Source organism: Leptolyngbya sp. UWPOB_LEPTO1, from assembly GCF_017302695.1.
GTDB lineage: Bacteria > Cyanobacteriota > Cyanobacteriia > Leptolyngbyales > Leptolyngbyaceae > Leptolyngbya > Leptolyngbya boryana.
Window position 1 is genome coordinate 115343 of sequence record NZ_JAFLCJ010000002.1, and the last position, 57671, is coordinate 173013.

The 57671-nt window shown below is 48.1% G+C and carries 48 protein-coding genes (2 of these 48 running past the window's edge); 23 read left to right on the plus strand and 25 right to left on the minus strand.

Annotated features, from left to right (window positions below; translation table 11 throughout):
- From J0L70_RS03405 to J0L70_RS03415, 3 genes are all read right to left on the minus strand, one after another.
- On the minus strand, positions 1-542 hold the 5' portion of the coding sequence (locus J0L70_RS03405) for a DUF11 domain-containing protein (RefSeq protein WP_017287910.1). 22 nt of this gene lie to the left of the window's left edge; 542 of the gene's 564 nt are visible here — the first part of the coding sequence; it begins with the start codon at positions 540-542; its stop codon lies beyond the left edge, outside the window.
- Positions 543-646: 104 nt separating this feature from the next.
- Positions 647-3130: a DUF7925 domain-containing protein gene (locus tag J0L70_RS03410; RefSeq protein ID WP_287453117.1), complete on the minus strand. Its 2484-nt coding sequence runs from the start codon at positions 3128-3130 to the stop codon at positions 647-649.
- Positions 3131-3517: 387 nt separating this feature from the next.
- Positions 3518-5857 (minus strand): response regulator, encoded by a 2340-nt coding sequence (locus tag J0L70_RS03415; protein WP_287453118.1) that lies wholly within the window; start codon positions 5855-5857, stop codon positions 3518-3520.
- A 431-nt stretch (positions 5858-6288) separates the two neighbouring features.
- Here J0L70_RS03415 and J0L70_RS03420 point away from each other — a divergent pair, with 431 nt between their 5' ends.
- Positions 6289-6849 carry a hypothetical protein gene (locus J0L70_RS03420; protein WP_287453119.1) on the plus strand — a complete coding sequence of 187 codons (561 nt, stop codon included), beginning with the start codon at positions 6289-6291 and terminating at the stop codon, positions 6847-6849.
- A 374-nt stretch (positions 6850-7223) separates the two neighbouring features.
- On the plus strand, positions 7224-9896 hold the full coding sequence (mutS, locus tag J0L70_RS03425; protein ID WP_287453121.1) for a DNA mismatch repair protein MutS: 2673 nt from the start codon (positions 7224-7226) through the stop codon (positions 9894-9896).
- A gap of 110 nt (positions 9897-10006) precedes the next feature.
- On the opposite strand, the gene J0L70_RS03430 is transcribed toward mutS, so the two are convergent.
- Together J0L70_RS03430 and J0L70_RS03435 are read right to left on the minus strand one after the other, a co-directional pair.
- The gene (locus J0L70_RS03430; protein ID WP_017287905.1) at positions 10007-12172 is read right to left on the minus strand and encodes a sensor domain-containing protein; all 2166 of its coding nucleotides are present in this window, start codon (positions 12170-12172) and stop codon (positions 10007-10009) included.
- Between the two features lie 192 nt (positions 12173-12364).
- Positions 12365-13204: an alpha/beta fold hydrolase gene (locus tag J0L70_RS03435; RefSeq protein WP_287453122.1), complete on the minus strand. Its 840-nt coding sequence runs from the start codon at positions 13202-13204 to the stop codon at positions 12365-12367.
- Between J0L70_RS03435 and J0L70_RS03440 the strand changes: the two genes are divergently transcribed.
- From J0L70_RS03440 to J0L70_RS03450, 3 genes are all read left to right on the plus strand, one after another.
- On the plus strand, positions 13196-14104 hold the full coding sequence (locus tag J0L70_RS03440; RefSeq protein WP_287453123.1) for an RluA family pseudouridine synthase: 909 nt from the start codon (positions 13196-13198) through the stop codon (positions 14102-14104). The two genes, J0L70_RS03435 and J0L70_RS03440, sit on opposite strands and share 9 nt — an antisense overlap.
- Before the next feature lie 35 nt (positions 14105-14139).
- Positions 14140-14460 (plus strand): hypothetical protein, encoded by a 321-nt coding sequence (locus J0L70_RS03445; protein ID WP_287453124.1) that lies wholly within the window; start codon positions 14140-14142, stop codon positions 14458-14460.
- A 114-nt stretch (positions 14461-14574) separates the two neighbouring features.
- On the plus strand, positions 14575-16467 hold the full coding sequence (locus J0L70_RS03450) for a S9 family peptidase (protein WP_287453125.1): 1893 nt from the start codon (positions 14575-14577) through the stop codon (positions 16465-16467).
- A 215-nt stretch (positions 16468-16682) separates the two neighbouring features.
- On the opposite strand, the gene J0L70_RS03455 is transcribed toward J0L70_RS03450, so the two are convergent.
- From J0L70_RS03455 to J0L70_RS03475, 5 genes are all read right to left on the minus strand, one after another.
- On the minus strand, positions 16683-18029 hold the full coding sequence (locus J0L70_RS03455; protein WP_190648215.1) for an oligosaccharide flippase family protein: 1347 nt from the start codon (positions 18027-18029) through the stop codon (positions 16683-16685).
- 28 nt (positions 18030-18057) lie between these two features.
- The gene (locus J0L70_RS03460; RefSeq protein WP_287453126.1) at positions 18058-18525 is read right to left on the minus strand and encodes a CRR6 family NdhI maturation factor; all 468 of its coding nucleotides are present in this window, start codon (positions 18523-18525) and stop codon (positions 18058-18060) included.
- A 63-nt stretch (positions 18526-18588) separates the two neighbouring features.
- Positions 18589-20835: a phosphoketolase family protein gene (locus tag J0L70_RS03465; protein WP_353736605.1), complete on the minus strand. Its 2247-nt coding sequence runs from the start codon at positions 20833-20835 to the stop codon at positions 18589-18591.
- A gap of 317 nt (positions 20836-21152) precedes the next feature.
- Positions 21153-21356, minus strand: a complete 204-nt coding sequence (locus J0L70_RS03470; RefSeq protein WP_287453127.1) for a type II toxin-antitoxin system VapC family toxin — start codon at positions 21354-21356, stop codon at positions 21153-21155.
- 3 nt (positions 21357-21359) lie between these two features.
- Positions 21360-21665, minus strand: coding sequence for a type II toxin-antitoxin system Phd/YefM family antitoxin (locus tag J0L70_RS03475; RefSeq protein WP_287453128.1), 306 nt, complete (start codon positions 21663-21665; stop codon positions 21360-21362).
- Between the two features lie 139 nt (positions 21666-21804).
- Here J0L70_RS03475 and J0L70_RS03480 point away from each other — a divergent pair, with 139 nt between their 5' ends.
- Both J0L70_RS03480 and J0L70_RS03485 read left to right on the plus strand, forming a co-directional pair.
- Positions 21805-22029 (plus strand): hypothetical protein, encoded by a 225-nt coding sequence (locus J0L70_RS03480; protein WP_287453129.1) that lies wholly within the window; start codon positions 21805-21807, stop codon positions 22027-22029.
- On the plus strand, positions 22019-22396 hold the full coding sequence (locus J0L70_RS03485) for a type II toxin-antitoxin system VapC family toxin (protein WP_287453130.1): 378 nt from the start codon (positions 22019-22021) through the stop codon (positions 22394-22396). Before J0L70_RS03480 ends, J0L70_RS03485 begins: the two co-directional genes overlap by 11 nt.
- A 12-nt stretch (positions 22397-22408) precedes the next feature.
- On the opposite strand, the gene J0L70_RS03490 is transcribed toward J0L70_RS03485, so the two are convergent.
- From J0L70_RS03490 to J0L70_RS03505, 4 genes are all read right to left on the minus strand, one after another.
- Positions 22409-22657: a hypothetical protein gene (locus tag J0L70_RS03490; RefSeq protein WP_287453131.1), complete on the minus strand. Its 249-nt coding sequence runs from the start codon at positions 22655-22657 to the stop codon at positions 22409-22411.
- 61 nt (positions 22658-22718) lie between these two features.
- Positions 22719-24908 carry a tetratricopeptide repeat protein gene (locus J0L70_RS03495; RefSeq protein ID WP_287453132.1) on the minus strand — a complete coding sequence of 730 codons (2190 nt, stop codon included), beginning with the start codon at positions 24906-24908 and terminating at the stop codon, positions 22719-22721.
- Positions 24905-25312 (minus strand): hypothetical protein, encoded by a 408-nt coding sequence (locus J0L70_RS03500; protein WP_287453134.1) that lies wholly within the window; start codon positions 25310-25312, stop codon positions 24905-24907. The genes J0L70_RS03495 and J0L70_RS03500 overlap by 4 nt, the downstream gene beginning before the upstream one ends.
- Before the next feature lie 105 nt (positions 25313-25417).
- A complete protein-coding gene (locus J0L70_RS03505; protein ID WP_287453135.1) occupies positions 25418-25741 on the minus strand; it encodes a hypothetical protein in 324 nt (107 codons plus the stop codon).
- 23 nt (positions 25742-25764) lie between these two features.
- On the opposite strand from J0L70_RS03505, the gene J0L70_RS03510 reads away from it, so the two are divergent.
- Both J0L70_RS03510 and bicA read left to right on the plus strand, forming a co-directional pair.
- Positions 25765-26157 carry a hypothetical protein gene (locus J0L70_RS03510; RefSeq protein WP_287453136.1) on the plus strand — a complete coding sequence of 131 codons (393 nt, stop codon included), beginning with the start codon at positions 25765-25767 and terminating at the stop codon, positions 26155-26157.
- A gap of 467 nt (positions 26158-26624) precedes the next feature.
- Positions 26625-28283, plus strand: coding sequence for a bicarbonate transporter BicA (gene bicA, locus J0L70_RS03515; protein WP_017287889.1), 1659 nt, complete (start codon positions 26625-26627; stop codon positions 28281-28283).
- Between the two features lie 246 nt (positions 28284-28529).
- Here bicA and J0L70_RS03520 read toward each other — a convergent pair whose 3' ends face one another.
- From J0L70_RS03520 to hisA, 3 genes are all read right to left on the minus strand, one after another.
- Entirely contained in the window at positions 28530-30170 is a 1641-nt protein-coding gene (locus J0L70_RS03520; protein WP_287453137.1) for a M48 family metalloprotease, read from the minus strand.
- A 179-nt stretch (positions 30171-30349) separates the two neighbouring features.
- Positions 30350-30493 (minus strand): hypothetical protein, encoded by a 144-nt coding sequence (locus tag J0L70_RS03525; protein ID WP_017287888.1) that lies wholly within the window; start codon positions 30491-30493, stop codon positions 30350-30352.
- A 9-nt stretch (positions 30494-30502) separates the two neighbouring features.
- Positions 30503-31276 carry a 1-(5-phosphoribosyl)-5-[(5-phosphoribosylamino)methylideneamino]imidazole-4-carboxamide isomerase gene (hisA, locus tag J0L70_RS03530; protein ID WP_268184464.1) on the minus strand — a complete coding sequence of 258 codons (774 nt, stop codon included), beginning with the start codon at positions 31274-31276 and terminating at the stop codon, positions 30503-30505.
- 115 nt (positions 31277-31391) lie between these two features.
- On the opposite strand from hisA, the gene J0L70_RS03535 reads away from it, so the two are divergent.
- Both J0L70_RS03535 and J0L70_RS03540 read left to right on the plus strand, forming a co-directional pair.
- The gene (locus J0L70_RS03535) at positions 31392-32099 is read left to right on the plus strand and encodes a rhomboid family intramembrane serine protease (RefSeq protein WP_017287886.1); all 708 of its coding nucleotides are present in this window, start codon (positions 31392-31394) and stop codon (positions 32097-32099) included.
- Between the two features lie 134 nt (positions 32100-32233).
- Positions 32234-32644 carry a hypothetical protein gene (locus tag J0L70_RS03540; RefSeq protein ID WP_017287885.1) on the plus strand — a complete coding sequence of 137 codons (411 nt, stop codon included), beginning with the start codon at positions 32234-32236 and terminating at the stop codon, positions 32642-32644.
- A 78-nt stretch (positions 32645-32722) separates the two neighbouring features.
- On the opposite strand, the gene J0L70_RS03545 is transcribed toward J0L70_RS03540, so the two are convergent.
- Positions 32723-32902, minus strand: coding sequence for a YqaE/Pmp3 family membrane protein (locus tag J0L70_RS03545; RefSeq protein ID WP_190648742.1), 180 nt, complete (start codon positions 32900-32902; stop codon positions 32723-32725).
- 109 nt (positions 32903-33011) lie between these two features.
- Between J0L70_RS03545 and J0L70_RS03550 the strand changes: the two genes are divergently transcribed.
- Positions 33012-33815, plus strand: a complete 804-nt coding sequence (locus J0L70_RS03550; RefSeq protein WP_287453138.1) for a sulfurtransferase — start codon at positions 33012-33014, stop codon at positions 33813-33815.
- Here J0L70_RS03550 and J0L70_RS03555 read toward each other — a convergent pair.
- Complete coding sequence (locus J0L70_RS03555) at positions 33801-35294, minus strand: hypothetical protein (RefSeq protein WP_287453139.1); 1494 nt, start codon at positions 35292-35294, stop codon at positions 33801-33803. The genes J0L70_RS03550 and J0L70_RS03555 overlap by 15 nt on opposite strands.
- Before the next feature lie 361 nt (positions 35295-35655).
- Between J0L70_RS03555 and J0L70_RS03560 the strand changes: the two genes are divergently transcribed.
- Positions 35656-37956 (plus strand): FecR domain-containing protein, encoded by a 2301-nt coding sequence (locus tag J0L70_RS03560; RefSeq protein ID WP_287453140.1) that lies wholly within the window; start codon positions 35656-35658, stop codon positions 37954-37956.
- A 66-nt stretch (positions 37957-38022) separates the two neighbouring features.
- Here the strand turns inward: J0L70_RS03560 and J0L70_RS03565 are convergent, their stop codons facing one another.
- Genes J0L70_RS03565 through rpmI form a run of 4 tightly spaced genes read right to left on the minus strand, consistent with a single transcriptional unit; the run spans position 38023 to position 39966 of the window.
- Positions 38023-38553 (minus strand): tetratricopeptide repeat protein, encoded by a 531-nt coding sequence (locus J0L70_RS03565; RefSeq protein WP_287453142.1) that lies wholly within the window; start codon positions 38551-38553, stop codon positions 38023-38025.
- Between the two features lie 43 nt (positions 38554-38596).
- Positions 38597-39364, minus strand: a complete 768-nt coding sequence (locus J0L70_RS03570) for a transporter substrate-binding domain-containing protein (RefSeq protein WP_017287879.1) — start codon at positions 39362-39364, stop codon at positions 38597-38599.
- Positions 39365-39715, minus strand: coding sequence for a 50S ribosomal protein L20 (rplT, locus tag J0L70_RS03575; protein ID WP_268184459.1), 351 nt, complete (start codon positions 39713-39715; stop codon positions 39365-39367). It abuts the gene before it with no gap.
- Between the two features lie 53 nt (positions 39716-39768).
- Entirely contained in the window at positions 39769-39966 is a 198-nt protein-coding gene (gene rpmI / locus J0L70_RS03580; RefSeq protein ID WP_017287877.1) for a 50S ribosomal protein L35, read from the minus strand.
- Positions 39967-40227: 261 nt separating this feature from the next.
- Between rpmI and J0L70_RS03585 the strand changes: the two genes are divergently transcribed.
- The 6 genes from J0L70_RS03585 to J0L70_RS03610 all read left to right on the plus strand — a co-directional run bounded on the left by J0L70_RS03585 (position 40228) and on the right by J0L70_RS03610 (position 48894).
- Positions 40228-41979, plus strand: coding sequence for an iron uptake porin (locus tag J0L70_RS03585; RefSeq protein ID WP_017287876.1), 1752 nt, complete (start codon positions 40228-40230; stop codon positions 41977-41979).
- A gap of 200 nt (positions 41980-42179) precedes the next feature.
- Positions 42180-42641, plus strand: coding sequence for a ribosome maturation factor RimP (gene rimP / locus J0L70_RS03590; protein ID WP_017287874.1), 462 nt, complete (start codon positions 42180-42182; stop codon positions 42639-42641).
- Positions 42642-42684: 43 nt separating this feature from the next.
- Complete coding sequence (gene nusA / locus J0L70_RS03595; protein ID WP_287453143.1) at positions 42685-44004, plus strand: transcription termination factor NusA; 1320 nt, start codon at positions 42685-42687, stop codon at positions 44002-44004.
- An 86-nt stretch (positions 44005-44090) separates the two neighbouring features.
- Entirely contained in the window at positions 44091-44351 is a 261-nt protein-coding gene (locus J0L70_RS03600) for a YlxR family protein (RefSeq protein WP_287453144.1), read from the plus strand.
- Between the two features lie 488 nt (positions 44352-44839).
- Positions 44840-47887: a translation initiation factor IF-2 gene (gene infB, locus J0L70_RS03605; protein WP_190649794.1), complete on the plus strand. Its 3048-nt coding sequence runs from the start codon at positions 44840-44842 to the stop codon at positions 47885-47887.
- Between the two features lie 221 nt (positions 47888-48108).
- Positions 48109-48894: a CsgG/HfaB family protein gene (locus J0L70_RS03610; RefSeq protein ID WP_017287870.1), complete on the plus strand. Its 786-nt coding sequence runs from the start codon at positions 48109-48111 to the stop codon at positions 48892-48894.
- Positions 48895-49000: 106 nt separating this feature from the next.
- Here the strand turns inward: J0L70_RS03610 and J0L70_RS03615 are convergent, their stop codons facing one another.
- Positions 49001-51355 (minus strand): GH116 family glycosyl hydrolase, encoded by a 2355-nt coding sequence (locus J0L70_RS03615; protein ID WP_287453146.1) that lies wholly within the window; start codon positions 51353-51355, stop codon positions 49001-49003.
- On the opposite strand from J0L70_RS03615, the gene J0L70_RS03620 reads away from it, so the two are divergent.
- On the plus strand, positions 51355-51942 hold the full coding sequence (locus J0L70_RS03620; protein ID WP_287453147.1) for a GIY-YIG nuclease family protein: 588 nt from the start codon (positions 51355-51357) through the stop codon (positions 51940-51942). The two genes, J0L70_RS03615 and J0L70_RS03620, sit on opposite strands and share 1 nt — an antisense overlap.
- A 182-nt stretch (positions 51943-52124) precedes the next feature.
- Positions 52125-53432: an APC family permease gene (locus J0L70_RS03625; protein WP_017287867.1), complete on the plus strand. Its 1308-nt coding sequence runs from the start codon at positions 52125-52127 to the stop codon at positions 53430-53432.
- On the opposite strand, the gene J0L70_RS03630 is transcribed toward J0L70_RS03625, so the two are convergent.
- Positions 53429-54274 (minus strand): DUF4351 domain-containing protein, encoded by an 846-nt coding sequence (locus J0L70_RS03630; protein ID WP_287453148.1) that lies wholly within the window; start codon positions 54272-54274, stop codon positions 53429-53431. The genes J0L70_RS03625 and J0L70_RS03630 overlap by 4 nt on opposite strands.
- 144 nt (positions 54275-54418) lie before the next feature.
- Between J0L70_RS03630 and J0L70_RS03635 the strand changes: the two genes are divergently transcribed.
- Both J0L70_RS03635 and J0L70_RS03640 read left to right on the plus strand, forming a co-directional pair.
- On the plus strand, positions 54419-57361 hold the full coding sequence (locus J0L70_RS03635; RefSeq protein ID WP_287453149.1) for a CHAT domain-containing protein: 2943 nt from the start codon (positions 54419-54421) through the stop codon (positions 57359-57361).
- A protein-coding gene (locus J0L70_RS03640) for a hypothetical protein (RefSeq protein WP_287453150.1) crosses the window boundary here: on the plus strand, positions 57358-57671 show its 5' portion. The gene runs 409 nt beyond the window's last position; the window shows 314 of its 723 coding nt (coding positions 1-314); its start codon is at positions 57358-57360; its stop codon lies off the right edge, out of view. Before J0L70_RS03635 ends, J0L70_RS03640 begins: the two co-directional genes overlap by 4 nt.

The following is a 57671-nucleotide window of genomic DNA, read 5'->3' on the forward strand; positions in this document are numbered from 1 at the left end:
GCAGCCATCAGGGCAGCTTGAGGATTCAAATCTTTAGCCAGGTTCCAGCGCACATGGGTATAAGCTTCAGCAGGTGCAGGACGTTCGACCGTCTTGCCGTCTGCTAGGGTCACCGTCACCGTCGGTGCTTCCACAAAAGTTTTGCCGTTATCAATGCTGTAAGTGATCTGTCCTGCACTGTTTGTTGTGGCTGAGTTCAACACAAATTTTGTGCCTTTCGGAATCGGTTGGGTCAATTCAATGCCTTGAGCAGGCAGATCTCCCGCATTTTTCCCGGTCAAGCTGTACCGCAGAACATTCCCGGGTTCAACCAGAGCTTTGCCTTGCAGAGCATTCCACTTCACTTGTTTTTGCCCTTGCTCATTGACCATGACGGTTTGCTTCTCAACTGCAAGGTTGAGTTTGACTTCTGGGCGTTGTAGGCGCTCTGCGATCGCGGCTCCTGCCTGTTGCAGGCTTGCCATCACAGGCGTACCGTTGAGGAATGGCAATGTTGCAGCAATGAGAGCTACTGCACCTAAACTAATAGACCAACGTTTCATAAAGGTTCTCCGGTAAAAAATGAATGCAGATGATGGGATGAACAATCAGACCTTTTGCAAGGAGCAGCGTTAGAAAATCACTCCTTGCAAAAAGGCTACTGAGCTTAGTTCACGCGACGGCGGAACGTGAAGGTTCGAGATTGCTGAGGTGCAACAATGCCAGTTACCGTATTCACATATCGCGTCACATCAGTAGTTGCCGTCGTTCCCGTCTGATCAACAGCCCCAGTCGTTGCTGGATTGCCGCTAAAGAAATTAACCGTCGAAGCACCAGAATCCGCTGCACTTCCTACAATGTTGCTCGTGTCAATGATGCCATTGCCATCATTGTCTCTTGCCCAGTTGTTCGTGTTGTTTGCACCGGATACGCCATTTTCATCAATCACCACTTGCTCAGCTTCCAGGATGATGTTGCCTGTGCCGGATTGCGGTTCTGAAATGTTGGTGTAGGTAATCCGATACTCAATGATGTTGCCTGGAGCAGGCGTTTTTTGGGTAGTGCTGAACGTGGAATCCGCAGCTGTCGGTGCTGGACCTGTACCCGGCAGAATGCGGCTCTCTTTGACCGTTCTGAGGTAGCCTGTATAGACTCGATCGATGGTCAAATTCGTCGCCTCAATCGTCGCAATGTTACTATCTGTATCAATTCCTGCCTGAATTGGAACCGGGAAACCTCGATTGATATCGGTTGACAGCGGCGTGTTCAGCGGAAGATTGACCTCAACCCCATAGTTCACCTGCTGACCCGGTTGAACATTGTTGATTTGAATCGGGTTTCCACCTGTGTTGCTCGATACGATCGTGTAGTTCCCTGCACCGTCATACTGATAAGTCACAGAACTGCTACCAGCCGTAATCGTCACCGTAGAATTTGCAGGAAGATGATCCAGAGTCGCTGGAGGTTGTGGAGTCAGCACAATATTGCCAGGACTCGTTCCACTGTTCAGCACCGTGTTTGTAAAGGCAACAGGAGCAGGGTCAAGCGTTGCATTAGTTCCAGCAACGAGGTTCGGTGGAACAGGAGACGAAGCATTCGTAAAGTCGTCATTGTCTGTACCAGAAGGACCCGTTGCGGTGGGTGCGCCATCGGGACCATTGCTCACAGCAGCCGGGACAGGCGTGTTTAGGGTGAAAACACTGGCTTCACCACCCCCTTCAGTTGGGGTGCTGTCTTGACCCGAATTATTGTTGCCGGAATCGATACCTGTTTCAGGGCTAGCTGGAGTATTGACGAAACCATCGTCAATGTCTGTATCAGGCAAAGCATCAGGCACACCATCGCCGTTTGAATCTGTTCCAGGAGGAGTTCCATCGTCGCTGTAGTTACTTGGATTCTGGTCACCAGATTCGTCGTAAACTGGTACACCAGGTTGTCCAACCGTTTGGCTTGGAGTCGAACCGAACAATTGGCCAATGTTTGCAACTGTAATAGACGCAGGAGTTCCTGCTACGGCTACGGTGATTTGGAATCCGGTGACTGTCGTTCCAGGCGCAATCGTGCCCGTTCTGACAAAACCAACCCGGGTTGGATTCGCGATCGGAGTTGTGCTCCACGTCGCTTGGTTTGCATCGATTGAAATCGCAGAGCTAGTGTAAACTGTTTGCCAACCCAGTGGAGCAACAGCACTGACAAACGTTGTGCCTAGAGGAATCGCATCCGAGACTAAGATATTTGAGCCAGCTACACCATTGACTGTCGTTCCAGCCAAAGGCGCAGGCGTAATTCCAAGTCCGGTTGGATCAGTATTTTCAACTCGCAAGCTCAATCCATAGGAGATTTGATCATCACCGGGACCCGGCGCTCCAGTGGGGGTATAGCCTGTCCGAGTCTTCAGCAATGTTGCTAACGCATAGGTTCTTGCCGTTTGATTGACCGTTGCTTGTGCTGTACTGCTCGCTTCTCGAACGCCGTTGACAGGTGCGCCTGTCACTTCTCCGCCTGGCGTTCCGTCTGGATTATCGACGGTATAAACGTCGCCTCCATTCGGGCTTCGGGCTTGGTTTTGGGCATCTCCAGGAGTATCCCCTAAGGTGACAGAAACCACATCATTCGCCTGTGCCCCAGCTGCGATCGTCACAGGCACACGCACTAGAATTGAACCGCCCGGCACAATCCCGTTCGCTAAGCTTGGGATTGTGTTGGTGAGCAATTCACTTCCTGGAAACGCAGTCCAAGTCGCTCCCCCATCAATGCTGTACTCTAGGGTTCCAGGTGTACCTGGTCCAGTCACTCTTGCCAGGTTTGGAATCCGGAAACTCGTTGGATCGTTACCAACGTTGGTCAAGCTGTAGGTGTAGTAAAGGGTGTCTCCAACCTCAACCTGTCCGCCGTCAACATCTGTAACCCCTGAGGCGGTCACCGTAATCCCCGCGACTTCTGCAACTTGCACTGAGACAGTGTTTGAGGTTGCATTGATGGTCGTTCCCGGATCTCTGGGAGAACGGTAGGTAACATTGGCGGTGTTACTAATTGAAGTACCGGCTTGAGTTCCTTCTGCAAATCCAGGTGCAAGAGGGAATCCAGTGGTGAGTAAAAGTGTAGCAGCAAGCAGTTGGCTCGCTCGCCTGGGGGTGCGTCGTGGTTGCATGATTGACCAATTAAATGAATGACAAGCTCTGAACCTATGCCAAACCGCTCCGCATTATCTGTTACGGGCAATCTAGATACATAGGCAATTTCATACGCAATAACCTGTAGAACCCATTGAATGCTCGCCTTTTAAATTCACGGGCATAAAATGAGTCTCTAATTAGGTGGATGCTAATTTTGGTAGATCTATCCAGTTAGCATCCAGCTCAAATAGGAGTTTATGCAAAAAGTTGTGACAAAGTTGTGACAAAAATCATAATTGTAAGAAAAGATACTCAGTAAGATTCTCGATTTTCAGTTGAGTTTCAAAGAATTTTCCGTGAAAGTGCGAGATTAAGCAGTTGCGATCGACAAAATTGTGTCTTCTCTGGCTTGAGTTTCTAGCTTAATGAATTGACTCCAAGGCTTTGCGTAAACTCTGCATCAGCATAGGCATTGCACAAGGCACAGTCACATAATCAAAACAGCCTAACTCTCTCGCCATTTCTGCTTCTTCGGGTTGGGTCGCCAGTAAAATAACGGGAGTCGTTTGCAGAAACTTCTGCTTTTTCAAACGCTGTAGAAGGGTTATCCCGTTTAGTTTCGGTAAATTTGCTTCAAGCAGCAGCACTTGTTTTTTTGCACCTTCAGCTTGTAATTCTTCTAATCCCGATCGACCTTCTTGGAACCAGCGGCTCTGGTAGCCACGCATCAAGAGCGCGCGCATCATATCTTCAGCAAATGGGGAGGATCGATGCAGCACAATGACATCCATATCTGTTCTGTCAGGCTGCCAACCCGCAGGCAGAATGCGATCGATCGGTTCAGCTTTTGTTTGATCGAGTGTGGCGATCGCGGCTTGATACAGTGAGAGTAGATCGACTCCATCCTTGGGATACTGGGCAACTGATGCCCTAAATGTACTCGGGATCGAACCCATGGGAGATCGTAATTCTGTCTGATGGAGGGACTCTAATACCTGTGCTAACCAATCTACCACTTCACCCTGCGTCAGGTTGTAGGTTCCAATGACAAATTCTGCTCCACTCCAACGGGCAATCACATCTTCGGTACGGAATGATTTTCTAAGAGAGGTCGCGATTTGCTGTAAAACTTGATTGCCATAGCGATATCCATACTGCTGATTCAGGTGTTGCAAGTCATCCAGTCTTAGAACAGCAAAGCAGAGCACCTGTTGGTTCTGATGAGCAAGATGCAATAGCTGTTTGAGCATTCCTCGCGCTCGCTGCTGCGTCGGTAGATTGGTGAGTGGATCAAAATCAGCCTGATAGCGAATATGCTGCATTCGAGTTAATCGTTTGGATACTCGCTCAATTAACTCAGATGCAATAATAGGTTTACTAATATAATCATCTGCCCCGACTGTAAAAATTTCTCGAATGATATCGAGATGATGCAGACCCGTTAGAAACAAAACGGGTAACCAAGACCACCGCATGTCCTCACGAACTGCCTGACATAGGCGCAGTCCATCCATATGCGGTAATTTGAAATCGAGAATGAGCAAATCGGGCGCAAACAACTCAAGTTCTTCCCAAAGTCTTAAAGGATTCGTGATGGCATTGACTTGAATGCCATTGTTCTCCAAGATGCCTTTGATTAAACGAACCATCATCGGGTCGTCATCGATAATCATGACACGCTGCGTCAGAGGTCGCGTTGGTTCTAAACAGCCCAGACTCGCTTCGAGAAGTTGGGTCGGTGTAATCGGGTAGTACAAGTTCCCTCGGATTTGAGCAGACAAGTTCTGTTCAGACTCTGCCTTCAGTCTTTTCAGGAGTAAGACGGGCATGTCATGAATCATCGATTCTGGCAGAACCAGATCGCAGTCCAGAACAATGAGATCAAAGGGTTGATGTCGAAGTCGTATCTGGGCGATCGCGCTTGTCGGAGCACCCGTCACTTGAATGGAATACAGATCTGCTTCTTGAATAATTTGATCGAGCAAGTGCTGATCGGATAAGACGACTAAGACTTGGGGCTGCTGTTGTACTCGATAAGGCTTGAGCGTTGCAGAAACTTCACTTTTGACAGATAAAGATCGAATCGGTTCTCGTAACTCAGGATTGAGGCGATATCCCTGTCCATACACCGTTTCAATCAGCTCCTCTGCGTAGATCGCTTTCAATTTCTGTCGTAATCGCTTAATCAACGCCCGAACGGCTTCTTCCTTGCGCGGGTCTTCATCCAGCGACCAGAGATGATCGACTAGATCGCTTTGACTATATACTCGACCCTCTAGCAATCGCTCTAGCAGCGCGAATTCTTTAGAGGTTAAATCTAGCCGAGTCTGATCATAAAGGACTTCGCGAGTATGACAATCAAGCTGCAATTTTCCCCAGCGTAGAATCGTTGAAATTGCGGCTGTTTTACGTCGAAACAACGCCCGGATTCGAGCTTCTAGCTCTGCCAGAGCAATCGGCTTCACAATATAGTCATCAGCACCACTATCTAAGCCTAGTACTCGATCTGCGATCGCACTTTTGGAAGTAATCATCATCACCAAGGTTGAATGACCTCGATTTCGCAAGCGCTTGCAAAATTGGATGCCATCGATTTTAGGAAGCATCACAGCCAGCAAAATCAAATCGTATTCGATCGCTTCGACGAGTTCCCAACCTGCTTGACCATCGATCGCAATATCAACCGTGTAAAGTTGCTTGGTTAACGCCGCTTTGATCGCTGTAGAAACTTGCTCATCATTTTCTACTAGCAAAACTCGCATAGGCTTGCATCACACAATTCGCTAAACCGTTTTAGCACCGCCTTTTTTTTTGTCACGGTTTTTTATTCAGACTTTCGGTGATTGAACGGTTGAGATCAGTTTCAGCCTCAGATCAATCAGCGAACTTAACCGAGCGCAACTACCCCAAAGTTTTGCGCAATCTCTTCCGTGTTCTAACGGAATTTTCCAAGAGTTTGATAAAGATTACAAAAACCTGGGGACTCTCTTAAATGTAAAAAGTGTTGTTCTGCTGACGAGTTTTGCGAGCTATGTTCTCGCTCACTCACCCTTGCTCATCATGAAAAATCTGCATCAGTTCCTAGCCGCAAGTTCTCTACTCAGAAGTAGTCTAACCGACCTTCAGCCTGTGATCGACGCTGCTAGAACATTCCTCTTCCGTTGTCAGATTCACTAACCCCTAGGAGAGAACAATGACACGTCGCTATGTGGTATTTGGCTTGGGAATTGCAGCTGCGATCGCCATGATCCCAGTCGATGGAACCCCTGCTGCGGCTCGTTTTTTTGAGCAGGGCAGATCTGTCGCACAATCCATCCATCAAACGGAAGTTGAATTGAAGCTGATTGCTAAGCAAAAGCACGTGCAGAAAGATGCACGAGGCAAAGAGCAAGTCATTTGGAACGAGCTTAAACAAGATACGATGGTGAAAAAAGGTACGGTGCTGCGATTTCAGGTTATCGGCAAAAATACAAGCGATCGTCCGGCTGAAAAATTAGTCGTGACTCAACCGATTCCGAAAGGAACAATCTATAGCCTCAACTCCGCAGTCAAAGGGGATGCAGAATTAACCTACAGCATTGATGGCGGCAAAACATTTTCTGAAAATCCAATGATTTTGATCACTTTGCCAGATGGTAGAACGGGAATGCAGCCTGCGCCTGCTGATACTTACAGCCATCTCCGCTGGGTGTTTGATCGAGCGATCGCACCTCAATCTGCAGTAGAAATGAGTTACGAAGTGAGTGTGCGGTAGTAATACCCAATCTTTTTGATCGCGATACTTAATGTCCTGGCGATTAGAAATCGCAACTCAGCAGACAAAACCCGCCGGCACGGGTTAAACAAATGGCTGTGAGTCCGCGCCGGTGGACTTCGTTTGTGTAGCCGCGAATTCCATTCGCAAGGCATTTGTCGCAAACATTTTTCAATTTGGTATGAGGCAGCGGTCTGGCAAGCTCGATAGCCTGGTTCTAGCGCATGGCATCCTACCTTAGTCTCGAGAAATTTTAGCCTGCGGTAAATCCTAGGGAAAGTTTACGATCGCATAATCTTTCCCCACTTTGAATCGTAAACCCGCATAATAAATTGAAGCAGGCTAAAATTTAGTAAAAGAGTACTAATTCTTTCATGACTGTTCCCTCGACTCAGCCCGATCCGACTCATGGAGTTCCCGATCGCTTAATCAAACATTCAGTGCGATATGCAGATCATCGTGCTGTCCAGCGGGGGCATCTCACTCCCATGATGCGACATTACGCGGATCTCAAAGATCAATATCCCCATGCAATTGTTCTGTATCGAGTCGGGGACTTTTATGAAACGTTTTTCCAAGATGCACTGATTGTCTCACGAGAACTAGAAATTGTTCTGACTTCCAAAGACGGAGGCAAAGAAGTTGGGCGCGTCCCTTTATCAGGAATTCCGCATCACGCGCTCGATCGCTATTCTGCAACATTAGTCGAAAGAGGATATGCGATCGCAGTGTGCGATCAAGTTGAAGATCCAGCCGAAGCACAAGGATTAGTTCGGCGAGAAATCACACGCGTGATTACGCCAGGAACTATTCTTGAAGAAGGAATGTTGAATGCGAAGCGAAATAATTTTTTAGCTGCAATTGTGATTGCTGGAAATCATTGGGGATTGTCCTATGCGGATATTTCAACGGGAGAATTTTTAACGACGCAAGCCACCGGACTCGAGCAGCTCTGTAGCGAATTAATGCGATTGCAGCCTGCGGAAGTTCTGATCCCAACCAATGCACCTGATTTAGGCGGGTTACTTCGACCCGGAGAGCGCTCTCCCCATGTTCCAGAAAGCTTGCCAACCCAGTTTTGCTATACCTTGCGATCGCAAGCTCCCTTTAATCAACATGAAGCTCGACATCGATTGCTCGAACGTTTCAAAGTGCGATCGCTCGAAGGTCTAGGCTGTGAACATCTCCCCTTAGCAGTTCGCGCCGCAGGAGGATTGCTTGAGTATCTCGAAACTACTTCAGAGCGCAGTGTGATTGATACAACCAAATCAAAAACACCCGAACTCACTCAAGTCCCACTTCAACCGATTTGTACTTACACCATCAGTGAATATCTCACCATTGATCCCCAGACTCGGCGCAATCTAGAAATTACGCAAACTGTTCGAGACGGTGTATTTCATGGCTCATTGTTGTGGGCGCTCGATCGCTCTGAAACGTCGATGGGAAGCCGTGCTTTGAGACGATGGCTCTTGCAACCTTTGCTGAACATTGACGACATTGAAGCCAGACACGACACGATTCAAGAACTCGTCCGCAATGGCATCCTTCGCGAAGACCTCAAAGCCATGCTCAATCAGATTTATGACTTGGAGCGCTTAGCAGGTCGAGCTGGATCGGGAACTGCCAACCCGCGCGATTTAGTCAATTTAGCTGAGTCGTTGAGTAAACTACCCGAACTTGCGAGGCTTGTCGCTCAGGCAAAATCTCCCTATCTCAAAGCATTGCAGCATGTTCCACCGATTCTGGAACAGCTTGGCAAACATCTTCAGGCGCATTTAGTCGATCGTCCACCGCTAGGTCTGAAAGAAGGCGGTTTGATTCGTGAAAATGTGGTGTCTCAGTTGGATGAAATGCGCCAGCAAGCTGTAGACGACGAGAAATGGTTAGCCGAACTCGAAAAAAAAGAACGCGATCGCACTGGCATTCAAACGCTAAAAGTTGGCTATAACAAAGCCTTTGGCTACTTCATTAGTATCTCTCGCGCCAAAGCCGATCAATGTCCCGAAGGCTATGAACGCAAGCAGACCTTAACGAATGAAGAACGCTTTGTGACTCCAGAACTAAAAGTTCGAGAAGGTCGGGTGATGAACGCTCGGCGAGAAATCGGGGAGCTAGAGTATGAAATTTTTGCGGGACTGCGATCGCAAGTAGGAGAACAAGCCGAAGTCATTCGCAAAGTGGCTCATGCAGTCGCAGCAGCAGATGCTTTAGCAGGACTGGCAGAGCTAGCCGTTTATCAAAATTTTTGTCGTCCTCAAATGTCAGTAGGACGAGAAATTGCGATCGTGGAAGGTCGTCATCCGGTTGTTGAACAATCGATTCCCTCAGGATTCTTTGTACCAAACTCCGCAGAACTGGGTTCTCCTGCACCCGATCTGATTGTTCTGACTGGTCCGAATGCAAGTGGTAAAAGCTGCTACCTGCGCCAGATTGGTTTAATTCAACTCATGGCACAGATTGGGAGCTTTGTTCCGGCTGAATCCGCCCAACTTGGCATTTGCGATCGCATTTTCACGCGGGTCGGTGCAGTCGATGATCTGGCAACTGGACAATCAACATTCATGGTTGAAATGAATGAAACGGCGAATATTCTGAACCATGCAACAGAGCGATCGCTCGTGCTACTTGATGAGATTGGACGAGGAACTGCGACGTTTGATGGATTGTCGATCGCTTGGGCAGTCGCCGAACATCTCGCAACTGAGATTCGAGCTAGAACGATTTTCGCAACGCACTATCACGAACTGAATGAACTCGCTTCGATCTTGTCAAATGTTGCAAACTATCAGGTTACGGTGCGAGAAATGCCCGAGCAAATTATTTTCCTGCATAAAGTTCAACCTGGAGGAGCCGATCGCTCTTACGGCATTGAAGCTGGACGACTCGCAGGACTGCCGAGTTCAGTCATCGATCGCGCACGACAAGTCATGACCCAAATCGAGAAACATAGCAAAATCGCGATCGGACTGCGTAAAGGCAAAGCCAAGCCATCAGAGCGAGCGAAAGAACCAGCCCAACAACTTGACATTTTTACTGAACTTTAAGGCAGCCAGGAATTTCTCAAGCCTGATGCAGACAATTGAGCGATCCCACTTCATCAACTGAAAACAAGCTCGTTCTGTCTTCACGTTATCCGCTAAAGGCGAAATCCAGATCAAGTCTGAATCAAATGTAAGAACGGATGGGGCTGAGGAATTAACTTGGCAGCCTCAAGTCGAGGCAATGGCTTCGAGAATAAAAACCCTTGCCCATACTCACATTTCAGCGCTTTCAACTGCGCTAACTGCTTCGTCGTTTCTACCCCTTCTGCGACTACATCCATCCCCAAATTCCAAGCCAGTGTAATAATGGTGCGAACGAGTTCTAGCTTTTCACCATCGACATCGACCCGGCTCACAAAAGAGCGATCGATTTTCAGTACATCCATCGGAAATCGATACAAATAGCCCAACGAAGAATATCCTGTGCCAAAATCATCTACCGAAAGCTGAATGCCCATCGCTTTAAGCTGTAGCAACATATCCATCGCAGATTCAGTATTCTCCATGATCGCGCTCTCAGTAATTTCGAGCTTTAGGCAGTGAGCATCAATCCCAGTTTCTACCAGAATCTGGCGAATTTGATTAATCAAACTTGGCTGCGAAAACTGCCGACTCGAAAGATTGACGCTCACTGTCAAGGGCGGTTCTGATGAAAATTCATCTTGCCACTGCTTTAATTGCCGACAGGCTTCACGCAGTACCCATTGCCCTAATGGAATAATTAAGCCAGTTTCTTCTGCGATCGGCACGAATTTTGCAGGTGAGATAATGCCTTGCTCTGGATGTTGCCAGCGCACTAACGCCTCAAATCCCATAATCCGCCCCGTCGCTAAAGCAACAATCGGCTGATAGTACAATTCAAAATCTTGGCGTTCAACCGCTCGACGCAAATCATTTTCAAGCTGCATCAACGCCACAACATGCGTATGCATATCGTGATCGAAGACTTCATGACAAGCTTTTCCTTGCGCTTTAGCACGATACATGGCGATATCTGCACCGCGGAGCAAATCTTCTGGGCGATCAAAATCAGTTGAAGAGAGCGTAATGCCAATACTGGCTGAAGTAAACACTTCATGACCGCTGAGATTAAATGGGGTAGAGAGAGCTTTCTGAACTCGCTCTGCAACTTTCGTTGCGTCCGCATCACTCTTAATGTTTTCCAGCAAAATCGTGAATTCATCTCCACCCAGTCGGGCAACCGTGTCATGCTTATTCAGACAAGATTCAAGTCGTCGGGCGATCGCAATTAACAGTTGATCCCCAATCATGTGCCCCAAACTATCGTTGATCACTTTGAAGCGATCGAGGTCTAAGAACAAGAGCGCAAATCGATAGTTCGGATCTTCATGGGCACGCTCAACAGTCTGACTCAACCGTTCCATGAAGAGAAGCCGATTCGGCAGACCAGTCAGAGAGTCGTGAAACGCATTCCGACGCAGTTGTTCTTCCACAATCTTGCGTTCTGTTACTTCCCGCATGACCGAAACAAAATGAGTCACTTGCCCCTGCTCGTTGCGAATCGGAACCATGTTGACATCGACCCAAAAATGAGACTCGTCTTTGCGATAGAGAATCACTTCGGCTCGAACGGGTTCATGAGCATTGAGCGTATCTCGAATGCGATCAACTTCGCTGATCGAAGTCTTTTCACCTAGCAAAAGCAAAGCAGACTTCCCAATCGCTTCACCAGAAGAGTAGCCTGTTGCTCGGGAAAAGGCATCATTGACATAAACAATTCTCAAACCCAGGGGATCGTCGATCGCTTCTTCCGTCTGCGAGATCATGACGATCTCATTTGCGTTGACCACGACCGATTCAAGCAGTCGGAGATATTCCTCAAGCCATTTGCGTTCTGTGATATCTTTGACCGTGATTAACGTTCCGCTGGCTTCTCCCACGGCGTTACAGAGTAACGTGGAGTTGACTTCCGCCCAGAACTTTCTGCCATCTTTGCGGCGAAGCTGTCCTTCCTTCCAGCCATAAAACGGCTGAGATTGATCGGCGGAGCCTTGAAATTCTAACCATCCTTCGATTTCATGAAAAAATTGATGGGCGGGTCGCCCCACCATTTCGGCAACAGAACAGCCGACTAATTTCGCCAAACGCGAGTTGACATACAGCACTTCATCCTGCAAATCTGTGATCACAACGCCATCATTGAGATTTTCGACCACAGTCTGCAAGAGCCAGTCGGCTTCTCTGAGCATTGCAGGACGATTTGGCTCTACTGCTGTGCTTGGAGTGCGAGATGTCTCCAGGTCGATCGACTTTGCCATGCCTGCTTACCTTTGGAAATTGACGCTCATTAAGAAGTTCACGTTGAAGGCGATAAAGCTTAACTGCAAATGGATAATTTTATCCACGCTTAATCTATAGAAGTTGATCGCTAAGTTTTGCTTAATAAAAGCAGCACAAATCCAACTGAAATTGATAGATTCAGTCTGCCCACGATCAGAGATGAGTGAACGTTAAGGGTAGAGTGAGCGCCACTGAGAAATGAGTGAGGCAAGTTCGGGAAAATGATTTTGTGGCAGACTGTGATCGGCATCCTTCAGGATAGAGAGCTTGGCGTTTGGAATTTCACGAGCATACGTTTCGCTATGCCAAAGTGGAATCGTTTCATCTTGATCGCCTGTGATCACTAAAGTCGGTGTGGTGATTTGGTGAATTTCTTTTTCCACCGTATCGATCGCATCTTCGGGTCTTAAGCGATCGACTAAAAAGGATCGGGCGGCAGGTTGGGCATTTAATTCTTGCCGCATCCAAGCAATTTGAGCAATTGTTTTTTCTTGTCCAATCTGAACTGCGATCGGTTTAATCAAGGCTAATGCCCAATCAATCACAGGAGTTTGCCAGAGGAGAGGACGCAGATGATCATATCGTCCACAGAAACTATCATCGCGAATTCCAGCGGGAGCCGCGAGAATTAGACCTTTCACCGATTCAGGATATTGCAACGTATAGGCAGCCGAAACCCATCCGCCAAAAGAATGTCCGAGTAAATAAAAAGAGTTTAGTTCTAATGCTTGAACGACTTGGCGTAAGAATGTGACTTCTTTGGCGATGTCATAGCGAATGATAGGACGGGCAGAAGCTCCGAAGCCGAACAAATCAATGCCAATACAGCGAAAATTTGGTTTGAGCAACTCAATCAGCGGCAACCAATTGGCTGCGCTACCCATAAACCCATGTAGCATGACAATGGGAGTGCCTTCACCCACATCGAGATAAGCAGCAGGCAGCAAGGTTGATCCGTCTGGTAATCCGTCAAAATCGAGTTGAATTTGGAGAATCTTTTTTTGAGTCATTTCAATCAGGGTTGGGTGTACACAGATCGAATCGATCGGCAAGGAAGGACGTTACTAGATTATTATGCTGAGCGTTATCCGCATTCTTCTCGACAAGATTGGCTCGATCGCATTCAGTCTGGCGCAATTTCGATCAATGATATTCCAGTCAGCGATCCCGAAATGCCATTGCAGCCTGGTCAACTGCTGTCGTATCAGCGCTCGCCTTGGATCGAGCCAGATGTTTCATTCGAGATTCAATCGCTGTACGAGGATGAGCACTTGCTTGTTTTATCCAAACCGTCTGGATTGCCTGTCTTACCAGGCGCAGGCTTTCTGGAAAATACATTATGGGGATGGCTACGCCGCGAGTATGCGACTCCTCCAGTTCCAATTCACCGATTAGGCAGAGGAACTTCGGGAGTGATTGTTTTAGCAAAAACAGAGCTAGCACGATCGCAGTTATCGAAGGATTTGCGCGATCGTACGTTTGAAAAACGATATCGGGCGCTCGTTACTGGAATTCCTGATGCAGATCAGTTCACTGTCACTCACCGAATTGGCAAGGTTGCTTATCCACAGCTCGGGGAGTTGTATGTCGCGACAGAAACAGGGAAAGCAGCCATCAGCCATTGCCAGGTGCTAGAGCGCGATCGCATTCCGAATGCCACGTTGCTAGAAGTTACAATTCCCACCGGAAGACCGCATCAGATTCGGATTCACTTAGCGGCAGCAGGATATCCACTTTGGGGTGATCCGCTTTATGGGGTTGGGGGAGTTGCGGTGAATCAAAACTCAGTGCCTGGAGATTGTGGTTATTTACTTCATGCTTATACCGTCGGTTTGATTCATCCCATTCAAAAAGAAAAAATACTGATTCGAGCAGAGCCTCCGCCTTTGCTGAGTCCTTCCTATAATTGAAGCTTAGGATGCGAATTGCATTCAAAGAGGTCATTATGCTTAAATCTGCGTTCCTGATCCTTCCCTTGCTGCTAATCGGTTCCGCTGCTCAAGCTCAATCGATTCCCAATCAATCCATTCCAACGCTATCCGTGCGCGATCGCCAACGCCTCAGCCGCGATCTGACTCCCTCAACCTCACAAGAGTTCTTCAATCTTGGGCACAACCAACTAGAGCGCGAAATTCGACTTTTAGAACGGCGATTTACAGCTCAGCAAGAAAGCCCGTTAAGGATTGATCCGAAACTACGCGATCAGGAATTTCAAAGCGATTCGATTCGCAATAGAGTGATACCGAAAATGCAACACCTTAGATAGTTGCAGGTTGCAAAAGAGCGAATCACGATCGAAGATCTCTCGTATCATGAGGAAATGCGATTTCTTACACGTTTTTTTGCCGCAGTTCTCGCGGTTCTTCTCATCTCTGGATCTATGACAGTAGCGCAGACAACCAACATTATGCCGGGCGATAACCTCGTCGCCGAAGGCATTCCCCCTATCCCTGAATCGTTGGCACAAACCGTCGATCGCTATACTCAGTTCCGTTCCGCAGGATTTGTGAGTTGGCATCCTGAACGTCGCGAAGCCTTGATTGTGACGCGATTCGGAGACGCGCCTCAAATCCACCGCGTTGCTTTTCCACTGGGAAGTCGGCAGCAGATGACTTTCTTTACTGAACCTGTGTTTCGGGCAAGTTATCAGCCGACGAAAGGGGATTACTTTGTGTTTAGTAAAGATACAGGCGGCAATGAGTTTAGCCAGAACTATCGCTATGATTTTGCAACAGGCGATATTACGTTACTCACAGATGGCAAGTCGAAGAATAGCGGCGGGGTTTGGTCGAATCAAGGCGATCGCATGATTTATACTTCGACGCGGCGAACTGGCAAGGATACTGATTTTTATAGTATTAATCCAGCCGATCCAAAGAGCGATCGCTTACTGGCTGAAGTTGAAGGCGGCGGTTGGGGTGGATTAAATTGGTCACCCGATGATAAACAGCTTTTAGTCATCGAATACGTCTCGATCAATGAAAGCTATCTTTGGTTATTTGATACGACTTCGGGTGAGAAAAAGCTACTCACGCCAAAAGGTGAAAAAGATAAGGTTTCTTATCAAGGCGGTGTGTTTAGTAAAGATGGCAAAGGATTGTATGTGATTACCGATCGAGAATCGGAATTTCAACGCCTGACCTATATCGATTTAGCAACCTTCAAGCATACCTACCTCAGCACTCAAATTCCTTGGGATGTTGAAGATTTTGATTTGCCTCACGATGGCAAACAGCTTGCGTTTGTGACCAATGAAGATGGCATTAGCGTGCTGCATTTGCTAGATACGGCGACAAATCAAGAGAAAGCCTTGCCAAAGTTGCCGATCGGACAAGTGAGCGGAATTATCTGGCATCGCAATAATCAAGATCTAGGATTTACTTTAGTTTCTTCGCGCTCAACAGCAGATGTATATTCGCTGAATACAGTGACGAACAAAATCGATCGCTGGACAGAGAGTGAAACAGGTGGATTAAATACTGCGAATTTCTCAGAAGCAGAATTGGTTCGCTGGAAGAGTTTTGACGATCGTACAATTTCTGGGTTTCTCTATCGTCCGCCTGCAAAATTCACAGGCAAACGTCCTGTCATTATCAATATTCATGGAGGTCCAGAAGGGCAATCCAGACCTAGCTTTTTAGGACGCATCAACTATTACTTAAATGAATTAGGTGTTGCCGTAATTTTCCCAAATGTGCGGGGATCAACTGGATATGGCAAAACATTTTTGAAGCTAGATAATGGCTATCTACGCGAAGATTCTGTGAAAGATATTGGCGCATTGCTAGACTGGATTGCGACTCAACCGGGGTTAGACAAGGATCGAGTTTTAGTCACAGGCGGCAGTTATGGCGGATATATGTCATTGGCGGTGGCGACGAATTATAGCGATCGTATTCGTGCTGCAATTAATATTGTCGGAATCTCGAATTTTGTCAGTTTCTTAGAGCGGACGGAAGGCTATCGTCGGGATTTACGCCGAGTTGAATATGGAGATGAACGCGATCCAAAAATGAGAGAATTTCTGCTCAAGATTTCTCCATTAAATAATGCGGAAAGAATCAAGAAACCTCTCTTTGTTATTCATGGTAAAAACGATCCAAGAGTTCCATTAAATGAAGCAGAACAGATCGTAAAAACTGTGAGAAAGAACAATGTTCCGGTTTGGTATCTGATGGCAACCGATGAAGGTCATGGATTCTCAAAGAAGAGAAATATTGATTTTCAGTTCTATTCCACCATCATGTTTATCAAAGAGACCTTGTTAAAGTAAAACTTGCAAGTTTTACTTGTCCCGCACGAGGTTGAAATCCCGTGCTCGTCCTGGCAAAGTCTCTAAAGAGGCTGTCTTTCTGAGCCATTGGCTAGGTTCTGTAGTCCCTTGAGGGAGTTTGCACGGCTAGCACCGGGTTTTCAATCCGGTGCGGGACAGAAACGCAGTCAAGCTAATGTTCAGGCGGTTTTGTCAGCCAAACAGTTCCTGCATCTCTAACGCCGATAGAGTTTGTCCCGTATAAACTCAATGTCTTGCGGGACAAACCATAGGCTAGGTGGAGCAGTTTTTAGCACGGCTGGGTAGCAGATTAATGTTGAAGCTAATCGAATGAGCGCTGAGCAGAGTAAAGCTAGACCTAGACCTAGTAATCCGTAGCTCGGAGTCAACCATAAAATTAACGGGATGCCCAAGCCTAGCCCTAAGCTTTGAATCACAGTTACAATCCCCGGACGATCAAGTGCCATAAACGCTTGCGCTAGAATCACCGAAGTCCCGCTCACAACCGTTTCAAGCGCTAACACTCGAAAGACCGGAATTGCTGCTAAGTATTCTTTTCCATAGAGTAAGTTCAGAACGAGCGGTGCACAGATCATCATGAAAGCTGCCATTACAATTGCTAAAAATCCGCCAATTCGAGCCGCTCGACCTGTCATCTGTAAAACTTCTTCTGTAGGACGTGCCGCCGCTTTGGGAAATAGCACGGTGACAAATGAGCTTTGAACGACATACAGCAATTGACAGAGACTAAACGCGATCGCAAATAGCCCCATTGCTGCCGGAACTAACAAACTGACAGCTAAGACCTGCTGGAGTTGTCCCGCTAAAGTAGAAACGAGGTCAATCCCATAAGCTCGCAAGCCATAACTGAGCAGTCGTTTGGTCGATCGTCGAACCCGCTCAAATCGAATTGTAAAAAACCGCCGAGTACAAGCGATCATCCAAACCAAAATCGGGATTCCAGGTAGCCAGTAAGAAATCACTGCCGTAAATGGAGTCAGTTTTCCCAAGAGCGCCAGTCCGACTAGCATGACTAAAGTACCGAGTGGGAAAACATAGCGCATTTGATTCGCGATCGCGAATTCGTCACTTGCCTCCATAGACGATCGCAGAATTTCTGTGAACATTGCGATCGGAACGGCTAACATCAGCGCTTGTGCAAAATGAATTGTATCAACTGAGTATTTTCTCAGAAGGATTGGAATCGTAAAAATTCCAATCACAGCACCGATAGTACTCAGGATCACGCCAATGAGAATAGCGGCTGAGAAACTTTTCGATCGCTCAGTCGGATATTTTTTGAGCGTGTAAAGTAGGGCGCTCGGTAAGCCGAACGACAAAGAATATGCAAAAAATTGGGGCCAAATCGCCATTGCAGCTTGTTCTCCCCGACCACTTGGACCCAACAGCCTTGCGGTGATGGTTCCGGTTGCGACATTGAGAAAAATGATCAGAAATCGAGCAAGCAAGGTTTGAAGAATGGCAGATGTGCCATCGCGTCCCTGAAGCGAGCGAGATCCACGCTGCCAAACTTCTGCAATCCGTCCTCCCCAATTCCTCATGCACTCACCTTTAGAACGCAAAGTTATCTTAGCGTCCTTCTAGCATCAAGAAAAAGGCATCATCTAACTCATACCCTAACGTCTTCGTCATCGACTTGACCCGCGATCGAGCTTCAATTTTCTGTTCTGTGAGCCAATTCAGCATCACAAACGTTTTCTGCATGACAAAGATTTCTAAGGCTTCCGGGTTGTATTCAATCCCATCCTTCTGGATTTGATGTGGAACGAGCATGGCAGCATAGCGCCCCAGTTCTTTTTCCGACCAGTTCAGTAAGAATGGCATCCAAGGATAGGTCGCATCGAGTCGGATAAACCACAATCGGATCTCTGGAATCTCTGAATATTCACGCGGATCGCTAGGGTCTAAAGGGTAATCAATTTTAAATTGAATCGATTGCTCATGTTCGCGGAGGTTGGGTTTGAGAGATTCGATGCGGTCGATCACTTGACTGAGATCGACTGTATCAATCTGTTCGGCAGTGAGATGGATAATCATTGCTTTGTCGTGCGTGAGGGTTGAGGACTCAAAGTTCTTCGAGAACTTTGAGTCCTGTTCGTCTTAGCGAGCAAGCTCGATCGCTCGGTTCACCATACCTGCTGCGGTAATGCTGTTAAATGCCATCAGTTCGCCTGCAGTTGCAGTCGTCTCACCGCGTCTCCAAGCAAAGGTATCGCGTTTTGCGGTACTCCGAAGCATGATTGGCTCTAGCATTCCGCTTGCGCCACCGGTGACACCGATTAAGGCATCGCCACCAAACAGTGTGTCAAACGTTGCATCATCAATAAATCCACCATCCGGCTCAGAGCAGGTGTCCCAAGCCACATCGGATGCACGATATAAGCGGCGAGGATTGACGATCGAGACAATTCTTACCCCATATCCTTGAGCTTCTAGACTCGATGCTGCTTCAAACACAGGCACTAAAGTCATATCGCCAATGACACCAAATACGATCGTTTTCGATCCAGTGCTTTCATGCAGAATGATGCCACCTTGCTCGATCGCTTGTCGCGTCTGTTCTAAGGTTGTCCGAATCGGCAACGGGGATTTACTCGCTGTGATCACAACGCCTTTGTTCTTCGTGGTCAGTGCCCAGTCATAACAAGCTTGAATGCTATTCGCATCGGGTGGGAATAGTGCGAACACGTTGCCATTTCTGAGCATTGCGGCAAAGTACGCTTCAACTTCAGGACGTTGGTGAGTCCAGCCATTTCGTCCTTGCTCTAAGGCTCCAGCGGTAAACAATGTAATGGTCGAAGGGGTGGGACGACGCAATTCTGCCATCGCTTGCGTTACGGTTTGCCAGATAGGTAGCCCGTTAATCGCGAAGGATTCATAAGAACACCACAGCGATCGACATCCCATTAATGCCAGTCCTGCTGCCAATCCTGCACAGGCATCTTCGCTCAAAGGCTCATAGACTTGACCATTGGGGGCTTGGTTATAGAGCGAATCTTCAGTCGGGTGAATGATCTTCAATGCCTGGTTAATGTTGGCAATCCCAGATGCTTCGTTTCCGTCTGCGTTGGTCACTAAGAAGGCGCGATCGCTTTGTCCAACATGTCCCACCAATCGACCCATTGCAGTCGTCGAAACTTTCGCATCTCCGCCGACAGCATATTCTTCGAGCGGCAACTGTCCTAAATCGGGTAAAGCCCGCTCGAATTCAGTCACAACCGTTTTGCTAGCAGAACCACCACCCGCCCGTTCACAGTTCGATCGCACTAATGCCCAAGCTTCAGGAGTCAATGCCCGCGCTTTCAATGCGGCGATAATGTCTTCATTTTCTAACGTGTGTTGAGCATAGAGGTTGTGAGACTTCGAGCCTTTTGCGTGAACCCCTGCACCTTTGAGCTGTTTGATGATGAAGACGGTTAACTGACCGCCTAATGCCGATTTCGCGGCTTGATCTGCGGCGGTTAAGACTGCGTTTGTAAACTTAATCCGATTCTCCAAAGAGAAAATGGTGCTATCGACGTATTCGCTGGGTTGATTGCGATCGTCAAAATCTTTCGCATCGACTAGGACAACATTCTCGAATCCATTCCCTTTCCAGAAGTCGATCATTTGCTCGTTGGTTTTGAGCGACACCATGCTGTGATGCTCTTGCGAGTAGCCATTCCAAACCAAGATCGGCAAGAAGTTCGTCACCCCTGGGAATGCGGTGTTGAAGTGTGCCATCGAACTCATGATGTATGGCTCACCTAATCCACCATCCCCGACAGTAAAGGGGAACAATTTATCGCGATGCAGAAGGGATGCTGCCATTGCAAAGTGCTGCCCTTGACCTAAAGGCCCTGCCGGAGCCAAAATCCCCGGAATGAAGCCGGACAAGTGACCTAAGAGTCCATGCTTTTCCCGGAAGCGATCGCGCAATTGCTGTACGGTTTCGATGCCCATATCTTCAAGAGAGCGATCGAGGAACATGGCGCTATAAAATCCGGGCGCGTGATGTCCGACTTCGGTGATGATGTTTTTATGCCCTAACATTACAAAGGCTGCATAGGCTTCGGCTTGGCTGGCAAATCCGCCGGGGTGTCCAGAGGCTTTACTGGCAGTCATTTGCAGAATCAAATAGCGCAGTGCGTCTGCAGCGAGCAGTGTTTGATAGCCCGCAGCCGGGTCGGTTGGGTCAGTAATCGCGGTTTTGCCGTCAGCGATCGCTGATGTTTTGCCATATGTCTCAAACCCTGGTAACTCGTCGCTGAAGTATTGAATCCCTTCTGTAAAAGCGGGTTTGGTCGAGATTGGGTTTGTCACTGCGGTCATACTTACACCTGCTGCGTCTTGTAATGGGTCTGACACTCTATCGTACACAGACGTTGCACGCTTGAGAATCAATCTTGCTGGCATGTGAGGGATCGATGTGTTGATGCAGTGAATAGAACAAAATCGATGATTTTAGGTGAAAGAATAGAGAATCACGGTGATCGCGATGCTTCACCAAATGGTTTGTACGGGGTACTGAGCGATGAGATGATCAATCGTCAGAATCGGGATGTTTTCGACCTGAGCTTGGGCAATTAGAATTAGCTCGAATGGATCTTTGTGATGATCGGGAAGGCTATCCACTTGCAGAATGTGGGCGAGATTGATGATCAGGCTCTCAAAACGGTTAGCCGTTAGGCAAGATTGAATAAATTGGGTCGGAGGTTCTGGAAGGGGAAGCTTGCCAATGTTGGATTAATGATAATTTCCCAACTGCTGGCAACGCTGAGATAAAGCGTGTTTTCAGGATTGGAAATGATGTCTTGAACGGGTGCAGAGAGTTGAGAGTTGTTGGTAACCCACCAGAGTAGAGCATGGGTATCGAGTAAAGCACGCATGGTCTACTGAGGGTCGGCGGGATTGAGGAAGCTGTTTAAGATATCGTCTGGTAAGGGGGCGTTAAAGTCGTCTGGGATGGTCAGTCTGCCTGCGTATTGTCCGGGAACACGAGGTGAATTTTCTGGGGGATAAAGTTTACGATCGCGGTTTGCAGGAGAGATATGGGCGACCGCTTGTCCATCTTGGGAAATGATGATTTCTTCGCCTTGGATCACCCGATCGAGGAGTTGGGTAATGTTGGCGGTGGCTTCGGGTAGGGTGACGTGGGTGACCATGGGTGGGTAAGCCAGGATGGTTGTGTCTGTCATTATAGTCGGGGCAGAAAGTCGATCGCGCTATTTTGACTAGAGCGATGCAATGAGCAAGGACGCTACATTGATTTGTCGAAAGTGACGTGAGCAGGTTTTGATTCTAAAATGAAGCAACATTCACTGGACAGCTCTTGCGATGGAAGTTCTTAAGTTCACTACAACGATCGATGAGTCTGGACACTTGCATCTGGATATCCCGACGGAGCTATCCTCTGGGCAGGTGGATATTGTGGTGATTGTGAATCCGAGTTCGTCTGGAACTGAGCAGCAAGCCTCTTATGATTTTTCGGATCTGGCAGGACAGTTAGAGTGGCAAGGGGATGCGGTGTCTGCACAGAGAGCGTTAAGGGATGAGTGGTAATCGTTATCTGCTAGATACGAATGCAATTTCAGCATTGCTTAAGGGTGAGGGTCAACTAGTTCAACTTTTGCAAAGTGCGGATTGGGTAGGGATTTCAATTATTAGTCAGATTGAATTTCTTGCGTTTGTTGGATTGAGTCGGAGCGATCGTAAGCTGTTTCGGCAGTTTCTACAACGTGTGGAGGTGGTGAGCCTGATGGCAAGCGATACGTTGTTGATTCAAAAAACGATTGAAATTCGCCAACAGTATCGATTGAAGTTACCGGACGCATTGATCGCTGCAATGACACTTCAAAACATGGCAAGTTTGGTGACTGGAGATCGAGAGTTTGCAAAGGTGAAGGAGTTGACGATCGTAAGCTGGTAGCGATCGCTATGCTCACGTCAAGTATTTCTCCACTAGGCGTTGTTCTCGCATCGCATCAATTTCTGCATCAGTGGGCGCGGGTTCTCCAGGTCGTTTTAGGCAGCCTCGGAGTTGTTCAACTAATTCACGCTTGTTGGGTTGGGTGCTGTTTTGAGTTTGGGTGAGGTCGGTTTGGAGCGATCGTGTAATGGTATTGAGCAGAGACAAGCGCTCTGCAACGGATAGCTGGTGAACCTGTTGTTCGAGTTCTTCCAGGGTCATGGCAAGGGTTCTATGATTTGCTGACTTTAAGATAACACTGCGATCGCTGATTCCACGTTGCTTATTTGCGGAGCCATGCGATGAGAAGAACGATCGCGATTCCAACGCAGAACCAGAGAATCCAATTGATTTTGCGGCGAGGAGGTCGGAGTGCTTTATCGCAGTCCTCAACGTCCTGATCAAGCCCCATTTCTTGATACAAACGGCGAGCGTTTTGGTATGCCTCGAGCGATTCTTTCTTCCGCCTGAGCTTTGCTAGAGCAAGCCCCAAGTTAAAATAAGAATTGGCTTCACCCCGTCGATCACCAATCTCACGCTGAATCTCTAAAGACTGTTGATAAAAGTTGATCGCACGGTCGTACTGTCCTAACGAATGGTAGGCATTGCCCAAACCCATGAGGGAATTGGCTTCACCCCCTCGATCACCAATCTCACGCTTAATCTCTAAAGACTGTTGATGAAAGTTGATCGCACGGTCGTACTGTCCTAACGATTGGTAGGCACTGCCCAAATTACCGAGGGAAGCGGCTTCACCCCCTCGATTACCAATCTCACGCTGAATCTCTAAAGACTGTTGATAAAAGTTGATCGCACGGTCGTACTGTCCTAACGAATAGTAGGCATTGCCCAAACCCATGAGGGAATTGGCTTCACCCCCTCGATTACCAATCTCACGCTGAATCTCTAAAGACTGTTGATGAAAGTTGATCGCACGGTCGTACTGTCCTAACGAATCGTAGGCATTGCCCAAACCCATGAGGGAAGCGGCTTTGCCTTGAGCGAAATCAAGCTTGTCGAATTGGAGTTGAGCTTTTGTGTAAGCTACGATCGTAGCCTGATACTGTCCCAATGATCGATACAAGTTTCCTAATCGTATCCATGCCCAGCCTAAGTTTCGCTGCTCTTCTGCATCTTCAGGATTAGCATCCGTCCAAGCATGAGTCAGTTGCTGATAGATAGGAAGCAAATCGCGATAGTATCCCCGTCGGTCTAAACTATCAACGCAGGTATCCATCATTTGATCTGCAAGGGCGTACTCTCCCAATTCGCAGCGATGATGAAAGATTTCGAGTTCTTCGACACAGTCAGAAAGTAAGCCCGTCCACGGCTGAATGTTCGCCGCAAAATACGCGATCGCTCTTTCATGCGATTCTCGTTGTTGCTCACTCTTCTTCAGTTCCCGCTCAACCAATCCCTGCATCAACGGGTGCAACGTCCATCGCTCCGACTCCTGCCGTAGAAATGCCCGATCGCTCAACGTCTGCAAATCCTCAATCGTCGCATCCTCTAGCATCGCCTGAGCCATCTCTAACCCAAACGCATCTCGATACACAACCACACCGAGTAACAGCGATCGCAACCGCTCCGGCAACTCCGCAAACAAGACTGTAAAGATCTCCTCGACCTTCGCTTCCGAATCACCTTGATAGTGACAAAACAACCGCTCAAAGAAGTCCAAATCCCTTTCGCGCAGACTCCCCTCCGCCTCTTGCCGCACCCAACTCGCCGCCAACCCCAACAACAACGGATGCCCATTCGCCAACTGCGTCAATCGCTCCAATCCCTGATCCGCGATCGCGCTAATTCCCTGCTTTGCCAGAAATTTAGACCCTTCCGCATCAGTCAATCCGACCAGCGCAAAGCTCTCCTCTGAATTAATTCCAAATGTCGATCTCGTCGTCACGATCACAATGCTCGATCTCCCTCGCTGATACCAAGTCTGCAAAAACTGCTCAAACGAAGCTCGATCGTTCCCGTTCTGCACCGCTTCAAGCTGATCCAGCACCAACAAACAGCGCTTCTCAGTCAAGCGATAGACCAGTTCAACACTCAAATCCTCATCCGTCACACGCGGATCATCAATGAGAAACCCAATCTCTTGCAACACCCATCGCACAAACTCGTTGAACGTCGGAACTTTGCGGAAATTCAGCCACAGCGATCGCTCAAACTCCCCTCTGACTTGATGAAAGAGCCAGTTCGCCAAAAGTGATTTACCAAACCCACCTACTGCGACTAATTCAATCAGCTTTTGGGTCTGAAGTCGCGCTAAAAGTTCTCGTTGTGGCTCTGTTCGATCAATCCATTCATGCGCTTTGTGTTCCGGTGGAATTGGATCAAGCCCAACCACCGAAACCCGCTGCTGGAAATTGATGCGATCGCCAAAATCAACCCGCTCGGCATTGATTTTACCGATCGCGTTCACCCGCGCATTGTCTTGAGCATTGATTTTGAACTGCTCATCCGTCATGGACGCTGATCACCAAAGTTAACCGTCGTTGCATTCAGTTCGTTAATCGCATTCACCCGCGCATTATCCCGCGCATCAATGTTAAACGTCGCACTATTCTGCTCTTGCTTACCAATATTGATTACCTGATGCGCCAACTGCTGTAACGTCTTAGCAAACTGCGAATCATCCATTTCATCATCCAAATACACCGATAACTTATTCAGCGCTTCAGGTGACTGCTCTTTTTCAATCTTCTCGATCGCCGTTTCCGCCTTCTGATTCCCCTTAAATCGGTTCTTAATCGTCGATCGCAATTGTTCGATCGCACCTCCGACCGCTTTCTTTGCAACTTCTCCCGCACTCGACTTTACAAACTCATCGAATGCAATTTTTGCGATCGCTGCCCCAGTCATCTCCAACATAAGCCACCTACGGAAGAATACATTCTTGTTGTAGCTAATTCTTCCGTTCGATTGTGCCACTTCCCGCAAAATTACAGAATCTTTTACAAGCTCAATCGCACCCTCTCAATCTGTCTCAACCTCGCTCAACTCATTCACAATGACAATTCCATCCGTCTTTGTGTCGATCGCTTTATTCCCCACAAATCGTGTGACAGTCACAACGACAATCGCGTCATTCGTCAGTAATCTTTCAACCTTACCCACGAATTTCGTGACAGTCACAACGAATCGTGCAACCAACTCCGTAATCTTGTCAGCTTTGCTTACAAACGCTTCAAAAATCCTTAAGTGCTCCAAAAAATTCTTCTTGAAAGCAACACACTTCTCTGTGCGAATCACCCATCTCACAGCGCGATCGCTCAAGCCAAACTGTGAATGAGAACACACTAACACTCAGGGAGTATCTACCGATGGCACGCTCACAAAGAACCTCACGCACTCTCGAAAAAGCACAGCTCAGAGCCATGAAACTCAAAGCGATCGACCCCGCAATGGACTTCGGACGTGATCGCAACATGACCACCTTCACCACCAAAATCGAGAAACTACAAGCCAAACTCAACCACTACAACAACCTCATCGAACTACTAGATGCCGCAAAAAATGAAATTGACGAGTCTGAAAGAGAACTCGGAGATCTCAGCGATGAAATGCTCAATGGCGTTTCTGCTCGCTATGGCAACGACAGCCGCGAATATGAAATGGCAGGCGGAACTCGAAAGAGCGATCGTGTTCGTAAGAGCGCAGAAAGTCGCATAAGAAACGCTGCGATGAAAAAGGTCGCGAATGCAGTCAATAACTAATGTCACCCATGACACCGTGAAATCGATCATCACGCTGACATTACCCTGAAACTGGAGAGCGGGGACAAACCTGCTCTCCAAACCAAGAAACGCAATATCCATCCATCAATTCAACTGAGCTTGATAGAGTGCGATCAAGGTGATTTCGCTGCATTACATCCCGCACTCTATGCTTTTTCGGTCAACCCTTATGGAAAAGATAGAAAGCTTCTATGGAAAAAAGTCCTGTTTCTGACGGATTCACTTGAGCAACGTCACCTAGAGTGCCGTACAGTGAAATCATCGGAATAATTCAATTATTACCAAAATTTGAACTCTATAGAGGAACTCGTCGGAGAGCCTAGTTTTACGCTATCTACATAGCGAATTTTCTAGCCATTTTCTACACCTTTTGTTTGTACAGATAGAGGGTGACAGGGTTGCATTGTCTCAAATTGAGATTCACTTACCGTTCATTCACTTGGGTTATGACAATTACCAATCTAATTCGATTTAATAATCTCCGAGGAGATATCTTCGGAGGCGTCACCGCAGCTATCGTTTCATTGCCCCTCGCACTCGCTTTCGGGGTCGCCTCTGGAGTCGGTCCCATTGGTGGACTGTATGGCGCAATCTGCGTTGGATTCTTCGCTGCACTGTTTGGTGGCACTCCAACACTGATCTCTGAGCCAACTGGTCCGATGACCGTTGTCATGACCGCGATCGTCGCTGGATTGACCGCAAGCAATCCAGAAAACGGCTTAGCGATGGCATTTACGGTCGTCATGCTGGCTGGACTGTTTCAAATCGTGTTCGGTATTTTCAAACTGGGAAAATATGTCACGCTGATGCCTTATAGCGTCATTTCCGGCTTCATGTCTGGAATTGGAGTCATTCTGATCATTTTACAAATCGCACCCTTCCTAGGGCAGGCAGCTCCGAAAGGTGGCGTGCTTGGAACAGTGATGGCAATTCCAGGTTTGATTGCCAATGTCAAAACACCAGAAGCAATTCTCGGTGCAGTCACTTTGGCAATTATCTTCTTGATGCCGAAAAAGCTGAAGCGACTCGTTCCGCCTCAGTTGGTTGCGTTAATCATTGGAACAATCATTTCGTTAACCGTGTTCCAAGGCGCTGATATTCGTCGGATTGGTTCGATTCCAGTTGGATTGCCGCCGCTGCAACTCCCTACCTTTACTGCAAGTCAACTGACCACCATGTTTGTGGATGGGGTAATGCTTGGGATGCTGGGCTGTATTGATACACTCTTGACAGCGGTTGTTGCAGATAGTCTGACTCGCACAGAACATAAATCAGATAAAGAACTCATCGGTCAAGGAATTGGCAACATTGTCTCTGGATTGTGTGGAGGGTTGCCGGGTGCTGGAGCTACGATGGGAACCGTGGTCAACATCCAAACTGGTGCGAGAACTGCTGTTTCTGGATTGACGCGTGCGATCGTACTTCTAGTCGTGGTACTAGGGGCTGCCAGACTCACAGAACCCATCCCGATGGCAGTTCTCGCGGGGATTGCCTTGAAAGTGGGGATTGACATTCTTGACTGGAGCTTCTTGAAGCGATCACATAAAGTCTCGCTCAAAGGTTCCCTGATTATGTACGGGGTACTGCTGTTAACGGTGTTTGTGGATCTGATCGTGGCAGTCGGCGTAGGGGTCTTCATTGCTAACATTCTGACGATTGAGCGACTGAGTGAAATGCAATCGTCAGAAGTCAAACTGATTTCAGATATGGATGATGATGCGCGTCTCTCAGCGGAGCAAAAACAACTGCTCGATAAAGGACAAGGACGTGTTCTATTGTTCAGCCTTAGTGGTCCCATGATTTTTGGCTTGTCGAAAGCGATCGCGCGGGAACACAATGCTATGAAAGAGGCAGATGCCTTAGTTGTGGATCTGACTGATGTTCCAACAATGGGCGTAACGGCTTCGTTAGCGATCGAGAATGTCATTCGGGATGCGAGTGATAAAGGCTTAGCGATTTACCTGGTTGGGGCAAGTGAGAAAGTTCAGCGTCGCTTGCAAAAGTTGGGGCTGTTCGATGTCATTCATGCTGACCATTTTTTCAGCGATCGTACCGCAGCCTTAGAGCAAGCTGTGAGCCATGTCTATCTCAAAGAGACTGCTTAATTGATGGTTTTGAGTCCAACCTTTGATAGGGAAAATCACTGTCCTAGCCCCTTTACTTGCCACCGTAGAAGCTGAGAATGGGACGATCGTGCTATCGGGTGTCCTGCTCACTTTGCTTGTGATGCATCTCACCAATAAGCTCGGTGGCAACGTAGAGCTTAGTGTTTGGCGAAGTAGGGTTTGAAAATGAATAAAGGGGCGATCAGGTTTGAGATCGCCCCTTTATTTAATATTTAATAAGCTGCGTTAATTGCGATCGCGTCGATTCTCCTTCTTCTCTTCCCGCTCTTTATGTTCTTTCAGGAGTTGCTTCACTTTCGACTGAATGGCTGAATGCTGCTCCACTCCCTCAAAAGCATAGCGATTGTAACCCGTCTGAGTGATTAGCTCTTGCAGATAGTTCACTCGATCGTTAGGTAAAGGATGCGAAGCTAACCAAGCAGGCGGAAGATCTCGCTTCTTCTCTTCTTCTTGTTTACGCAGCGTCACCATCAGATTGTACAAACCGTCTGCTGCATAGTCTGTCGAAGCTAAAAGTCGAGTTCCTAGCACATCGGCTTGACGTTCCATATCGCGGCTATAGCTCAGTGTTGTCAGGTCTGTAATCAAGCCACCCACGTAAGGAATGAACTGCGTAATATTGGCAGTGAGGGAACCTTCTGTAATCAGTTGAAAACTATGAGACAGAATCGCATGGGAGAGTTCGTGTCCCAATAGTCCAGCGAGTTCAGCTTCGGAATTTGCTTTCTCAATCGCGCCTGCATTCACAAACACCTTCCCACCCGGCAGCGCAAATGCATTGAGCTTGTCATCTAAGACCACATAAAATTCGTACTTAAATTCTTTCCTGCCAGCAGCATCCGCAAGCTTCTGTCCGATGCCTGCTACATAGTCATTGACTTCTTTATCTTCAACCAAATCAAGCTGACGTTTTGCTTGCCGAACAACACGATCGCCAACCGCAGATTCGCCTCGCAACAGTAGCGCAGTATTCTGAACCGAAGTCAGTGGACCAAATAAGCTTCCAGTGAGGGCGTACCCTAATGCCCCAGTGAGAATTCCGCCAACGAGATTGCCTCGAAGTCTGCTACGAAGTTGCTTTTGATAGCGTTTCTGATAGTCATCTGCTAGTGCTGTCAGTGCTGAGGCTTCGGAATGATTGGGGTTGAGTAAGGCAAATTGTCGAGCCGCGATCGACGCATCAATCCATCTCTCATTTTTTGCCAATGCTGCGACTTTTGCTTTGATCAACTCTGGCTGATTGGGATAGCGAGTTGCCGCTTTTTCGAGTACCGCCAACGCTTGTTCGGTTTTGCCAAACTTCTCTAGCGCCTCCGCATATCGCAGCTGTCCCGGAACGAATTGCGGAACTTCTTTGACTAAAAGTTCCAAGGGGACAAAAATTCGACTTTCTAAATTCTGAGCCAGTCCCGCTTCAGATTCGCGCCAGTACACTTGTCCCGCAGTCGATAACTGAGCAGGATCAGTGATCACTTCTTGAGTGCTCGCTTCGATGACACCCTGAAAAGGAGGTTTGACTGCTTGATAAAGCTTGACTGCTTGAGCTTTGTCACCGGATCGGTAAAGTCGATCGGCTTCGATCAATGTCTTCTCCCGCTCTAGCTGTTCCGGGGTTTTGGTCGGCTCGGCAGGTTTAGGCTCTGCGGGCTTCTCATCAGGCTTTGGCTCGGCAGGTTTAGACTCTGTAGGCTTCTCATCAGGTTTAGACTCTGTAGGCTTCTCAACTGTCGGAGTCGGGCTTGGAGTCGTCGCACTGGCAGAAATTGCAAATGCGATCGGGCGAATCAAAAGCAAGATTGCACAACAAACTGTGACGAATCTTGGAAAGTACCAGCGCCAGCGTTGCCGGAAAACTTGCTTCTTCATCGGGAACTCCAAATTTTGTATGAGGATCAATCTGTACCCATCCAACCCGACCTGACGCGCCCCCTTGAACGTCCTTCAAGACGCAAAGGGGACAACGATCTCCGAAGAGTCTTGCCGAATTTCAGCGATCGCACACGCCCGTCAAAAGTTTGGATAGCTAGTTCTAAACTCGCACAAATCTAACGTTGCAACAGTGCTTCAATTTGACGCTTTGCAGATTCTTTAGCAAGTTGCTTCGCCAACTTCTTCGGAAGTTTTTTCTTCAGCTTGTGAACTACTTTCTTCGCAATCTTCTTCGCCAATTTTTTCTTGTGATGTCCCATAACTGTCCTCTATGCCAATGCCGACGATCCAAAATCCGGGGGAACATCCTGCCAGCGTCCTTGTCCCACTGCTCGAACCGCTTCTTTCAGAGAAACATCTCCGGTGTAAATCGCTTTTCCAACGATCGCACCTGTCACTCCTTGCGGTTCTAATGCCAATAGGCTGAGTAAATCCGTCAACGAACTAACTCCCCCCGAAGCAATCACCGGAATTGCCGCGATCGCTGCTAAATCCCGCAATGCTTCCAGGTTTGGTCCCTGCATGGTTCCATCCCGATGAATATCAGTATAAATAATCGCTGCGGCTCCCAGTTGCGCCATCCGCTCCGCTAACTCTGTCGCCAAAACTTCTGAAGTTTCGAGCCAGCCTTTTGTGGCAACTTTACCATTGCGCGCATCGATTCCCACAATGATTTGACCAGGGAATTCTCCACACAATTGCGCAACCAAATCGGGCTGTTCCACTGCAACCGTTCCTAAAATCGCCCATCTTACCCCTGTCGAAAGTAATGCGGCGACGGCATCGCGATCGCGCAAACCGCCCCCAACTTCAACCGGAATCTCCACAGCTTCCACGATCGATCGAATCACATCCAGATTCACAGGATGTCCAACTTTTGCGCCATCAAGATCGACTAAATGTAATCGAGTTGCACCCTCTGCTGCCCACTGACGGGCGACCGCAACCGGATCATCATTAAACACTTGCGACTGGTTATAGTCGCCTTGATACAGACGCACACATTTACCACCGAGCAAATCGATTGCTGGGATCACTTCCATTCCGCTTCTCCTTCCAAAGACAGACTGCCATCATAGATCTGTCTAGAGAGCAACAGACAGCGATCGAAAAAATCAGTTACTCTTTTGACTAAAATTATTTAATTGGGGATAAGCTGTGTTTCCGGTCGGCGACGATAATCCAATTCGCATTACACCCTATGTCACATACGGAATTATTGCGGTCAACGTTTTAGTCTTTTTCTATCAATTAACGCTTACACCTGCGGAACTAGACAATTTTTTCTACACTTGGGCAGTTGTTCCTCGTGAACTTAGTGCAGACCTCGCAGGAGCCTCTCTTCGCTATCAACCTTTCCCAGAGTGGATTACTCTAATCACGTCGCAATTTCTGCATGGTGGGTTTGCCCATATCTTTGGCAACATGTTGTTCCTCTGGATTTTTGGCAACAACGTCGAAGAAAAACTGGGACATCTGCGATTTTTGATTTTTTATATCGGCTGTGGCATGTTGGCAGCCGCAACTCAATGGTTTTTCTCAATGGACTCTAATATTCCATCCTTGGGAGCCAGTGGCGCGATCGCGGGCGTGATGGGGGCATACATTCTGCGCTTTCCGGGCGCAGCCGTCACTACGATTATTCCGCCGTTCTTCTTCTTTCCATTTCGCGTTCCCGCTTGGGCATATCTAGGCATTTGGTTTATTCAACAAGCCTTCTACGGCGTTGCCAGTTTAAATGTTCCTGCGAATATCGGTATGGAGCGGGGCGGAGTTGCCTACTGGGCACATGCAGGCGGATTTGTGTTTGGAGCAATTTTAGGACCGCTGCTCGGATTGTTCTCCAATAGGGATCGAACATACTAAGCATAGAAAATCTTGATAGAGGCTTGCGTCGAGTTCCACCGCAGACTGATAATCGTAGATAGGACTACTTTTCATCTGTTGATCTCAACGGATCAGCAACCACGATTCAGCAACTAACCCAGGAGTATTGTTCAATGGGCGGTGTCATTAACTTAATTAAAAAGCTCTTTAGCGGAATTCTTTCTTTGATTGGACTCGGCGGTAAGTCATCGGGTGGCTATTACATGGAAGCTGAGCCTTTGTCAGCAACCGAAGCTCCGAAAGAGACAAAGCAAGAAACTCAGAAGTTAGCCGCGACTGAGGCAGAAGTTGCGAAACCAGAACCTGCAAAAACGGAAAAGGTCAGTAAGCCTGCAACGGCTGATCTGAATGGTTCAGCCAATGGATCGAAGCCGCCGGTTTCAGCAAATACCTTGAATTTGCCCCAGCCGACTGCTAGTTTCTCAACCACAGCGCCAACCATCACCACTCCTCGTCGCCGTCCTGGCGCAAACATGGGTGCATTCTTGGACATGGCAAAAACGGTCAAGACTCCAAACAGCTAATCTTTAATTTTTTCGCATTAGTTAAAACCGCTCGATCGTAAGATCAAGCGGTTTTCTTGTCAGCCTGTGAGCTTTCATTTAGTAAGCGCCACGTCGTTCTTCGGTCTTTTGTAGATACCAAATTGCGTGAATAATTCCGGGAACCCATCCGAGTAGAGTCAGCAGAATGTTGACAACCAATGCTGAACTAATTCCAGAAGTCATGAAAACAGCGACAGGAGGCAGGACAATAGCGAAGACTAAGCGTAAGAAGTTCATAAGAAGTCTCTAATTTTCGATTTTTTGAGTTAATCCGATTTTCCTGTAATCATGGGCGATCGCCGTCTTCCTGAAGGTAGGATTTGAAAAGACCGATCAGGAGAATGTCATGGTAGAAGTTGCAATCACAGCGGCATGGTTAGCGGATCATCTAAACGATCCCAATGTGGCGATCGCAGATTGTCGATTTGCGCTGATGCAACCCGAACTCGGACGGCAGCAATACAGAGAGGGACATATCCCTGGCGCATATTATTTCGACCTCAATCAAGATCTCTCTAGCCCCGTACAAAAACACGGTGGACGGCATCCTCTACCTGATCCCGAACAGTTTGCCCACAAGCTCTCGCAACTGGGGATCACGCCTTCAACCTTAGTGGTTGCTTACGATGACTCGCGATTTGGATTTGCGGCGCGATTTTGGTGGCTCCTGCGCTACTTCGGACACGAAAATGTCAGAGTGCTCGACGGTGGCTTTGCGAATTGGCAAAATTTGGGCTATCCCGTGACCTCGATCGTGCCGACTGAGCGAGCCGGAAATTTTACACCTGAGATTCAGTCCGATTGGATTGCCGATATTGCAGCCGTCAAAGCCGGAGCCTCAACTTTAATCGATTCGAGAGAGGCAGAACGATATCGGGGAGAACGTGAGCCAATCGATCCGATCGCAGGTCATATTCCCGGTGCCGTGAATTATCCCTGGCAATTGGTCACCGACGATCGTGGATTTCTCAAAACGCCTGAAGCCCTGAAAAAACATTGGTCAGGCATCAAAGATGACCCGATCGTATATTGCGGTTCTGGTGTCACCGCTTGTGTGAATTTGTTGGCCTTAGCAGCAAGCGGCATCGATCGCGCAAAACTCTACCCCGGCAGTTGGAGCGATTGGTGCTCATATTTAGAACAGGGGTAAGTTGAACACCAAGCCAGCCCCAAAAATAAAGCCGTTGAAATTGATGCCTCGCTCTGTGGAATTCCCAAAACTAAAGCCACTAAATAGATTCACTTGAGTTCGAGGCGTAGCATTGTAGGTCACTCGCGCGACGAGTTGATGATACAAATCATCGCGATCTATCTGGGTAAAATGCGACCAAGTAAATTGGTAATCAATTGCCGTTTGCAGCCGAGGGTTGAGGCGATATCCCAAAGTGGTAATGAATGAATTAAGGATCCGACTGCGCTGATCCGGGTCTGCAATGCTCCAGCGAAATTGATAAAACGTATTCAGCGACAATCGCGGAGACAGTTGATCTTGACGGCTTAATTCTAAGCGAAGTGAATGATCGTTAAAAAACTCTTTCCCACTAAAGATCTGCTGTAACCCTCGGCTAGATTCAACTAATTTCTGATGACTCCACCCAATTTCCCCGGACACGCGAGGCGTAATTCGATGAAAAACGCCCACACGAAACCGCAATTCGTCATAATTCAACGATCGAAAATTGCCCGTGAACGTCCCATCGGAGAACCGCTCGCGATATCGCCCAAGTTGTGCATAGCGGACGAGATTGGCATCGATCGAGGTAATCAAAAACGTTTTCCGCCCGATCGGAGGCGCATAAAAGAAGGTTAACCCTGTCCGAATTAGCCCATCATCGACGGGATCACGCTCTGAAAAGACATTCGAGGTTTTGAAGTAGTCCGCTCTTGCTAAGAGAAAAGCAGAAGTTTGGCGCGGACGACTGGGTATCGCGATCGACGGTTGTGGGGCGGTGCGCTCTTGCAATCGCAATGTGCCTAGTTCGGGATCACTTGTCCCCGCTGGGGGATCAACCGCGATCGGCTGAATATTCAATTCTCCTAACTCAGACTTCGGAATCGGACTGAGGCGCAAATCGCCAATCTCCGGATCGACTTGTCCTTCAGTAGGAGGAATCGGCAGGAGTGGAGCTTTACTAGACGTATAAGAACATTGCGCAGTCGATCGCCAACAACGGCTAGAGGGTAAAGGAGGAGAAGGAAAAGATTGATCTGAAAAGGTACGAGTCATACTCGCTTTTTCAGCGGGGGCAGGCAGCACTGCGATCGCCTGGGTTGGGTCTAACCCTGAGGCAGCGGGTGCTGTCAATGACGGGAGCGGCGCAAGATCTTTCGCTTGATACGACACAGAATTGAGATTCGATCGCGTCCTAGGAAACTTTAGGGCAGCTTCAGAAGTCTGGAGTTCCGATGCATCTGTCTGAAGTTCTGGAGTTTGATCTTTTAGCGGTAGCTCCTCTTTAGGTATAAAACTACACTGAGCTTTATCCGTAAAAGCCAGGATAAGCGAGGCGCTAATTTGACCCAATAAGTGGTAGCGTAATTTACATAATTGCTTCTTGTTGCAAACTTGTTTTCGAGCCTTAAGCAGAGATTTCACAGCATTAGGTAATCGTAGAATCGAGCATCTCACAGTCGTTCACCAATCGTTCACCAATCGTTCACCAATTGTTCACGCGCCCTCTATTCAGTAGAGACAGCTTGTCCTAAAGAATAATTTTGTGACTTCTAGATCAAGTAATCCGGAGAACTTCAATTCTTGTTGCATATACAAAAGTAGCCTCGTATCTTCACTTAATCTTGTATAAAGTCTAGTTAAAGCTTGAGCAGAAACAATCCAGATTTTTCGCTTGACATGTAAAGTATTTATGAAGACTACATTGTGTAATTTCACTTAATCATCTCACACGAGTAGAACTGGGTTGAATCTGCTTAGGCTAACCCGCCTCTGGATGCGTGCCATCGCATTCCGTCCTTTTGTTCTTGGAGCGTCTATGTCCCGTAAATTGTTCCTCACGATCGCCTCTTTGATCCTAGGAGTTGGTACTGTGGTTTCCACAAAGGCAGCCTATGCCTTAACTCCACTCACTTCAGCCGAGATCCGGGAAATTGTAAGGCGAGTTCAGTTTGTGCCGAAGGGACAAAGCCCGCGAGATGCCGTCTTATCAGAAATTCTGCGCCCTGATGATGCGCTGCATACGATGAGAGCGTCACGGGTGGGTTTACGATTTAACGATGGCTCTTGGGCACGGGTTGGTGAGATGGCAGTGTTCCGATTTGTGCCTGGAACACGAAATTTTCGTCTCACAAATGGAACGGTTCTCTTATTGATTAAGCCAGGGCAGGGCAGAACGACGATCGATACTCCCAATGCTTCAACTGGAGTGCGCGGATCAGCGTTATTTGTTCGGTATGACGAGCAAACTGAAACGACCGTAGTTGGCGCTTTGACGAATAATCCAGCAGGTCCAATGGAAATTGTGGACAACACAACTGGGCGCAAGGTGCCATTAGAAGCAGGACAAATGGCGATCGTTGATCCCTTAGGAGTTCGGCTTTTCAATTTTGACATGCACCGCTTCTACGAAACGAGCGATATGGTGCGCGGTCTTGATTTGCAGCGACGAGAAGCACAGCCTCATCCAGAACCAGGAATTGCCGCTGTACAAGCAGAAACAGCACAAGCTTTACAAGAGCAAAAACCTTTAACGGGACCGGTGATCGAAAATCCCCGAATGGTGCAGCTAACTCCAGTTCCGGATCCTGCGCCAAATCCCCCTGCACAAAATTCTACTGGCACGGGTCAGCAGTCAGCCCAAACCTCCCCGACCAATACTGCCACAAGTCAACCCAGTACCGGAAACCCACCTTCCCAAAATTCGAGCACGGGAACTGGAGGGACACCTAGCAGTGGACAAACTTCAGGAAACACGACTCCAACCAATCAAAATTCAACTGGTTCCCAACAGAACAACGGTAGAGAACCTGTAGAAGTTGATGCTACCAGAGGCGCACAAAAAGCTCCCGAGAGTACAACGGGCGGTAGTGCTGGAAACGCTACAAACTCGAGTCAACCGAACTCCAATTCAAATCAACCGAACTCCAATTCAAATCAACCCAATTCAAACTCAAATCAACCGAACTCCAATTCAAATCAACCGAACTCCAATTCAAATCAACCGAACTCCAATTCAAATCAACCCAATTCAAACTCAAATCAACCAAACTCTAATTCAAATCAACCGAACTCTAATTCAAATCGCCCCAATTCAAACTCAAATCAGCCAAATCCCAATTCAAATCAACCAAACTCCAATTCAAATCAACCAAACTCCAATTCAAATCAACCAAACTCCAATTCAAATCAACCAAACTCCAATTCAAATCAACCTAATTCAAACTCAAATCAACCAAACTCCAATTCAAATCAACCAAACTCCAATTCAAATCCAACGTCCACCACTCCAAATCCATCTGGCTCCACTCCCAGTAACCCAAATCCGGCAAATTCAGCACCAGCGACTCCCAGATCAGCAGACCCTGCACCAACTTCAGGAGAATCGACTAAGCCTTCAAACAATCCTGCACCAAATCCTCCAGCAAACTCGAATCCTCCAGCAAACTCGAATCCTCCAGCAAATTCGAATCCTCCAGCAAACTCGAATCCTCCAGCAAATTCGAATCCTCCAGCAAACTCGAATCCTCCAGCGAATCCTGGGCAATCTTCCCAACCTGAACAGCCCCGCCAGATTCTAGAAACAACACCCCCTGGAAGAGCTATTCAAGCTTCGCCTGAAAACCAAACTCCTCCCCTTTCACCTACTACACCAGCTACCAATCAAGTTTCAAATCCAATCAATACTCCACCTACTCAACCAGTAGTCGAGCCAACCCAATCTCCTACTAACCCTCCTGTAGAGCAAGCAGCTCCAACCGCTCCAGTCCAAGCCCCAACCCCAACTCCAGTCGAAACTCCTTCAACTCCAGTCGAAACTCCAGGTCCAACTGCTCCAGTCGAAACTCCTTCAACTCCAGTCGAAACTCCCTCAACTCCAGTTGAAACTCCGGCTCCAACTGCTCCAGTTCAAGCCCCAACTCCAGTTGAGACTCCAGGTCCAACTGCTCCAGTCGAAACTCCTTCAACTCCAGTCGAAACTCCCTCAACTCCAGTTGAAACTCCGGCTCCAACTGCTCCAGTTCAAGCCCCAACTCCAACTCCAGTCGAAACTCCTCAACCCCAGAATTCTACGCCCCCGCAGAATTCAACTCCCACTCAAAACTCTGCCCCAAACTAGGAGCGGCACAAATAAAAAAGGAGGACGATCTCTGAATCGTCCTCCTTTTTTTCAACTCAATCAAACTTATGCTGAAGTGACCAATCGTTTCCGCAACGACTCAGCCCGCCGCTTTGCTGTCTGATTGCTCGGTTCGATCACTAAAGCCTGCTCATAACATTCCAATGCTGGCGACGCGAGTTGCTTGCGCTCATAGGAATGCCCAAGATTATTTAACGCTGTCACATACTCAGGCAGAAGCTTCAGTGCTTCTTTGTACTGTTTAATCGCAAGATCGTACTGTTCTTGAGCAAAGTAGGCAAATCCCAAAGCATTGTAGACCGCTGCAAGATCTTGACCTTCGAGCGTTTCAAGCTTGATCGCTTTTTGGAATTGAGCGATCGCTTGAGTAAATAACCGCTTATCGAGCAAAATGCTCCCAAGTTCGTAATATTCTTCAGCAGTGCCTTTTTCTTTGTTCAGTTTGCTTTGAAGTCGAGAAAGAGCGCTCTCGATCCGGCGAGTTTTCAGAACTTGCCGAACCACAAAGAACGCAACACTGCCCAGTAAAACGAGCAAAAGCGAGATGTAAAGGATTGGAGAGGCTACACTATCCATAAGACTATCGTTCGCAAATTAAAAGGCATCTTTTCAGCGTATCTCAAGGAAGTCCCCAATAGTTAGCTCGTTGCTGTAACCATCCTTCAGCTTTCCAGCGTCGAATCACTTGATCTACACTGCGGCGAAGTTGATCAGCCTCAAGCCCTTTCGGGAAAACGATCGCCAAAGGTTCAGTTGAAACTCGAAATGGCAAAACTCGATATTCTGGAGATTCTTGCACCCACCCGGCGAGAATACTCGCATCTGCGGCAAACGCGATCACTGTTCCCGATTCAAGCAACTGCTTTCCCGCTGCATAAGAATCCACTCCAACCAGTTGAAGCTGTGGGAATCGATACTTCAGAGTTGCAATAGTGCTGGCATGATTCAAAACAGCAACCGTCTGATTCGTTAACTCCTGCTCACTCCGAATCGCAGAATTTTTAGTCACAAATCCTGTTCCATCCAAGTAGTAAGGTTCACTAAACGCAACAATTCGAGCGCGAGAAGAGTTTACCGTGACCCGCGCGATCGCAAAATCGACTTTTCCATCAATGACCACTTGCAGTCGATCGCGATTCGAGACGGGTTGAAATTCGATCGCCGCTGAACTTCCCAATAATTCCTCGGCTAATCGCTTCGCAATATCAATCTCAAAGCCTTGCAATCTGCCTTGAGCGTCCCGAAATCCAAGCGGGCGAACATTATCTTTCACCGCAACAACCAGCTTACGGTTTTGGGCGATCTCGGCTGCACACAAAGATGGGGACGCAAACAACTGCGCCCCCATAACGTACAAACTACAGATTGCGACGAATCGCTTCAGCATCTAAGCCTTAACAGCCTTTTCGACAACTTTCGCAAATCCATCGGGATCGAGAACTGCGAGTTGTGCCAACATCTTGCGGTTAATCAAAATATCAGCCTTTTTCAGCTTGCCGATCAACTGGCTGTAGCTCACGCCATGAATGCGCGCAGCAGCATTGATCCGAGTGATCCACAACCGACGAAAATCACGCTTCTTCTTGCGGCGATCGCGGTATGCATTCCGCAATGCCTTCATAACTTGCTGATTCGCGGTGCGGAACAGCTTAGAGTGAGAGCCACGGAAGCCCTTCGCTAACTTCAAAATTTTCTTGCGGCGTTTCCGAGCAACATTGCCGCGCTTAACCCGTGCCATGTTTCACTATCCTTGACTAATTTTTAATATTGCGATCGTGTCTCAGCCAACCCTTAGAGATAAGGCATCATCAACCGAACGTTGTCTGCATCGCGCTCGTTCACCAAATCGCCTCCTGCGATCCGACGACGGCGGCTCATACTCTTATGGAATAAAAGGTGGTTTCCGTGAGTGCGACGGCGTTGGATCTTGCCGCCACCAGTTGCTTTGAAACGCTTTTGTGCAGATTTGCGGGTTTTCAGCTTCGGCATGGGTTTGCTCTAATTCGACACAGTTGTCAATCGTACTACAAATTTAAAGATTTAGGCAAATTCGATCCATTTCAGTTTTCTAACATTGTTCAGAAAACCAGAAAATGTGTTGGGCATAGACTTTAATCGATAATAATGTCCGGCAAATCCCGAAGGCACTTTTACCCGCTGAGATCCCTTAACCGTATAGCTTTAAGAATAGACTGCGCTAAAAGAAATACGCGGCAGCAGGATTTATTCGTCGTTTTTATTCGTGGTGAGATGATGAAGGTGAAAAAATTAAAATTTGAGATGCAGGTGAGCCTAGCGAGCCTGGTTGCGGGATCGATCAGTTTAGCTGCCGGAAATGCGATCGCGGCTGAACCCACCTCCGAGTTAAATCAAATCCCTTCCGTCTCTGAGTTGAGCCGTCCAACAGCTCCAACAATGTCACAAGTGACCTCTGTATCACAGCTTTCAGATGTCAGACCGACCGATTGGGCGTTTCAGGCATTGCAATCCTTGGTAGAGCGGTATGGCTGTATTGCAGGCTATCCCGATCGCACCTATCGCGGCAATCGTGCCTTGACCCGATACGAATTTGCAGCAGGATTGAATGCCTGTCTCGATCGCGTCAACGAATTAATCGCGGCTGCCACTGCTGATCTAGTCAAGAAAGAAGATTTAGCAACCCTACAAAAGCTCCAAGAACAATTTGCCGCAGAACTGGCAACCCTGCGCGGACGCGTGGACTCTCTCGAAGCGAGAACCTCAACGCTGGAAAAACAGCAATTCTCCACAACGACTAAGCTCTCTGGAGAGGCAATTTTCAGTGTGGCAAATGGCTACGAGTCAGGCGATGCCGGAAATGATGCCAATACCGTCTTCAACAACCGTGTCCGCCTCAATCTCAACACGAGTTTCACTGGAAAAGACCTGTTAATCACTGGATTGCAGGCTCAAAACTTCGGTGCAAGTGGAATTGCAGGGGGTAGCGGCTCTAGTATTGCTCAAACCTTGGGCTATGCTGATCCCGTCTTTGGCTCTAACAGCAATGTCAGACTTTCTTACGAGCCTCAGTTTCCCACAGTTGATCCTTCAACGCTGACTGGAAAAGGCGCAAACAATAGCCTGTCTCTCTACAAACTGCTTTACATCTTTCCCGTTGCAGACAAAGTCACCGCATTTGCTGGAACGAGTGCAGAAGTTTCGGACGCGTTCCCATCCGTCTTGCCCTGGGCAAGTGAAGGACAGGGCGCACTCTCTCGCTTTGCGTCGCTTCCAGCCGCTCAGCGAGTTTCCGGTGGAACCTCTCAAACAGGTTTAGCAGCGGCAGCAGGGGTGATCTTTAATATCTCCGACGCGATCGACTTCCGGGCTTTGTATGGAAGTGTCAACGCGAACATTCCTGGCAACCGTGGCTTAGGCGGTGGGACTCCACTGGGCGCAGGCGTTGGCGGCGGAAGCTACGTTGCAGCGGCTCAACTGACGGTAAAACCCAGTCAGGCGTTCACCGTAGCACTGAACTACGCTCATAGTTATCACCAAATCAATATTTTGGGTACGGGTCTGAGCAGTTCTGATATTGGCGCAGTCAATCTACCAGGCGGTTTGACCTTAGGAAATCTGAACCAAGGGATCAAAATGAACACCTTGGGCGCAACTGCCGCATTCCGCCTCTCGCAAAACATCACCTTAGCAGGCTCTTACAGCCATATCTTTGCAGATCTCGTCGATGTCGATGCAGGAACAAACTTTAACTCCTGGTTGGTCGGACTTTATGTGACCGATATTCTCAAAAAGGGCAATTCAGCGGGTCTGATTTTTGGTCAACCGTTGAAGCGAGTCAGCACAGATGGCATTGCAAGCAATCCTGAAAATCGCACCCCTTATCAGGTTGAAGGCTTTTTCAACTTCCGAGTCAACGACAATCTGAGCATTACACCCGGAGTGTTTGCCATCTTTAATCCAGAAGGACAGAGCACGAATGGAACAGCGATCGTGCCGGTAATTCGGACGACCTTTACGTTCTAGTAGGGGATAGGGAGTGGGGAATAGGGGAACGTTGGGTTACTCTCCACTCCCCACTCCCCACATAAAAAACGGGCGACTCTGAAATTTTTCGCTAAACTTGGGTTGGAAGAACAGTAACTCTGTTTGACCGAACTCCATGAAATCAGTCGTTTCATGAGAAGTGGGCATTGTCCCACTTTTTTATTTGGAGAAGTTGTTCGATGGCACATCCTTTGATTCCTCAAGTTTTAGAAGTTGCGGCTCCAGTCGCGGAGACGCTCGGTCTAGAAGTGGTTCATGCGGTGTTTCACACGAATCAGAATCCTCCTGTCCTCAGAATTGATGTGCGTAATCAACAAGCCGATACGGGACTTGTGGATTGTGAACGGATGAGTCGGGCATTGGAACCGATTCTGGATGAATTGATTCCGGATCAGTATGTGCTGGAAGTTTCTAGCCCCGGAATTTCTAAATTGCTGACGAGCGATCGAGAATTCATTTCTTTCCGCGGCTTTCCCGCCATGGTCACGACATCAGAACCTTATCAAGGTCATATCTACTGGGAAGGCAATCTGATTCGACGCGACGAAACCAACGTCTACATCAGCAAAAAAGGACGTACAATTTCGATTCCTCGAACCCTGATCACGAGCGTTCAACTGACCGAAAGCGAAGAAGACTAATTTCCTGACAATTCAATATTTAGTACCTACGGAGATTTTCCCTATGTCAATGGTCGCCTTGCCCGGACTCAAAGACATGATTGACGGCATTAGCCGTGAACGTAATTTACCCAAGCACTCAGTCCAAGCCGCGCTCAAAGAAGCCCTAATGAAGGGATACGAGCGGTTTCGCCGCACTCAGAGAATCGATGGCGATGGGTTTGACGAAGAATATTTCAATAACTTCGAGGTCGAACTTGATGTCGAAGAAGAAGGCTTCCGCGTATTAGCTACGAAAACGATCGTAGATGAAGTCGATAATTCAGATCACCAAATTTCTTTGACCGAAGTACAAGAAGTTGCACCTGAAGCTCAAACAGGCGATACAGTCGTGCTGGATGTCACCCCCGATCAAGGTGATTTCGGACGCATGGCAGCGATCCAAACCAAGCAAGTTTTGGCGCAAAAGCTGCGCGATCAACAGCGAAAACTCGTTCAAGAAGAATTCCAAGACCTCGAAGGCACAATTTTGCAAGCGCGAGTTCTACGATTCGAGCGGCAGTCGGTGATTATGGCAGTCGTGAGCGGGTTTGGGCAGCCAGAAGTCGAAGCAGAACTGCTCAAACGGGATCAACTGCCAAACGACAATTACCGCGCCAATGCAACGTTCCGCGTTTATCTCAAAAAAGTCAGTGAAGGATCGCACCGAGGCCCACAGTTGCTCGTTTCCAGAGCGGATGCAGGTCTGGTCGTTTACTTGTTTGAAAACGAAGTGCCTGAGATTCAAGATGATGTGGTGCGGATTGTTGCAGTGGCGCGCGAAGCGAACCCTCCTTCCCGCCATGTTGGACCTCGGACTAAAATCGCTGTTGATACTTTAGAACGAGATGTTGATCCAGTTGGAGCCTGCATCGGGGCGCGCGGCTCTCGCATTCAAGCGGTGGTCAATGAATTGCGCGGTGAAAAGATCGATGTCATTCGATGGTCGCCCGATCCGTCCACTTATATTGCCAATGCACTAAGTCCAGCGCGAGTGGATGAAGTGCGCTTAGTTGATCCCGAAGGTCGGCAAGCGCATGTATTAGTCGGTGAAGATCAATTGAGTTTAGCGATCGGCAAAGAAGGTCAAAACGTTCGTCTGGCTGCTCGTTTAACCGGCTGGAAAATTGATATCAAAGACAGCCGTAAATATGATGAAGCGGCTGAAACTGAGAAGATTTCGGCTCTAATCGAAGCACGTCGCCAATCTCAACCCGCCATGGATGAGTATGACGATGAGGATGACTACGAAGAAGAGGAAGTCGCGATCGCTCCTCCAGTCCCAGAACCTGACGAAGAACCCGAATTCGAAGAAGAACCCGAACTCGAAGAACAGCAAGTCTAGAAATTGAGTGCTGCTCACTTTAAGCGAGTTAGAAAAAATGCAGGATGAGATCGCTAAAATTGAGATCTCATCCTGTGTTGTTTTTCATGCTCCCGAATTACCGTCGCTGCATCTGTTGTCGCAAAGTCGCACCAAAAGCCGAGTTTTTGCGTATCGTTCGTCTCCATCCATCGCATGAAATCGCGATCGATACTGGCATGGGACGCTCCGCCTATCTCTGCCCGACCGCAGACTGTCTCAAAGCAGTTCAAAAAAAAGATCGCCTCAGTCGCGTCCTCAAAGCCCCCGTCCCGCCTGAGATCTACCAAACTTTACAACCCTCGCTTCAGCCAAAAACGAAAATCTAAACTTGCAGAACATCTTTTCCAACTCTTCTCCTGCGATATACTAGGGATAATGTCCAAATTATTTTTGTCTCCCTGTCCTGTCGTTAGGAGATTTGCCGCCCCTTGCTCTGAGTCAGTCTTCTGTGTCCTCTCTTCAGTTTCAGCCCCAGAGCAACTCAGATCTGTACAGCGGGGAGGGTGACTACTCACCAACATTACTGCTAAGAATTGATCGCACCATCTGCGATCGCTCAGCTAGTCTTGTGCATTTATCAAACTGCTCAGCGACAAATTGCGTTCTGAGCTACCATGCTACTTAAAGACCATTAAAAACTTGTGAGTTAAGACCACAAAATTTTAAGAACATGCAACGCTAAGAGGGTAACGTCTTCATCAAGTATTAATTTAGATAGTTCAATTATACTATCAAAACCCGAAAAAACCTGTCGTTTTAGTTAAAACAGAAGGTCACTATGTAACACCCAACGATCGAACGAGGGAAAGAGTGGATGAACAACGGCAAAATTAGAATTTACGACCTATCGAAAGAGTTAAATCTCGACAATCGAGATATACTCGCCATCTGCGAACAACTAAATATTCCGGTTAAAAGTCATAGCAGCACGATTACAGAAGCGGAAACTGAACAAATCCGCGCTGCTGCCCAAAAGTACGCTGCCAGCCACCCATCTCCGGCAAAAAGCGCACCCCGTTCTACCCCCCAATCTGTTGAATCTCGAAAGAAAACGCCCTTGAATATTCAGAAGAAACAGCAAATTCTCGAAATCCGTCGCCCTATTACGCGATCGACCGCCGCAGCGGAAGCCTCAGAGGTTCGCCCGCCGCAATCACCGACTGCACCCCAAGCGCCCTCTGCTCGCGCAGCAGAGCCTCCTCGTCCGAGCCGCCCTGCGACTGCTTCAGCGCCGAGCCTGACCGAAGCACCGACCCCAACTGAGCCGCCCGCTTCTGAACCTCAAGTTGAAGTATCTTCGGCTCCTCCTGTAGCTCCGGCAGAACCTGTGGAAGAACGTGCTGTACAGCCCAGTGCTCCAGCTCCAACCCTGCAAACTCCAGCGCCAGCGCGCCCCGCTACTCCAGCACCAGCGCGTCCTTCGCTCGTGAACAAACCCGTACTCAAGCGGGACAAGCCAGCCGCGAGTGAGGCAGGAAGTTCTGATAATCGTCGCCCGACGAGAGAAGGCAGCGGCGAAAAACCCCAGCGTCCTAGCATCAATCGCCGTCCTGGCGGACCTGTGAAGCCGGGAGAAGCTGCTCCAAAACCGCAGCAAATTGTGGAACTGCGGAGACCCAAACCTGCGCAAGCTGAAGACGCATCTGCCTCAGAAGGAGCGACTGCTCCAGTGCTGCGGAATCGCCCTGTGAAGCCTGCTGCTCCAGATCCAACCGCACCCGCTCCGGATCTCACACTGAACAAACCAACTCCCCCTCGTAGACGCACAAAAGGCTGGGAGGAAGAAGAGGAAGACGTTCAAGAAGTCGAAAAAGCCGCGAAGCTGGGTAAAGGCAAGCGTCGCGCTCAGCCTAGAATTCAGGATGACGACGACGACGATCTCGATCTGTTCGGCAATGACGATGAGGGAGCAGTGAGTTCTGCTCAAGTTAGCCTCTCGCTTGCTCGTCCCGCCAAACCGAAAAATCTGCCTGGACAACAGCAAGTTCGCCCGGTTGCAACAGCAGCGCCGACTCAGCGCAAACGGAATAATTTCCGCGATCGCCGCAATCGGAACAACGAACCCGAAAAACAAGAGCGTCCTGAAATCATTACCTTAACGGGTGGGTTAACCGTTCAAGAATTGTCAAATCTCTTGGCGATTTCACCGACGGAGATCATTACCAAGCTCTTTATGAAGGGCATCGCGGCAACGATCACTCAGATGTTGGACGTTCAAACTGCCACGATGGTGGCAGAAGAGTACGACATCCTTGTGGAAGTCGGTACCAAAGAAGCAGCAGCCAAGAAACTGACTGAGATGATCGATGCGGATGATTTAGATTATCTGCACCGCCGTCCACCGGTCGTCACGATCATGGGTCACGTAGACCACGGTAAAACCACCCTGCTCGACTCAATTCGGAAAACGAAAGTTGCAGCCGGAGAAGCAGGCGGTATCACCCAACACATTGGGGCATATCACGTCGATGTCATGCACAACGACGCGATGCAACAGGTCGTCTTCTTGGATACACCGGGTCACGAAGCGTTCACTGCAATGCGGGCACGTGGGGCACGGGTCACTGACGTAGCGATTCTTGTTGTTGCAGCCGATGACGGGGTACAGCCTCAGACGGTTGAAGCGATCAGTCACGCGAAGGCAGCAGAAGTGCCGATCATCGTGGCGATTAACAAAGTAGATAAAGAAGGGGCACAGCCCGATCGCGTTAAGCAAGAATTAACCGAGTACAACCTTGTGCCGGAAGAATGGGGTGGCGATACGATCATGGTTCCGGTGAGTGCGTTAACCGGGGACAATCTCGATACGCTGCTCGATATGATTCTGCTCGTCTCTGAAGTTGAGGATCTGTCGGCAAATCCGGATCGTCCTGCAAGAGGAACCGTGATTGAAGCGCACTTAGACAAGGCAAAAGGTCCTGTCGCGACCTTGCTGATTCAGAATGGTACGCTGCGTGTCGGTGACGTGTTGGTTGCTGGATCTGCCTTGGGTAAAGTGCGGGCAATGGTTGACGATCGCGGTCATCGCGTTCAAGAAGCTTCGCCCTCATTTGCAGTGGAAGTCCTCGGTTTGAGCGATGTTCCAGCCGCAGGGGATGAATTCCAAGTCTTCCAGGATGAGAAGGAAGCACGGGCAACCGCTTCGGATCGGGCTGATGAGCAACGACAGTCGAGACTGTTGGCGGCGATGTCTTCTCGTCGGGTGAGCTTGAATACGCTTTCAGCAAAGGCGCAAGAAGGCGAACTCAAGGAATTGAATCTTGTCTTGAAGGCGGACGTACAGGGATCGATCGAAGCGATTCTGGGTGCGTTAAGCCAGTTGCCTCAGAACGAAGTGCAGGTGCGGGTCTTGTTCTCAGCTCCGGGTGAAATCTCAGAGACAGACGTTGACTTAGCAGCGGCTTCTGATGCAGTCATTATTGGCTTCAACACCACATTAGCTCCCGGTGCGCGTCAAGCCGCCGATCGAGCAGGTGTTGATGTCCGCGACTACAACATCATTTACAACTTGTTGGATGATGTTCAGGGTGCGATGGAAGGTCTGCTCGAACCTGAATTGGTTGAAGAGGCACTTGGACAAGCAGAAGTGCGGGCAGTATTCCCGGTTGGACGGGGTGCTGTTGCGGGCTGTTATGTTCAGTCAGGTAAGCTGATTCGGAACTGTAAGATTCGGATTCATCGCGGTGGTAAGCTCATCTACTCTGGCACTTTGGATTCACTGAAGCGGATGAAAGAAGATGCGCGGGAAGTGAATACGGGTTACGAGTGCGGTATCGGTCTGGATGACTTCAAAGATTGGGTTGAAGGCGATACCATCGAGGCTTATAAGATGGTCACGAAACGTCGCACGTTAGCTCGATAATTTGATTCAATTAAAACCGCTCCTCTTTGGTTGAGGGGCGGTTTTTTTATGGAAATCACGATCGACGCCATTAGTCGAAGAATCAGTCAACGAGCAAAATCTATACGGTATCGACATAATTCTAGGTAGAGTGTAATGATATGCTGTTGCATAGAGCACTATGTTTTATTTCATCAAGGTGATCATCTACAACTCTCATATCACTCGGATGAATCACACTTATGAAAATTTCACCTAACTTTCGAGCACTCAGTCTGAATGCTGCTGCAACGATCGTCGCCTTGGGTTTCAGTCTCAGCGCTGGAACCGCAGCATTCGCGCAATCCAAACTAACCATCTCTGTTCCAGAGTTTAAGAATGAGACAAATTGGTGGTGGTGGCGCGGTTCGACAGCTCGTGAGCTAGCTGACGCACTCAGTAACGAATTAAGTTCGACTGGAAAGTTTACGGTTGTTGAGCGTCAGAAACTTGGAGCCGTTCTTTCAGAGCAGGAATTAGCAGAGCTTGGATTAGTCCGTCGAGGGACTGAAGCCAAGAGAGGACAGTTGACGGGATCGCAGTATATTGTCGTCGGTCAAGTGACTTCTTATGAAGAAGGAGTTGCTGAAGAATCGACCGGGGGCAGAGTCGGCGGAATTAATATTGGTGGCATCCGATTAGGCGGAGGAGCACGCCAAGAAAAGCAACAAGCTTACATTGCAGTTGATCTGCGGGTTGTAGATTCGACAACAGGCGAAGTTGTCCATTCTCGAACCATTGAAGGTCGCGCAACTTCAGAAGCGGGAGGGGGCGATTTGGGTGTGAGTATTGGTGGCGTGAGTTTGGGTGGCGATCGCTCCCAGGCAAAACGTGCGCCGGTTGGGAAAGCACTGCGTGCTGCCTTGATCGAAGCAACAGATTATTTAAGTTGCGTAATGGTTGAGAAAGGTTCTTGCATTGCGAAATATGAGGCGAAAGATCAAAATCGTCGGGAAAGAACGCGAGGCGTTTTGGATTTGGATGAATAGATGAGATAAAAGCATTGATCTCTTTGAGATCAATGAATTGAGGAGATAGGGAATAATCTGAGCCTAGATTCTCCCCATCTCCCACTTGCAAACCTCATGCGGTGAATTATTCGGCTGGAGTATTGCGATCACACATCAGATAAACCGCCCAAATCGCCATTGCTCTCAAATAGTGACTGGCTCGGAATGTCCCTGCGGCGGTAATCGCTTCTGGGGTTCTGAACTGCAAGCCATGATCATAAACTTGCTGAACAACTGATTCTGTAATCGCCCAGGCTTCAGACTTCATGCCCATTCGCATCAAGAAAGCAGCTAAGCCAAAATTAATTCCTGTCCAGACTTCAAGGGGATGGGTTGCATTCGGATTTTCAGGAGAGCCATCGGGTCGAACTCCATTCGCTGCGCCGATCGCACGTTCCACATTCATCTTTTGATTGAATCTCACGAAGCAAGCATCGTAGATCGTTTTGAGTGCAGACTCGGTGCATTCGGTTGGCACAACGTCCGGCAGATTTAACAACGTCGCATAGAACTGTCCGCAGAGTTGATCGGCCATGACAACATCAGAGCCACTCTCACTATCTAAGCGGTAGTAAGTTCCATTCCAAAGTTTCTCTTGATAAATTGGACGAGATTGAGCGAGCCATGCTTGGTAGAGTTCGACTGGACGATCGAGAATTTTGCCAATTGCGATCGCGCTTTCTAGTGCCGCAATCCATAATCCGCCACAGTAAGCACTGACTCCTTGCAATCGCCAATCATCAAAGGTTTGATCAGGTGCGCCAGAGTTTTCAGGAATGCCATCATTATCGAGATCGAACTGTTTGAGATAGAGAAGTGTTTCAGCGATCGCATCCCAACATTCTGCTAAAAATTCGACATCGGTTGCGCCAGTGAGTAAGTAATCTCGATAAACTTGCAGCACAAAGTCGGAGCCTAAATCCTTCCACAAGTTGCAATCTTGATAAGCGGTATAGTTCGTTTTCTCCCACACATGCTCATTCGGTGCGCCCAAATCGTGTGGAGTTGCGCCTTTTACTTTGCGCGGTGCCATCGGACTCTCGGAACCGATCGTGTAATAGTAACCAATCACGCGGGTGCGATCGTCTTGTGCTGGAATTGCTCTCGCGAAAGCTAGCATGACGGATTTCTCTAACTTCTCCCAAAGCATAAGCAGTCCAAACGAGCCATACAGCCGCACATCCAAGCTCTCATACCAGCGATAATCAATGCACTCTAGTACCGCAAACTGTCCAACGGGATCGCGCTCGTCCGCAGCACTCCACAAGGTTCCACCTTGAGTCAGGTCATAGAGTTCGTTGAACAATGCCATTTTGAACCAATCCGGGAGATCAGCTCGATCGAGAATCGGTTGCTGCCAATCTTGGATCTTTTCTTGCCATGATTTTAGATGCTTCAAAGCCGTTCGAGCGATCGACCATGCGTTCTGTCCACTGCGACCGAAGAAATCGGTATAGCGTCGGAAATACTCAATTCCTTGAGCAAATTCGGTGACTGGAAAATCCCAACTGAGAACAAAAGGAATTTGTAGAGTTTGACCAGGTTTCAAAGTAAAGCGAACTGCGATCGCACTGCCGAGCGTTTCTCCGTTTGAAAGGGTCTCGTCATCTCGATCCCGAAGCGATCCATCTTGCGAGAAGCTTTGCCAAAGCTCTGAATGTTCAAGCCAGCGAGTATCGTAAAAGACTTCCCACAGATAAGGATTGAGATTCGTTGCGATCGCCCATTGTCCGTCGCCTTCAGTCGGTTGATCAAAAGCGCGAGACATAACGATCGCTAATTGATTCTCGTTACCCGTTAGCTGATTGAAATTCCCTGCGCTTTCCCGCATTCGAGGCTGATATTCATACACAGGACTCCCATCATCTCTGAGGCGAATCTCTGGAGATTTCAATGCATTGGTAAACCAGCCGACCATATTCTGCCAGGTCAGCATAATACTGAGCGTGATCGGCTGATCCGTTGGATTGTGTGCTGTCCATTGAAAGACAGCAACGGGATAGCTCGTTTCTTGATAGTTCTGAGCAATGATCGGTGAGAACTGTTCACACGTTAGCTGCGCTTGAAACACATTCTCGTACTGGAACCAGCTCCGCGGATACAAAGCTGAATAAGTTCCACCATTTTCAGGATATGAATTTTCTACACTCTGATCCGTGGTCAACTGATAAGCCTGAACGGTTTCTCCGACCTGTTCAAACACGCTAAATTGACATGCTGGCATCGACTCAAACACATGTTCGCCGCCATCAATATGCCAAAGATTAAAATCTCCTTTCGACGATCGCCCAATACATCCCGCTCCGAATCCTCCCAACGGTGCACCATGCCAAGCCCCATCATCCAAATTGCTCGGATAGCGTACGGTGTAGGGCTTTTCCCATCCTTTTCCAATCGGACGCTTCCAAGCGCAATTCGGGATCTGAGAAGATTGAGTCATTGTTAAATTTGGCGATCGGCAATGCTCAATATACTACGATCGAGCAACTTCGCCCCGTGAATCCAATGTCCGAAATTCCATCGCTGTCAGAGTTAGAGTTTCTTCCCTACGTTGATCAAGCTGGTCAATTGCTAGAACAGTTTCAAGGCAAAATCGGCATCTATGCAATTTTTGATCAAGAGAAAAACCTGAAATTTGTTGGGTTCTCGCGAGATGTATTCTTAAGTCTCAGACAGCATTTGGTGAGGTGTCCACGGGAGTGCTATTGGGTGAAAGTCAGTTTAATCGATCGACCAAATCGCACAATTTTAGAAACGACTCGCGCCGCTTGGATTGAAGAAAATGGTGCACCACTCAGCGATGAATCACAGTGGACACAGCCGATTCAGGTAAAAGAATTCATGACTGCTCAAGAGCGATCGACCTTTGAAAGCGCGATCGATGAACTCTCTCAAATGAAAGCATTAAAAAACGTTGCCCGCCGAGTGGAGTCGGAGATTATGGCACAACTCAAAGCGCGCAACGTTCAAGCTGAAATTCGATTTAATCCGAAGTTGAAAGAAGAAGGATTATTGGATTTGAAATAAGCTAATCAGCTTGCACTCTTGCAAGAACTCGATCGCTTCTATAAGCTTCATTTCCTAAACATGTTCGAGTGTTGCAATCATTGCATACCGCGAGACGATCGCAACGTGTAAACCTTAAGCTAGACCGTGAGCGATCGCGAAAGTGATAGATTTCCACCCTTGTTAGAGGTAAAAAAGTTGACATGGAAACGAATGAAGAATCGACCTCACTCAAACGAGTGTTTGGGCTACCTGCCTTAGTGATCTATGGAGTCGGTGACATCTTGGGGGCGGGAATTTACGCCGTGATTGGAGATATCACGAAACCTTCGGCTTCACTGGTTTGGGTTTCATTTATCATTGCCCTCGTCGTTGCTGCTTTTACGGCTTTGAGCTATGCCGAGTTAGGAGGACGATTGCCAAAGTGTGGAGGGGTCGCGCATTTTGTCCAGCAAGCTTTTCGGATTGACTGGCTTTCGACATTAGTTGGCTGGGTCATGTTTTGTACCTGCATTGTCTCAATGGCAACGATTTCCAAGGCATTTGCTGGCTATCTGATGGCTTCGATCCCGGTATTGCCCGAGTGGTTTCTGGTCATTCTTCTGTTTGCAGCACTGGGCTATGTCAATTTTCGAGGCATGAAAGAGTCCTCGTTACTGAACTTGGTGTGTACCGCGATCGAGACTTCAGGACTCTTGATCGTGATTCTACTTGCCAGCATTTATATATTCGGAGGTGCAGCAACAACGGCTCCAGTTGTGGCGATTCAACCTGAAACAGGCTGGACAGGAATTATCGGAGGAGCGTCGATCGCGTTCTATGCGTTCATTGGCTTTGAGGACATTGTGAATGTCGCTGAAGAGGTCAAAAATCCTGAGCGGAATGTGCCAAGAGCAATTGTTTTGTCCTTGGCGATCGCGGGAGTCATTTATATCGCGATCGCTTGGCTGGCTGTGAATGTGCTGAGTCCTACAGATTTAGCTGGCTCAAAAGCGCCTTTGCTTGATGTCGTCACTCGCGCTCAGCCAAGTTTCCCGAAGTTGATTTTCACATTCATTCCTCTGTTTGCTGTGATGAATACAGCATTGCTGAACTTTGTAACTGCGTCGCGATTAGTTTTTGGGATGGCTCGCGAGGGCTTAATTCCGACCTGGGCAGGTAAATTACATCCTGAACGAGCAACACCTTATCGAGCAATTTTGGTGATTTTAGCGATCGTGATTGTGATTGCTCTAGCTGGCACACGAGAACTGCTAGCAGGAACAACCGCAACGCTGATTCTCATTATGTTTGTTCTGACCAATCTTTCTCTGCTAGTGATTAAGCGTCGAGAGCCTATCATTTCTGGGTTTCAGGTTCCGCTGATCGTGCCTGCGATCGCAGTTTTACTCAATCTTTTGCTCATTGCCTATGCACAGCAAAAGAGCCATATTTTCGCATTGGGCTTTATCACAGTTGGCGCATTGCTGATTTTGCTTCAGAATACTTTGAAGAAGAAGCAGTTGACCTAATTTTGCTCTGCTAGCCAAACTTCTAAATCGGTTTGAGAAGAGAAGTTCAAAAGCGCGATCGCTAAGTTTCCAAGTTGCTCTAAGTTGAGTGTGGAAATGCGATCGCGTTCTTGTTGCGAGAGTGAACCGATTTTTTGCTCCAGCATACGGAGAATCAGCGATCGTTGCCCTTGTAAAAGTCCTTGTGTGAGTCCTCGTTCTTCGCCTTCTTGAAGGATTTCTTGATAGATTACGGATTCTCGCATCATGTCCTCCCGAAATAGGCGGTGGATTCTATCTTTATCGTACTTTAGACCTGCCATAAGCTGCACATACGACGAAACCTCGCGTCGTTCTTCGGTTTCAGGAATTTCTGCAACTTGTTGAACAATGCGATTGAGCAGTTGATCTGGATTTTGAGTTCGAGTCAGAGCAGCAAAAGGCAGCAGAACTGGATCGTGTAGAAATGGGTCTGGGTCTTGCTCCCACATTTTTACAACTTGAAATTCATGGCGAGTTGATTCTTCTTCAAAGAAGTTTTCGATCGTCATTCCTTCACTCGGCGGCAACAGCACAATCACGATTTGAGTAATCGAGAATCGATACAATCGATACAGCCGCACCCAGTAATCTAGTAACCGAAAAGGGATAGGCGGATCAGATGTCCAAATGGTCTGGAACTCTAGATGAAGAATGCGATCGCTCGTTTTCAGAAATGTCACCGAGTCTGCTCGAATGGGTTCGATGCTCAGTTCGGTTTTGAGAACTTCGATCGTGCTTGTCACTTCTTCGCCGAGTAACCAAGCTGCAAATCGCTCCGGGTGCTTTTCCGCTAGCAGCTTACAAAGATTGTCGAAGCTCATACATATGTATCAAAATCTTTGTGTAGTGTATCAGGTTCGCGATCGTGTATCCATCACAGCAAAGGATAAAAGCGATCGCTAGAGTTCCCCAATCTCTACTTTTCGCTTTGTAGAATAAATCTGATTGTTTCAAGGCTCTGATCGATGTTTCGGAATTTCTGGCGCAAGAGTGGCGATCATTCTAAGGCTGAAGTCGAAAATTCTCCGTCTCACAGTTCCTCGGTTGACTATGAAGCGGTGTTGTTTACCTTGCTGGATGAGGTGGAACGACGATCGGAGTTTAATCGCGGATGGATTCGGGGATTTTTGGAGCAGCGAGGGGTAACGCGGGAGGCGTTGGCAGAATGGTTGCGTGGGTTTGGGGAACGATTGCAGAGTGGGGAAGAACATCAGGAATTAGGGAAGCGGTTATTGAGGTTGGGACGGCTGGATGAAGGTGAATTGTGCCGAGTCGCAGGATTGATTGGGAGACGGTTGGAGCAAGAGTGTCGATCGCAGGCTCCGAAGGAAGCGTCCGCTTGGTTTGAGCGGGGAAATGAGTGTTACGTTGCAGGGGATTTTGAGGGAGCGATCGCAAGCTATGACAAGGCACTCGAGATCAAACCAGACTTTGACATAGCTTGGGTGGGTCGCGGCGCTGCACTCCATAATCTAGGACAGGACGAAGATGCAATCACAAGCTATGACAAGGCTCTCGAAATTAAACCAGATGATCACAATGCTTGGGTTAATCGTGGATTGTCACTCGCTAATCTAGGACAGGACGAAGACGCAATCGCAAACTATGACAAGGCTCTCGAAATCAATCCGGATGATCACAATGCTTGGGTTAATCGTGGATTGTCACTCGCTAATCTAGGACGGGACGAAGACGAAATCGCAAACTATGACAAGGCTCTCGAAATCAATCCGGATGATCATGCAGCTTGGAACAATCGCGGATTGTCACTCCATGATCTAGGACGATACGAAGACGCGATCACAAACTATGACAAGGCTCTCGAAATCAATCTGGACAAGAGCCAAGCTTGGTACAATCGCGGCATTTCACTCGATGATTTAGGACGTTACGAAGAAGCGATCACGAGCTATGACAAAGCGCTCGAAATCAAACCAGATGACCACCTAGCTTGGGCTAATCGCGGCATTTCACTCCATAATCTAGGACAGGACGAAGATGCAATCACAAGCTATGACAAAGCGCTCGAAATCAAACCAGATGACCACCTAGCTTGGGCTAATCGCGGCATTTCACTCCATGATCTAGGACAGTACGAAGATGCAATCACAAGCTATGACAAAGCGCTCGAAATCAAACCAGATGACCACCTAGCTTGGGGCAATCGAGCGGTAGCCTACTGTAGTCTAGTACAGCAAGGAAATTTTCAGACGAGTCTCATTACAGCGATCCAAAACTCTAATCTGTCGGTTCTCGATCACGTTTCGGCATTGCAAGAAGCAATCCCTCATCTTTCCCCTGAAACCTACGAATATGCTGTATTGTTTTCGTTGCTAGGTAAAGCTTATTACGAACACTCTAACAGTCAACCAGATCCTCGTGTTTACTGGCGTAATGCCGTTCGGAGCTATAAAACTGCTCTGCAGATACTTACAGCAGAGCGTCATGCGGAAGAGCGTCTTGAAGCTTTGCAGGGAATAATGCGATCTCTCCTGAGATTAGAAGAAATTGAAACGGCTTGCACACATTGCATAGAAGGCGCAGAAATCTTTCGCAAACTGCTCAACGCGCAACCTACACCCTTCCAAAAACGCAATCTCGAAATAAAATTCTCAGATTTCAATCGCATAGCTGTCGATAGCCTAATTGCTCAAGGCGAAACTATCGTCGCTCTCGAAACCGCAGAACGCTACAAAAATCGCTGTCTCACTTGGATTCTCGACGAATGGAAAGAACAAGTCATCAGCCCAAGCTATGCCGAAATGCATCAACTGCTCAACCCACAAACCGCGATCGTTTACTGGCATTTCAGCGATGAGTCCCTCACCACCTTTATCCTTACCCCAACTTCAGAAGACCCGATTGTTCTAGAAAATTTGATCCCCTACGCTCGCTCTCAAAAGCTCCAATCCTGGATCAAATCCTGGAACACTCAATACAACGACTATCGCACTAAGAAAGCCAATCAAGCTGATCATTCTTGGCGCAAAGCTCTATCAACCCAGCTGACAAAGCTCAAAGAACTTCTGCAAATTCAAACGATCGAATCTCACCTCCCAAACATTCAAAACCTCATTCTCCTGCCCCATCGAGATTTGCATCGTTTTCCCCTTCACGCTCTATTCTCAGAAAGTTTGACCATCACCTATCTTCCTAGCATCCAAATTGGCTTAAATCTAAAATCGAGATCCAGCGATCGCACTTCTTTCCTTCTCAATGTTGAAGATCCCGATCGCGGCAATTCAATGCCTTTCGCCCAACTCGAATCAGTGATTTTGAAAGCAATGTTCGCCCCAAACGCCTTCTCGATTCCACCAGAAAAGAGCGATCGCGCAACCGTCGAATCCGCTCTCAAAACACATCACGGCATCTTTCATTTCACAGGACACGCCAACTATAACGATCGCAAACCTGAAAACTCCGAACTCGCACTCAAAAACTCAGACACGCTCACAGCCAAGGAAATCAGTAGTTTAGATCTGAAAAACTATCATCTCGTCAGCCTCTCCGCCTGCGAAACCGCGCTGAATGGAACTCAATCGATCGATACCGAATACGTCGGCTTAACTAGCGCTTTTCTCCAAGCCGGAGTTCCACACGTCATCAGCACCCTTTGGACAGTCGAAGAAGCCTCAAACGCCTATCTGATGATCCGGTTCTACCAATTTTGGCAGGCGGGTCAAGAAAGCGCGATCGCACTTCGATCCGCCCAAAACTGGCTCCGTACCTGCTCAAATTCCACACTCGCCCAATGGCTCAAAGACTTGCTCCCCAAAACGGAAAGCGATCCCGGCGCTCAAGAATATCTTCGGAGTTGTATTCAAAGCATTGAATGTAAAATAGACGAAACAGACCCGCCGTATCGCGATCCTTATTACTGGGCAGCCTTTACCCATACTGGACTATGACGATCGCTAATGCCTTCGATGCTTTTACCTTTCAAGCCTTTTCTCTGGCACTCCTTCAGCTAGACCCCTCTCGCTTGGAAGCCCTGCAACCCACGCTACAAAGCATTAGCGACCTCGCCAGCCGTCAACCTCAATCCGCTGTAAATCAAATCCGGCAACTTCTCGATCAAGATTCCGAACTCAAATCTATTTACGACTCAGAATACGATCGCCTCGCACAGTCCTACCAAACCCAAGAACGTGCCAAAGGATTTTTCGATTCACCGACCAGTGAGGCAACTCTAACTTGGGACGCTCTCGCATTCCCCAT

Bases quoted from the DNA above. Each gene is read 5' to 3' on its own strand.
- J0L70_RS03525 (WP_017287888.1), bottom strand. From the start codon at position 30,493: ATGGGACATCACAAGAAAAAATTGGCGAAGAAGATTGCGAAGAAAGTA.
- J0L70_RS03570 (WP_017287879.1), bottom strand. From the start codon at position 39,364: ATGCTGAAGCGATTCGTCGCAATCTGTAGTTTGTACGTTATGGGGGCG.
- rpmI (WP_017287877.1), bottom strand. From the start codon at position 39,966: ATGCCGAAGCTGAAAACCCGCAAATCTGCACAAAAGCGTTTCAAAGCA.
- J0L70_RS03420 (WP_287453119.1), top strand. From the start codon at position 6,289: ATGACACGTCGCTATGTGGTATTTGGCTTGGGAATTGCAGCTGCGATC.
- J0L70_RS03635 (WP_287453149.1), top strand. From the start codon at position 54,419: ATGTTTCGGAATTTCTGGCGCAAGAGTGGCGATCATTCTAAGGCTGAA.
- hisA (WP_268184464.1), bottom strand. From the start codon at position 31,276: ATGGAAGTGATCCCAGCAATCGATTTGCTCGGTGGTAAATGTGTGCGT.
- J0L70_RS03540 (WP_017287885.1), top strand. From the start codon at position 32,234: ATGGGCGGTGTCATTAACTTAATTAAAAAGCTCTTTAGCGGAATTCTT.
- J0L70_RS03610 (WP_017287870.1), top strand. From the start codon at position 48,109: ATGAAAATTTCACCTAACTTTCGAGCACTCAGTCTGAATGCTGCTGCA.
- J0L70_RS03430 (WP_017287905.1), bottom strand. From the start codon at position 12,172: ATGGCAAAGTCGATCGACCTGGAGACATCTCGCACTCCAAGCACAGCA.
- J0L70_RS03460 (WP_287453126.1), bottom strand. From the start codon at position 18,525: ATGATTATCCATCTCACTGCCGAACAGATTGATACAGTCGATCTCAGT.
- J0L70_RS03565 (WP_287453142.1), bottom strand. From the start codon at position 38,553: ATGGATAGTGTAGCCTCTCCAATCCTTTACATCTCGCTTTTGCTCGTT.
- J0L70_RS03600 (WP_287453144.1), top strand. From the start codon at position 44,091: ATGCTCCCGAATTACCGTCGCTGCATCTGTTGTCGCAAAGTCGCACCA.
- mutS (WP_287453121.1), top strand. From the start codon at position 7,224: ATGACTGTTCCCTCGACTCAGCCCGATCCGACTCATGGAGTTCCCGAT.
- J0L70_RS03455 (WP_190648215.1), bottom strand. From the start codon at position 18,029: ATGAGGAATTGGGGAGGACGGATTGCAGAAGTTTGGCAGCGTGGATCT.
- rplT (WP_268184459.1), bottom strand. From the start codon at position 39,715: ATGGCACGGGTTAAGCGCGGCAATGTTGCTCGGAAACGCCGCAAGAAA.
- J0L70_RS03500 (WP_287453134.1), bottom strand. From the start codon at position 25,312: ATGTTGGAGATGACTGGGGCAGCGATCGCAAAAATTGCATTCGATGAG.
- J0L70_RS03485 (WP_287453130.1), top strand. From the start codon at position 22,019: ATGAGTGGTAATCGTTATCTGCTAGATACGAATGCAATTTCAGCATTG.
- bicA (WP_017287889.1), top strand. From the start codon at position 26,625: ATGACAATTACCAATCTAATTCGATTTAATAATCTCCGAGGAGATATC.
- J0L70_RS03550 (WP_287453138.1), top strand. From the start codon at position 33,012: ATGGTAGAAGTTGCAATCACAGCGGCATGGTTAGCGGATCATCTAAAC.
- infB (WP_190649794.1), top strand. From the start codon at position 44,840: ATGAACAACGGCAAAATTAGAATTTACGACCTATCGAAAGAGTTAAAT.
- J0L70_RS03435 (WP_287453122.1), bottom strand. From the start codon at position 13,204: ATGACTCAAAAAAAGATTCTCCAAATTCAACTCGATTTTGACGGATTA.
- J0L70_RS03445 (WP_287453124.1), top strand. From the start codon at position 14,140: ATGCTTAAATCTGCGTTCCTGATCCTTCCCTTGCTGCTAATCGGTTCC.
- rimP (WP_017287874.1), top strand. From the start codon at position 42,180: ATGGCACATCCTTTGATTCCTCAAGTTTTAGAAGTTGCGGCTCCAGTC.
- J0L70_RS03560 (WP_287453140.1), top strand. From the start codon at position 35,656: ATGTCCCGTAAATTGTTCCTCACGATCGCCTCTTTGATCCTAGGAGTT.
- J0L70_RS03410 (WP_287453117.1), bottom strand. From the start codon at position 3,130: ATGCAACCACGACGCACCCCCAGGCGAGCGAGCCAACTGCTTGCTGCT.
- J0L70_RS03450 (WP_287453125.1), top strand. From the start codon at position 14,575: ATGACAGTAGCGCAGACAACCAACATTATGCCGGGCGATAACCTCGTC.
- nusA (WP_287453143.1), top strand. From the start codon at position 42,685: ATGTCAATGGTCGCCTTGCCCGGACTCAAAGACATGATTGACGGCATT.
- J0L70_RS03470 (WP_287453127.1), bottom strand. From the start codon at position 21,356: ATGCGTGCTTTACTCGATACCCATGCTCTACTCTGGTGGGTTACCAAC.
- J0L70_RS03545 (WP_190648742.1), bottom strand. From the start codon at position 32,902: ATGAACTTCTTACGCTTAGTCTTCGCTATTGTCCTGCCTCCTGTCGCT.
- J0L70_RS03475 (WP_287453128.1), bottom strand. From the start codon at position 21,665: ATGACAGACACAACCATCCTGGCTTACCCACCCATGGTCACCCACGTC.
- J0L70_RS03520 (WP_287453137.1), bottom strand. From the start codon at position 30,170: ATGAAGAAGCAAGTTTTCCGGCAACGCTGGCGCTGGTACTTTCCAAGA.
- J0L70_RS03615 (WP_287453146.1), bottom strand. From the start codon at position 51,355: ATGACTCAATCTTCTCAGATCCCGAATTGCGCTTGGAAGCGTCCGATT.
- J0L70_RS03495 (WP_287453132.1), bottom strand. From the start codon at position 24,908: ATGACGGATGAGCAGTTCAAAATCAATGCTCAAGACAATGCGCGGGTG.
- J0L70_RS03585 (WP_017287876.1), top strand. From the start codon at position 40,228: ATGATGAAGGTGAAAAAATTAAAATTTGAGATGCAGGTGAGCCTAGCG.
- J0L70_RS03510 (WP_287453136.1), top strand. From the start codon at position 25,765: ATGGCACGCTCACAAAGAACCTCACGCACTCTCGAAAAAGCACAGCTC.
- J0L70_RS03490 (WP_287453131.1), bottom strand. From the start codon at position 22,657: ATGACCCTGGAAGAACTCGAACAACAGGTTCACCAGCTATCCGTTGCA.
- J0L70_RS03415 (WP_287453118.1), bottom strand. From the start codon at position 5,857: ATGCGAGTTTTGCTAGTAGAAAATGATGAGCAAGTTTCTACAGCGATC.
- J0L70_RS03625 (WP_017287867.1), top strand. From the start codon at position 52,125: ATGGAAACGAATGAAGAATCGACCTCACTCAAACGAGTGTTTGGGCTA.
- J0L70_RS03480 (WP_287453129.1), top strand. From the start codon at position 21,805: ATGGAAGTTCTTAAGTTCACTACAACGATCGATGAGTCTGGACACTTG.
- J0L70_RS03630 (WP_287453148.1), bottom strand. From the start codon at position 54,274: ATGAGCTTCGACAATCTTTGTAAGCTGCTAGCGGAAAAGCACCCGGAG.